The sequence below is a fragment of the Variovorax sp. GW460-12-1-14-LB1 genome, from assembly GCF_059423605.1.
The window spans coordinates 1-55,243 of sequence record NZ_JBWKYF010000031.1; the positions used below are offsets into that span (position 1 = coordinate 1).

The following is a 55,243-nucleotide window of genomic DNA, read 5'->3' on the forward strand; positions in this document are numbered from 1 at the left end:
GGGCAGGGGGGATGCAGTCTGCCGGAAGTGCCGATGCAGGGTTTTCGCGGTTCGCGATGGCCCTCGTCTCGGGTGGCGGGGGCAGAACACGGGGCGGTGCGTACTTTCGGACGCCTTGACACCGCCCATCACGCGTCGAATACTCCACCAAATGGTTGAGTATTTCTGGCTCGCCCGGCGCTCGGCGGCTTCCGGGCGACCTTCCTCTTTGCAGGAGGCTCCCATGCTCGGACACATCAACGCAGTGGCCAACCTGGCGGTGAAAGACCTCGCCGTGGCCCGACGCTTCTACGAAGACACGCTCGGCCTCGCGCAGGTCGACGCCGAAGGCGACGAGGTCATCGTCTACCGCAGCGGCAACACGCGGCTCAATGTCTACCGCTCGGCCTTCGCGGGCACCAACCAGGCCACGGCCGTGACCTGGTCGGTCGACGGCGACATCGAGCGCCTCGTGGCCGCGCTCAAGGCCAAGGGCGTGCGCTTCGAGCACTACGACATGCCCGACACGACGCTCGCGGGCGACATCCACGTCATGGGCGACATGAAGGTCGCGTGGTTCAAGGACCCGGACGGGAACATCCTGAACCTCATCAACGTCTGAGGAGCCCCTGTCCATCCGGCATCCCCCGTTTGGGGGAAGCCAAGGGCGACGCGCTGCGGACAATTCCTCCTGCCATGCACCGGCCTGGCATGGAGGAGTTCCCACATGAGCGCACCGTCGCCCGAGCAGTCAACGTTTGAGCCATCCGCGCGCCCCGAGCGCGTCGCGGTCATCGCCATCCATGGCGTGGCCGACCAGAAGGCCGGCGACACGGCCCGCGCCATCGCTTCGCTGATGCTCAACCACCCCGGCGAGGGCGCCACCTACCGCCAGGCCGACTGCGACAGCCACCTGCTGCCGGTGCCGCCGCTGACCTCGATGGTGCAGCAGCGCACGGGGCATCAGGACAAGACCGAGAAGGCCGCCACGGAAGGCGCCGCCGCGCAGAAGGCCTACGTGCCGCCCGTGCGCAAGGCCATGCGGCAGTCGAAGACCTCGGACTTCAGCGCCGACGACTGGATCTCGACCGCCGAGGCCGACGACGCGGGCGTGGTGCGCGCCGCCAAGGGACGCGGGCCGCTCACGCCGCGCGAGCTGAAGAAGAGCAACCCCGACATCGCCTTCAGCGACTACCTGCTGTTCAAGTCGCAGCGCGCCGAGCCCGACCACGAGGCCTACGAGGCCACGCGCGTGCGCATGACGCGCGACGCCACCGATGCCCACGGGCAGCCGGTGCAGCAGCGCATCGACGTGCACGAGATGTACTGGGCCGACCTGTCGCGCCTGCCGGGCTCGGTGGCGCGCATCGTCGCCGAGCTGTTCACCATCGTGTTCCGCCTCTCGCAGCTGGGCCGCGATGCGGTGGACCGCGCCGCCGAAGCGGCGGGTGTGAACAGGAAGCCCAGGCCTCCGGGCGCGCGGCGCTGGGCCTGCCTGGCGAAGCTGCAGACCGCGCTCGACTGGGCCTTTGCCAACCTGCTGGCCAACCTCTTCCTGCAGCTGCTGCTGGTCGGGTTGGTGATCGCGGGGCTCGGCGGGCTGGCGCGGGTCGAGCCCGCGCCCCATGCGTTGTCGCTCACCGAACTGCTGCGCCGGGTGCTGGCCGTGGCGGTGCCGGTGCTGGCGATCTGGTGGTACTGCTACCAGGCGCGCACCCAGGCCTCCTCGCGGATCGTGGTGGGCCTGTACGCGCTGCTGGCGGGCTGGTTCCTGTGGGCGCTGGTGCCCGCGCACTGGGTGGTCGGCGTGGCCTGGCTGGCGCTGCTCGCCGCGTTGGCCGACCGCGCCCTGCGCATCGCGCGCGACCGCTTTCCGGCGGCGCGCACCTGGGGGCTGGGGCTGATGGCACTGACCGCGGCGGCGCTGCTGGTGCACGTGGCGATCAACGCCTCGGCCGCGGGCGCCACGGACGACCTGCGCCACTGGGTGCGCGCCGGCATGCGGGTGGTCGAGTACCTGCTGCTGGGCGTCGTGGCCTGGTGGGGCGTGGCCGGCGTGCTGCTCATCGCCTGGTTGCTCGCCGGGGAGACGGTGCCCGACCGCGGCGCCGCCGCGCGCGCCAGCATCGCCACGGGGCGGCTCGGGCTGTTCGTGTCGGTGGCGGCGTTCGTGGCGCTGTCGATGGTGTCGTGGGCCGTGCTGACGAACCTCGTGGAACTCGGCGCGAAGGACGTCGACTACGCGCCGTTCTGGTTCGGCAAGGGCATCTACTGGGCCGACGGCGCGAACTTCCTGCACAACCGTTACGAGAAGAGCACGCAGGCCTTCGCCTTGACGGCCGGCCTCACGCTGTCGCTGCTGGCCTACCTGGTGGCGGTGCTGGTGCCCAGCCTGTTCGCCGAACTCAAGGTGGCCTTCGGCACCTCGCAGGGCCTGGGCCGCTGGCTCGGCGCGGGCTACCGGCGGCTGGACCGCTTCGTCGCCGTGCTGACCAGCGCCAGCGTGGTGGTCGCCTTCGCGGTGGCCCTGTTGCTGGTGCTCAAGCAGTGCAATGTCTCGGTCGGGGGGTGGATCGACGAGGCGGTGATCTGGGTGTCGGCGCTGTCGCAAAGCGGGCTCAAGCCGCTGATCTTCACCGCCGCCACGCTGGCCGCTTCCGTCTCGCTGCTCGGCGGTTTTCTCACGCGCACCGTGCCGGGCCTGCGCATGCCGCTCGACGTGGCGCTGGACGTCGACGGCCACTTCCGCGAGTTCCCGCGCCGCGCCATTCCGCGCGCGCGCATCTTCTCGCGCTACGTGTCGCTGCTGGAGCACGTGGCGGCGCAGGGCTACGACCGCATCGTGATCGTGGCCCACAGCCAGGGCACGGTGATCTCGACCGAGCTGCTGCGCTACCTGCAGTTCCGCGCGGCGCAGCAGGTCGATGCGCGGGTGACCGAGCTCTGGGCGGCGCTCAACAAGAGCCGGCTCCTGCTGCTCACCGCCGGCTGTCCGCTGCGCCAGCTGTATGCGGCGCGCTTTCCGCACCTCTACGGCTGGGTGACGGCGGAAGACGCGAACGGCGGCGGGCCGAGCGCGGCCCAGGTCGGCGTGGCGCGCTGGGTCAACCTCTACACGGCCGGCGACTACGTGGGCCGCTGGCTCTGGGGCGAGGACGACAAGCCCTACGAGCCGGTGACGACGCCGCCGGCCTGGTGCGTCGCGGCCGAGCACGAGGCCTGCCTCGGCCTGGGCGCGCACACCCACTACTTCGACCTGGATCAGGCTTACGTGGCGCGCTGGATCGACTGGATGGTGACGGCGCGCCCATGAAAAAGCCGGCCCGCAGGCCGGCTTTTCTTCATGCCGACAGCGCGGGCTTCAGCCGAAGTTCTTCGCCGCGAAGTCCCAGTTGGCCAGCTTGGCCAGGAAGGTCTCGACGAACTTCGGGCGCAGGTTGCGGTAGTCGATGTAGTACGCGTGTTCCCACACGTCCACCGTCAGCAGCGCGGTGTCGGCGGTGGTCAGCGGCGTGCCGGCGGCGCCGGTGTTCACGATGTCCACCGAACCGTCGGCCTTCTTCACGAGCCAGGTCCAGCCCGAGCCGAAGTTGCCCACGGCCGACTTCACGAAGGCTTCCTTGAAGGCGTCGTAGCTGCCCCACTTGGCGTCGATGGCCTTGGCCAGCGCGCCGGTCGGTGCACCGCCGCCTTGGGGCTTCATGCAGTTCCAGAAGAAGGTGTGGTTCCAGATCTGGGCAGCGTTGTTGTAGATGCCGCCGCTGGACTTCTTGACGATCTCTTCGAGCGTCATCGCTTCGAACTCGGTGCCCTTTTGCAGGTTGTTCAGGTTCACCACGTAGGCGTTGTGGTGCTTGCCGTGGTGGAACTCGAGCGTTTCCTGCGAGTACTCGGGGGCCAGCGCGTCGATGGCGTACGGCAGTGGGGGAAGGGTGTGTTCCATGGTGGAGTCTTTCTTTCTAGTTGGTGGAAGGGAAAAAAACAGTTCGGTGCCTCAGGCGCGGGCCTTGGGCACGATGCGGTAGGCGCAGCGCCGCGCGCCCGCGAGCACGTGCTCGACACGGCTCACGTCGGCCTCGGGCCCCAGCACCTCGTCGAAGAGCTGCAGCTCGCTGCGGCAAAAGCCGGTGCAGGCCTGCGCCGCGGTGCAGATGGGGCAGTGGTTCTCGATGAAGAGAAAGCCGTCGCCCTCGGCCCGGTACTCGGCCATGTAGCCCTCGCGGCTGCGGATGTCCGCGAGCCGTTCGAGCCGCGTCTCGAGGTTGCGCGCGCCACGCATGGCCTCGGTGTAGGTGGCGCGCATCGTGGCTTCGCGCGCGCCGATGAGCTGGTCCATGCCCTTTTCGCCGAACACGCTGATCACGGCGCTGATCATCTGCACCGTCATCTCGGCGTGTGTGTCGGGAAAGCGCCGGTGGCCCTCGCCGGTGAGCCGCCAGATCTGGGTGGGCCGGCCGCGGCCGCTGGAGCGGCTCTCGGCGTCCACCAGCCCTTCGGTCTCGAGCTTGGACATCTGCTGGCGCACCGCCTCGACCGTCACGTGCAGCACCTTGGCGATGTCGGGGATGCCGAGCGCGCCGCGGGTCTTCAGCGTGGAGAGGATGCGGTCTGCCGGCTGGTGCGGCATCCAGGTGGGCTTGGTGGCATCGGGGGAGGACATGGCGGCTTCGGTCGTGGGGGGAGAAAACAGCGTCATTGTCAGGTGGTTGGCCCTCCCTTCGCATCTGTGGGCGCTTGCCACCCCCCACCGAGCGCTTTGTAAAGCGCGACGAGGCTGGTGAACGAGGCGGTTTCGGCCTCGGCCACGGCATCCTGCGCGCGCAGCAGGGTGCGCTGCGCGTCGAGCACGCTCAGGTAGGGCGCGGCGCCTTCGCGGTAGCGCACCTCGGCCAGCTCGGCGGCACGGCCGCTGCGGGCCGAGGCCTCCAGCAGCCGCTGCAGGCGCAGCTGGTTCTGGCCGTAGCCGGTGAGGGCGCTTTCGACGTCCTCGATGGCGCGCAGCACGGTCTGTTCGTAGACGGCGCGCTCGCCCTCGGCACGCGCCTCGGCGCCGCGCAGGCGGGCCTTGACCGAGCCCAGCCGCAGCGCAGGCCAGCTCACGCCGGGCGTGACGCTGAAGGCGCGGCTCGACGAACTGCCCAGGTCGGCACCGCGCAGCGCGATGAAGCCCAGGAAGCCGCCGATGTCGACGCGCGGGTACAGCTCGGCCGTGGCCGCGCCCACGTCGGCCGTGCTGGCGGCCAGGCCGCGCTCGGCGCGCAGCACGTCGGGCCGGCGGCGCAGCAGATCGCCCAGGTCGCCGATGGGCAGGCGCTTGTCGAGCACGCGCAGCGGGTGCGGCTGCAGCATCGGCGCCAGCTCGGCCGGGCGCAGGCCCGCCAGCACGGCGACGCGGTGCGCGGCCTGGCGGCGCGTGGTCTCGAGCGCGGGCAGCTGGCTCTCGGTGCTGGCCAGGTTGGCCTGCGCGCTGGCCAGGTCGCCTTCGAGGCCGCGCCCGGTGCGCACCTGCGCCTCGGTCACGCGCAGGCTCTGGCGCAGGCTCTCGAGGGTGCGCTGCGTCACGGCCAGGCGCTGCTCGGCGCCGCGCATCTCGTAGTAGTTGCGCGCCAGTTCGGCCACGGCCACGATGCGCACCTGTTCGAGGTCGGCCGCACTGGCCTGGGCGCGCGCGGTGGCGGCTTCGTCCAACCGTTGCAGGCGGCCGAACAGGTCGATCTCCCAGCCGGCGTCGAAGCCCGCGCGGCTGCTTTGCGCCAGCGTGCGCGCATCGGCCGGCACGCCGTTGCCCTGCGCAATGCTGCGCGTCTTGCTCGCGCCCAGCGTCACCACGGGCAGGCGGTCGAGTTCGGCCTCGGTCTGCATCGCACGCGCTTCCAGCAGCCGCGCGTGGGCGATGCGGATGTCGTGGTTGCCGGCCAGCGCACGCTCGATGAGCGCGTCGAGCTGCGGGTCGTCGAGTTGGCGCCACCAGTCGCGCTGCACCGCGTCGGGCGCGAACAGCGCGCGCTCGGGGGCGGCGATGGCCACCGGCGCGTCGTTCGGCGCGGCGTATTTCGGCCCGACCGCGCAACCGGCCAGCACCAGCAGGCTGAGGGCGAACGGTGCGGCGTAGGAGAAGAGTCTTCTTGTCGTCATGGTCATGCTCCCGGTGTCTCAGACGGTGTCGCCGGCAGGCTCGCGCGCCACGAGCGCCTCGAGTTCGGCGGCGCGCTGCGAGCGGCCCACCGTGCGGTGGTCGCGCGCCAGCAGCGTGTACATGGTGGGCAGCACGAACAGCGTGAACAGCGTGCCCACCAGCATGCCGACCACGATCACCAGGCCGATGCTGAAGCGGCTGTTGGCACCTGCGCCGCTCGCGAACAGCAGCGGCACCAGGCCCACCACCATCGCGGCCGTGGTCATCAGGATCGGACGCAGCCGGATGCGCGCGGCCTGCTCGATGGCGGCGCGGCGCTCCAGGTTCAGGCGCTCCTGGATCTCGTTGGCAAACTCCACCATCAGGATGCCGTGCTTGCTGATGAGCCCGATGAGCGTCACCAGTCCGATCTGCGTGTAGATGTTGATGGTGGCAAAGCCCAGCGCCAGCGGCACCAGCGCGCCGCAGATCGACATCGGCACGCTGACCAGAATGATCAGCGGGTCGCGCAGGCTCTCGTACTGCGCGGCCAGCACCAGGTAGATCACCACGATCGCGAACACGAAGGCCATCACCAGCGCCGAGCCCTCCTGCGTGAACTGGCGCGCGTCCGACTGCCAGTCGTAGCTGAAGCCGGCCGGCAGCTTCTTCGCCTCTTCGCTCAGGAACGCCACGGCGTCGCCCATGGTCACGCCCGGCATCGGAATGGCCTGGAAGGTCGCGGCGTTGAGCTGGTTGAACTGCGTGAGCTTGTTGGGGCCCACGCTGGTCGACAGCTGCACCAGGTTGGCCAGCGGCACGGGTTGGCCGCTCGCGCTCTTCACGAAGTAGCGCGACAGGGCCTCGGCCGTGAGCCGTTGGTCGCGCGGCGACTGCGGAATCACGTCGTACGAGCGCCCGTCCATGCCGAAGCGGTTGACGTAGTTCTCGCCCACGAGCACCGCCAGCGTGTCGCCGATGGCCTTCATGGTCACGCCCATGCTGTTGGCCTTGGCGCGGTCCACGCGCACCTCGGTCACGGGGTTGTTGAACTCCAGGTCGCTGTCGACCACGGCGAACTTGCCGCTCTCGCGCGCCGCCTTCTTCAGCGTTTCCATCGCCTCGAACACGCTGCGATGGTCGCCCGCGCTGCGGATCACCATCTGCACCGGAAGCCCACCGGTCGAACCGGGAAGCGACGGCAGCTGAAAGGCGAACACGCTGCTGCCCTCGACCTCGTTCATGCCGCCCTGCACGTCGCCCTGGATCTGGTCGGCGTTGCGCTGGCGATCTTTCCAGTCGGACAGCTGCACGCCGCCGATGCTGTTGGAGACGCCGTCCGAGCCGTTGATGAGCCAGCGGCCGGTGTTCTCGGGCAACTTGGCCAGCACCTCGTCCCACGTCTGGCCGAACTTCTCGACGTAGTCGATGTTGGCGTGCTGCGGCGACTTGATGACGGTCATCACCATGGCCTGGTCTTCGCCGGGCGCCAGCTCGCGCTGCGCCGCGTTGTACAGAAAGGGCAGGCTCACGAGCACGGCCGCCGCCAGCAGGCCCGTGACCCAGCGGTGGTGCAGCGACACGTCGAGCAGCCGCCCGTAGGCCGTGGCCAGCTTGTGGAAGAAGGCCTCGGCATAACGCGCCATGCGGCCCGCCGTGGCATCTTGCGGCAGCAGGAACGAGCTCATCACCGGCGACAGCGTGAGCGCGATCACGCCCGACACCACCACCGCGCCCGCGAGCGTGAAGGCGAACTCCTTGAACAGCGACCCCGTGAGCCCGCCCATGAGGCCGATGGGCGCGTACACCGCGGCCAGCGTGAGCGTCATCGCGATCACCGGGCCGGCCACTTCGCGTGCGCCGATCAGTGCGGCCTGCACGCGCGACTTGCCTTCCTCGATGTGGCGGTGCACGTTCTCCACCACCACGATGGCGTCGTCCACCACCAGGCCGATGGCCAGCACCATCGCCAGCAGCGTGAGCAGGTTGATGCTGAAGCCGAACAGCAGCATCAGCGCCGCCGCGCCCAGCATCGACAGCGGAATGGTCACCACCGGAATGAGCACCGCGCGCAGCGAGCCCAGGCACAGGAAGATCACCAGCACCACGATGGCGATGGCTTCGAGCAGCGTCTTCTGCACCTCGTCGATCGAGGCCTCGATGAAGCGCGCGAGCTCGAAGGGCAGCTGCACCTCCACGCCCGGTGGCAGGTTCTGCTTGATGCCGGGCAGCAGGTCGCGGATGCGCTTCACGATCACCAGCGGGTTGCCGTTGGGCGCCGCCTGCAGGCCGAGGTAGATGGCCTTGTCGCCGTCCATCGTCGCGCTGCTGTCGGCGCTGGCCGCGCCGAGCTCCACGGTGGCCACGTCGCCCAGGCGCACGATGGCGTCGCTTCCACCGTCGGTCTGGCGCTTGATGACCATGTCGCGGAACTCGGCCACGTTCACCAGGTCGGTGTTCACGCGGATGTTCGACACCACGTACAGGCCCTTCACCTGCCCGGGTGCGGCCTGCACGTTGTTCTGGCGCAGCGCGTCGGCCAGCTCGCCGGCCGAGATGCCGCGCGCGGCCATGCGGTTGGCGTCCAGCCACACGCGCATCGCCAGCGTCTGCCCGCCCGACACCTCGACGCCCGAGACGCCCTCGATCGACGCGAACTGCGGCTGCACCACGCGCGAGAGGTAGTCGGTGAGCTGCGGCACGGGCATCGTCTTGCTCGAGAAGCCCACGTAGGCGACGGCCGTGGCCTCGCCCGACGACTTCAGGATCACCGGGTCGAAGGCCTCGGCCGGCAGCCGGTACTTCACCTGGCTGACCTGCGCCATCGCCTGCGTGAGCGCCTGGTTGGCGTCGGCGTTGAGCTTCATGCGCACGCTGATCACGCTGCGGCCCAGCGTGGACGACGACGACAGGTAGTCGACGTTCTCGATGGTCGCCACCGCCTGCGCGATGGGCTGCGTGACGAAGCCCTGCATCAGCTCCGGCGAAGCGCCGGGGTACTGCGTGGTGATGGTGAGCGTGGTGCTCTCGGTGAGCGGGTACTGGCGCACCGGCAGGTCGACCAGCGCGCGCGCGCCGAGCAAAAGGATGAGCGTGCTCACCACCAGCGCCAGCACGGGCCGGCGCACGAAGAGGTCGGTGAACTTCATGACTTCGCGTCCTGCAGGGCCAGCGTGTCCTTCGCGGCCGGGGCCACGGCGGCGCCGTTGTACAGGCGCAGCTGGCCTGAGGTGACGACCTGCTCGCCGGCCTTCAGGCCTTGCTCGACGACGACCAGGCCGTCTTGCCGCTCGCCGGTCTTCACGAACACCTGCTGCACCGAGAAGCCGTCGCCTTTTTCGCCGGCGCGCACCACGAACACCGAGTCGCCGTGCGTGCTGTAGGTGATGGCGGTTTCAGGCACCGCGATGGCGTCGGCGCGCGCGGGCAGTGCGACCTTGGCGTTGACGTACATGCCGGGCGTGAGCGCGCCGTCGGCGTTGTCGACCGTGGCCTGCAGCCGCACGGTGCGCGTGTCGCTGCCGATCATGGGCTCGATGGCGCTGAGCTTGGCGGGGAACACGCGGCCCGGGTAGGCATCGACCGCGAGCGCCACCGCCTGGTTGCGCCGCAGTGCCGGCAGCGCGTTCTCGGGCAGCGTGAGGTTGGCGAACAGCGTGCGCGCATCGGTGAGCGACACCAGCGCATCGCCGGCGCGCACGAACTGGCCGAGGTTGACCTTGCGGATGCCCAGCACGCCGTCGAACGGCGCCCGGATGTGCTTCTGCTCGATGAGCGCCTGCACGCGCCGCAGCTCGCCGCTGGCCTGGTCGAAGGCGGCCTGCGCCTGTTCCATCTGCTCCTGCGTGGCGGCCTGCTGCGGCAGCAGGCGGCGCGTGCGCTCGAGCAGGGCCCTGGCATTGGCCTGCTGGGCGCGCAGCCGTTCGAGGTCGCCCTGTTCGGGCGCGTCGTTCAGCTGCACCAGCAGCTGGCCGGCACGCACCTGCGCGCCCGGCGTGAAAAGGATCTTCGCGACCCGGCCCTCCACCTCGGCCGGCACCTCGACCTGCCGGTTGGCCTCCAGCGTGCCGATGCCGCCGAGAAAGCGCGCCATCTCGGTCTGCCGTGCGGGGGCCACCGCCACCTTGGCCGGCGGCATGGCGCCGCCCTGTGCATGGGCCGGCTGGAACTTCGCCACGAACCCGTAGCCCGCCGCGCCCAGCACCGCGACCGTGAGACCGGCGCCGAGCCAGGTCCTGGATTGTTTGTTCATACGCAACCTGCTTTTTTATCAAAGAAAGTACTTTGATTATTAAATCGCGTCCGAACGCTGTCGAGAAAGACGTGGCAATGGCCCCGATAGGGCAGGGCTATCTTTGGCGTGGCGTGCATGGTGGGTGCTCCGGGTGGTTGCGCGGGGACATCCCCGCAACCCGAAGACGGGCAGCGCGTCGCTTTTGTGACGCGGCGCCGGCGTGCAATCGCCATACGGCCGCCGGGACATCGCTCGCGCCGCCAAGGGCCGATGTACATTGCGACCTGCGCATGAACCTATTCAGCATGGCCACCAAACCCCGTAAGAAGTCCGCGGCTGTCACCGAGGACGAGGTCTTCGACATGGCCGCCGACCTGTTCCGGGCCATGGCCGCGCCCATGCGGCTGAAGATCGTGAGCCTGCTGTGCAACGGCGAGAAGAACGTGAGCGAGCTGCTCGCGCAGATCGACACCACGCAGCCCAACATGTCGCAGCACCTGAACACGCTCTACCAGGCGGGCGTGCTCGCGCGACGCCGCGACGGCGTGAGCATCTACTACAGCATCGCGAACGAGACCGTGGTGGCGCTGTGCCGCAGCATCTGCGTGCAGATCGCCATCGAGCAGGAATAAGCAGAAGAGAAGAAGGCCGGCATCAGCCGGCTTTCGCGCCTCAGGGCTTCAGGTAGACGTAGCCTTCCTTCGCCTGCAGCCGCGCCACCTCGGCCACGCCCGAGGGCACCACCTTGGTTTCCATCAGCAGCTTGCCCGCGTCGATGTTGCGCGTGGTCAGCGTGTTGTTGCACACCTTGAACTCCACGCCGCGCCCGGCCAATGCGCTCACGGGGCCGCTGAACTCGCGGCCCCGGCTGTCCTTCGCATCGCTCAGCAGGAAGTCGATGCCGGGGCCGTGCGTGACCACGACGATCTTCGCTTTCGGGTCCGCGTTCAGGTGGTTCGTGATGTTCGCCAGGATGGCGGCGCTGCTCTCCACGCCGGTGTTCACGTGGTAGACCACCTTGGTCTCCTGCGCGCCCGCGAACGTGGCGACCATGGCGAGCAGGAAAGCGATGAATGCGTGTCTCATGGGGAAACCCTCTGGCTGTTGTCGTTGCCCGCAAAATATCATCTTCTGCTTATATTTACAGCCGGGCAAGCCCGCGGCCCTCGCCGCCGAGCCCGCAGGAGACGACCCACGATGTTCCCGTGCCGGCCCACCGCCGTTCGCGCGAAGGCGCTGCTGATGTGCGCGGCGCTCTGGCTGAGCGCCAGTGCTGCGTTCGCCGCCCCCGAGATCCGCCCGCTGCCGGTGGCGCCCGACATCTACTACGTGCAGGGCATCCCCGCGCTGGGCTCGAAGGAGAACCAGAACTTCATCTCCAACGCCGGCTTCGTCGTCACGCGCGACAGCGTCGTGATGATCGACGCGCTCGGCTCGCCCGCCGTTGCCGAGCGCATGGTGGAAGAGATCCGCAAGCTCACGCCCAAGCCGATCAGCCACGTCATCCTCACGCACTACCACGCCGATCACATCTACGGCCTGCAGGTGTTCAAGGCGCTGGGCGCGCAGATCGTGGCGCACGCGCGAGGCAAGACCTACCTCACGTCCGACACCGCGCGGCTGCGGCTCGAGGCCTCGCGCCAGGAACTCGCACCGTGGATCGACGAGCGCACGCGCCTGGTGCCGGCCGATGTGTGGATCGACGGGCGCACCGAACTGACGATTGGCGGCACGCGCTTCGTGATCCAGCCCGCCGGCCCCGCGCACACGCCCGAAGACTTGGCCATCTTCCTGCCGCAGCAGAAGGTGCTGTTCACCGGCGACATCGTGTTCCGCAACCGCACGCCCTACGTGGGCTCGGCCGACAGCCGGCACTGGATCGCGTCGCTCGACGCGCTGCTCGCGCTCGACGCACGCACCATCGTGCCGGGCCACGGCCCCGCATCGGACGACCCGGCGCAAGACCTGCGGCAGACGCGCGACTACCTCGTCTTCCTGCGCGGCGCGATGCAGAAGGCCGCCACCGAGATGACGCCCTTCGACGAGGCCTACGCCGCCACCGACTGGTCGCGCTTCGAGGCCTGGCCGCTGTTCAAGGTGGCCAACCGCATGAACGCCTACAACACCTACCTGCTGCTGGAGCAGGAAGCGCGATGAGCGGCGAGCGCACGCGCCGGCAGCTCGTTGCGGGCCTCGCCGCGTGGTGCGTCGCGCCAGTGGCCGTGCATGCGGCCGATGTGCAGTTGCCCGCGCCTGCCTCGCTGGCCGGCGCGCTCGCCGCGGCGCTGGCCCGCGCGCAACCGCTGGTCGTCATGGCCAGCCTGCAGGGCTGCCCCTTCTGCAAGATCGCGCGCGAGCACTACCTCATGCCCGAACTCGCTGCGGGCCTGCCCGTGGTGCAGATCGACTTTCGTGATCAACGCACCGTGCGCGACTTCGACGGCGCCACGCGCACGCACGACGCGCTCATCAAGGCGTGGCACGTCAGCGTCGCGCCGACCGTGCTCTTCTTCGGCCGCAACGGCCGCGAGGTCGCCGAGCGCCTGACCGGCGGCGACTCGGACTTCTACGGCGCCTACCTCGACGCACGCCTGCAGCAAGCGCGCACCGCCGTCCGCAGTTGACGTTATGCATGGCGAAACCGAACGGGTTTCCCCCAAGAGCAAAGCCCTTCCCTTGTTCACGTTCGTCCCTAAAATCAATACATAACGATTTACTTATTTAACGATGAAACCGGCCGCTTCGGGGCGCGTTTCGAGGAGACCGAATTGAAGTTGCTGTTGCCGTCGCTCGCCGTTGCTGTCACCGCCTTGCTGCTGTCGACACCGGCCCTTGCCAACAAGGAGCTGGCCCAGAAGAACGCCTGCCTCGCCTGCCACGCTGTCGACAAGAAGCTGGTCGGCCCGGCCTACCTCGACGTCGCGAAGAAGTACACCGGCCAGGCCGACGCGCTCGCCGCGCTCACCGCGAGCATCCAGAAGGGCAGCACCGGCAAGTGGGGCGCCGTGCCCATGCCCGCGCAGCCCGCGATGAGCGAGGCCGATGCCAAGGCGCTGGCCGCCTGGGTGTTGGGCGGCGCCAAGTAAGGCCCACGGACGCGACGCGATGAGCGGCAGCATCCAGCAGACCGGGCAGGTGCGCAAGGCACCCGAGAACTTTCTCGACGCACAGGGCGTGCGCGCCGTCTTCGCCGAAGCCGGCAAGGGGCGGCGCGACTTCATCCGCAACGCCTTCGCGGCCGCCGTTGCAGGCACGGCGGCCACGTCGTCCGCGCTTGCGCAAACGCGCACCGCCGTGGGCGACGGCGACCCCGCGATATTGAACCTGCCCGCGCACAGCACGGGCCTCGGCCAGCCGGTCGTCACTGACGGCTACGGCAAGCCTTCCAAATACGAAGCCAACGTGCAGCGCCGCCAGAGCCCGGGGCTCACGCCGACCGCGCAGGCCTCGGTGTCGTTCGCGCCGCTGCAGTCGCTGTTCGGCATCGTCACGCCCAGCGGCCTGCACTTCGAGCGGCACCACCAGGGCTGGTGGGACATCGATCCGTCCAAGCACCGCCTGATGGTCAACGGCATGGTGAAGACGCCGAAGGTCTTCACGCTCGACGAGCTGATGCGCCTGCCCTCGGTGTCGCGCTTTCACTTCATCGAGTGCGGCGCCAACACCGGCATGGAGTGGGGCAACGTCGCCGTGCCCACGGCCCAGTACACGCACGGCATGCTGTCGTGCAGCGAGTTCACTGGCGTGCCGCTGATCACGCTGCTCGAGATGGCGGGCGCCGACCTCAAGGGCGAGCGCTTCGTGCTGGCCGAGGGCGCCGACGGTTCGTCGATGACGCGCACCATTCCCATGAGCCTCATCCGCTCGGGCGAGGTGCTCGTGGCCTACGGCCAGAACGGCGAGATGCTGCGGCCCGAGCAGGGCTACCCGCTGCGGCTCGTGGTGCCGGGCGTACAGGGCGTGAGCTGGGTCAAGTACCTGCGCCGCATCGAACTCGGCGACCAGCCCTACGGCGCCAAGGACGAGACCGTGCACTACGTCGACCTGATGCCCGACGGCCAGCACCGCCAGTACACCAGCATCCAGGAATGCAAGAGCGTCGTGACCACGCCATCGGGCGGGCAGATGCTGCTCGACAAGGGCTTCTACAACATCACCGGCCTCGCATGGTCGGGCCGCGGCAAGGTCAAGCGCGTGGACGTGAGCGTGGACGGCGGGCGCAACTGGCGCACCGCGCGGCTCGAATCGCCCGTGCTCTCGAAGTGCCTCACGCGCTTCAACATCGACTGGGTGTGGGACGGCACGCCCGCCATCATCCAGAGCCGTGCGATGGACGACACCGGCTACGTGCAGCCCAGCTACAAGCAGCTGCGCGCGGTGCGTGGCACGCGATCGATCTATCACAACAACGCCATCCAGTCGTGGCAGGTGCAGGCGAACGGGGAGGTGGCGAATGTCCAGCTTTCCTAAGCGCGCGCTGCTGTTGCTCGTTCTCGCATGCGGTGCAGCCGCATGGGCGCAGCCCAAGACAGCAGGCTATGCCGGCATCGGCCGCGACGCCACGCCCAAGGAAGTGGCCGCGTGGGACATCGACGTGCGCCCCGACTTCAAGGGCCTGCCGCCCGGCTCGGGCTCCGTCACGCGCGGGCAGGACCTGTGGGAAGGCAAGTGCGCCTCCTGCCACGGCGTGTTCGGCGAATCGAACCAGGTGTTCAGCCCTATCGTCGGCGGCACCACCGCAGAAGACATCAAGAGCGGCCACGTCGCGCGCCTGAAAGACCCGGCGTTCCCGGGCCGCACCACGCTGATGAAGGTCACGAGCCTGTCGACCGTGTGGGACTACGTGTACCGCGCCATGCCGTGGAACCAGCCCAAGTCGCTGACGCCCGACGACGTGTACGCCGTCACCGCCTACATGCTGAACCTCGGCGGCATCGTGCCCGACGACTTCACGCTGTCCGACAAGAACATCCGCGAGGTGCAGGCCCGCATGCCCAACCGCAACGGCGGCACCACCGCGCACGCGATGTGGCCCGGCAGCGAGTTCGGCCGCGCGGCCAAGCCCGACGTGTCGGCCGTGGCCTGCATGCGCGACTGCGTGCCGGCGGCGTCGTCCGTCGCGCAACTGCCGCCGCATGCGCGCGGCAGCCACGGCAACCTCGCCGACCAGAACCGGCTGGTGGGTGCGCAGCGCGGCATCGCCACCGCCGCACCCGCTGCTGCAGTGAAGACCAGCGCACCGGCTGCCGCACCGAAAGTGCCCGTGGCGCTGCTCGAGAAGAACAGCTGCACCGCCTGCCATGGCATGACGCAAAAGCTCGTCGGCCCCGCCTTCTCGGACATCGCGAAAAAGTACCCCGGCCAGACCGACCACCTGCTGCAGAAGATCAAGGCGGGCAGCACCGGCGTCTGGGGGGCGATCCCGATGCCGCCGCAGACCCTCGGCGACGATGATGCCAAGGCCATCGCACGCTGGCTCGCCGACAGCGCCGGACCATGATTCGACAGGAGACAACCCCATGAAAAACCGCAGACAGATGCTCACGCAGTCCGCCGCCCTCGCAGGCCTGGCGGCCACCGCCGGCTGGCTCCCCGCCACCGCCCTCGCCTATTCGAAAGACGCCTTCGACGCCAAGAGCGTGGCCGACGCGCTCAAGGCCGTCGGCGTCACCGGCGCGCCCACCGAGAGCAAGGACGTCACCATCACCGGCCCCGACATCGCCGAGAACGGCGCCGTGGTGCCGCTCAGCGTGGCCACCGCGCTGCCCGGCGTGAAGCAGCTCATGCTGCTGGTCGAGAAGAACCCCAACGCCGTGGTCGCGATCTTCAACACCTCGGAGTTCGTCGAGTCGAACTTCACCACGCGCGCCAAGCTGGGCCAGTCGTCCGACGTGTACGCGATCGCGGTCATGAACGACGGCAAGGCGCTCTTCGCCAAGAAGGAAGTCAAGGTCACGCTCGGCGGCTGCGGCGGCTGAGCGACGGGCTTCACACACAGAACACGACGAGAAGAAGGAGACCACCATGGCAGATCCCATGCGCATCCGCGCCCAGGCCGCGGGCGACAAGACGACCGTGCGCATCCTCATGGCGCACGAAATGGAAACCGGCCAGCGCAAGGACGCCGCCGGCAAGACCATCCCCGCCTGGTTCATCCAGGAGGTCACGGCCTCGCTCAACGGCAAGACCGTGCTCACGGCCGACTGGGGCCCGGCGGTGTCGAAGAACCCCTTCATGCAGTTCACGCTGAAGGGCGCGAAGGCCGGCGACAAGATCGCCGTGACCTGGAAGGACAACCGCGGCGACACCCGCACCGACGAAGCCACCGTCAGCTGACGCTTTCTTCGCCCACGCGGGCGCTCGCTCGCGTGTTGTGTTCCCCACGAGAAAAAAAGGCGGCCCCATGAGGACAACCACATGCCTGAGCCTGCTGGTGCTGGCCGGCAGCATCGCACTGCCCGCCGCGGCGCAGAAGACCACGGCCGAAGGCATCGCCGAGTACCGCGCGCTGCTGCAGGACGGCAACCCCGCCGAACTGTTCGAGGCCAAGGGCGAAGACCTCTGGAAACAGAAGCGCGGCCCCAAGGGCGCGTCGATGGAGAAGTGCGACCTCGGCAAGGGCCCGGGCGTGGTGAAGGGCGCGTTCGCCGAACTGCCGCGCTACTTTCCCGACACCGGCCGCGTGCAGGACATGGAGTCGCGCCTGCTCACCTGCATGGAAACCTTGCAGGGCTTCGACGCCGCCGCCATCGCCAAGACGCCGTTCGGCCAGGGCGAGCAGAAGAACCTCGAGGGGCTGGTGGCATGGATCTCGGCCGAATCGAAAGGCCTGCCGCTGAACCTGCCGCAGTCGCACGCGAGCGAACGCCGCGCCTACGAAGTGGGCAAGCGCCTGTTCTTCCTGCGCGCCGGCCCGCACGACTTTGCCTGCGCCACCTGCCACGGTGCCGACGGCAAGCGCATCCGCCTGCAAGACCTTCCCAACCTCACGAAGAACCCCGGCGCCGGTGAAGGCTTCGGCGCCTGGCCGGCGTACCGCGTGTCGTCGGGCGAGCTGTGGGGCATGCAGCGTCGACTGAACGACTGCTTCCGCCAGCAGCGCTTTCCGTACCCGGGCTACGCCAGCGACGTGACCGTGGCACTGGCCGTGTACATGGGCGTCAACGGCAAGGGCGGCAAGACCACCGCGCCCGCCATCAAGCGCTGAAGGAGCCACGCCCATGAAATCAGATCACTTCTTCGGCCTGGCCGCCGTGGCCTGCGCGCTCACCGTGTTCGGCTGCGCGTCCGTCGACAGCGCCGCCGAGCTCGACAAGCTCACCGCCGACGCGCTGCAGCGTTCCTTCCGCGACCAGGGCATCGCCAAGGTCGACCGCCTCGTGCAAGACCCGGCCAACCTCGCGTGCAGCGAAGCCGAGGCCAGCGGCAAGCCGCTCGATGAGCAGCGCACCAAGGAGATCGAAGCCGCCAACATGAAGACCGTGCGCTGGCCGTCCGACGGCAAGTTTGTCGGCGACTGGCGCGAGGGCGAGAAGATCGCGCAGAACGGCCGCGGCCTCACCTGGACCGACGCGGCCAATGCCGCCAACGGCGGCAATTGCTACAACTGCCACCAGATGTCGAAGGAAGAAATCTCCTTCGGCACGCTCGGCCCCAGCTTGTACCACTACGGCAAGCTGCGCGGCGTGAGCGACCCGGCCAGCGCCGCGTCCAAGCCCATCGTCGAATACACCTGGGGCAAGCTGTGGAACGCGCGCGCCTACAACGCCTGCTCGAACATGCCGCGCGTCGGCCATTCCGGCATCCTCAACGAGAAGCAGATCCGCGACGTGATGGGCTTGCTGCTCGACCCCCAGTCTCCCGTCAACCGCTGAACGCCCGGCTTCTCTCTTCATGAACCTTTCCAAGCGCGAGTTCGTCCAGATGCTCGGTGCCGGCGCTGTCGCCGGCCTGGGCCTGGGCCGCCACGGCAGCAGCATGGCCGCCGGCCTCGACGGCATGTACACCGTGCCGGCCTTCGGCAACGTGTCGATGCTGCACATGACCGACTGCCATGCGCAGCTCAAGCCGCTGTACTTCCGCGAACCGGGGGTCAACATCGGCGTGGGGAACATGCGCGGCAAGGTGCCGCACCTCGTCGGCGAACATTTGCTGAAGGCTGCGGGCGTGAAGCCCGGCACGCGCATGGCGCATGCGCTCACCTACCTCGACTTCGACAAGGCCGCGCAGCGCTACGGCAAGGTCGGCGGCTTCGCGCACCTGGCCACGCTGGTGAAACAGCTCAAGGCCAGCCGCCCCGGCGCGCTGCTGCTCGACGGCGGCGACACCTGGCAGGGCTCGGCCACCTCGCTGTGGACCGACGCGCAGGACATGGTCGACGCCTGCAAGCTGCTCGGCGTCGACGTGATGACCGGGCACTGGGAGTTCACCTACGGCATGGCGCGGGTGCAGCAGATCATCGAGAAGGACTTTGCGGGCAAGGTCGAGTTCGTGGCGCAGAACGTCAAGACCGCCGACTTCGGCGACCCGGTGTTCAAGCCGTATGTGATGCGCGAGATCAACGGCGTGCCCTGCGCCATCATCGGCCAGGCCTTCCCCTACACGCCCATCGCCAACCCGCGCTACATGGTGGCTGACTGGACCTTCGGCATCCAGGACGACAACCTGCAGCGCGTGGTGAACGAGGCGCGCGGCAAGGGCGCGCAGGTGGTGGTGGTGCTGTCGCACAACGGCATGGACGTCGACCTCAAGATGGCCAGCCGCGTCACCGGCATCGACGCCATCTTGGGCGGCCACACGCACGACGGCACGCCCATGCCCACGCTGGTGAGCAACGCGGGCGGCAAGACCATCGTGGTCAACGGCGGCTCCAACGGCAAGTTCCTCGGCGTGATCGACTTCGACGTCAAGGGCAAGAAGGTGAGCGACTTCCGCTACCGCCTGCTGCCCGTGTTCTCCGACCTGATCCCGGCCGACAAGGAGATGGACGCGCTCATCACCCGCGTGCGCGCGCCCTACGAAGCCAAGCTGGCGGAAACCCTCGCGCACACCGACGGCGCGCTGTACCGGCGCGGCAACTTCAACGGCACCGGCGACCAGCTGCTGCTCGACGCGCTCATGGAAGTGCAGGACGCGCCCATCGCCTTCTCGCCCGGCTTCCGCTGGGGCACCTCGCTGCTGCCCGGCCAGGCGATCACGCGCGAGTGGCTGATGGACATGACGGCCACCACGTACTCGTACGCGACGGTGACGCAGATGACCGGCGAGACGCTCAAGACCGTGCTCGAAGACGTCTGCGACAACCTCTTCAACCCCGACCCCTACTACCAGCAGGGCGGCGACATGGTGCGCGTGGGCGGGCTGCAATACACCTGCGACCCGACCGCCGCCATGGGCCAGCGCATCCAGGACATGCGCCTGGGCGGCAAGCCCATCGACGCCAATCGCAGCTACAAGGTCGCGGGCTGGGCGCCCGTGAGCGAAGAGGCGCGCACCGCCGGCAACAAGCCGGTGTGGGAGGTCATCGAGCCGTGGCTGAAGTCGCGCAAGGTGGTGACCACGCGCCGGCTCGACGAACCCGTGCTGAAGAACATCGCGCCGAACCCCGGCCTGGGCTGAATGGGGCCCCGCACGCGCGGGGTCGCTCCCTAGAATCGGGGCATGTCCATCGCGCAGCTTTCCCTTCTCACCACGCTCGCGCTCGTGGCGGCCTTCGTGCTGTCGGCGGTGTTCGGCGCCGTCGCGCGTGCCACGCGCTTTTGCACCATGGGCGCGATCAGCGACGTGGTGGCGCTGGGCGACTGGACGCGCGTGAAGCAGTGGGCCGCGGCCGGCGGCGTCGCGCTCATCGGCTTCTCGGCGCTCGTGTTCGCGGGGCTCGTCGATGCCGACCGCACGCTCTACGCCTCGCACCAGATCCTCTGGCTCGCCGCGCTCGTCGGCGGCCTGCTGTTCGGCGTGGGCATGGTGCTGTCCTCGGGCTGCGGCAACAAGACGCTGGTGCGCCTGGGCGGCGGCAGCCTCAAGGCGCTGGTGGTGCTGGTGCTCATGGGCGTGTCGGCCTTCGCCACGCTGAAGGGCATCACCGCGGTGCTGCGCGTCGCGACCGTCGATGCGGTGCACATCGACCTGGCGATGAATGCCTCGCTACCCGATGTGCTGGCCGCGTCTTTCCAATTGAACGCGGCCTCGCTGCGCCTGGCGCTCGGCCTGGTGCTCGGCGGCGCGCTGCTCGTGTGGGCCGCATGGGGCCGCGAGACGCGCGACGTGCGCAGCCTCGTCGGCGGCATGCTGATCGGCGCGCTGGTCGTCGGTGCATGGTGGCTCAGCGGCCACTGGGCGGTGGTCGAGGAGCATCCGCTCACGCTCGAGCACGTGTTCCTCGCCACCAACTCCGGCCGCGCCGAAGCGCTGAGCTTCGTGACGCCGGTGGCCTACGCGCTCGACTGGCTCATGTTCTACAGCGACGTCAACAAACGGCTCACGCTGGGCATCGTGTCGGTCGCCGGCGTGGTGGTGGGCGCCGCGCTGCATGCGCTGTGGTCGCGCGAATTCCGCTGGGAAGGCTTCGCCGGCACCGGCGACCTCGCGCACCACGCGACGGGCGCGGTGCTCATGGGCATCGGCGGCGTCACGGCCATGGGCTGCACCATCGGGCAGGGCCTGAGTGCGCTGTCGACGTTGAGCATCGCGAGCCTGCCGGCCATCGCGGGCATCGTGATCGGTGCGGTGGTAAGCCTGAAGTACCAAGCCTGGCAGCTCGAACGCACGCTCTGATTTTTCAGGGCATGCCTTGAAGCGAATCCTCACAATTTAGTTCGGTGCGCGGGGCGTTTTTCGCGCGTTCGCGACGATCGGGCGCGGTGGCGCTGGCTATCATTTTCCGCACCTGATGCCGCTGCGAACGATGGCCTTCATCGACGGGCGCGGCACCGAACAACCACAACCGAGGGAGAGCGCCATGACTGCGCACAACAACCGATCGGCGCGCACGCGCCTGTTTGCCTTGAGCCTTTGCTTCTGTGCCGTGCTCGCGGCCTGCAAGGAAGACAACAAGCCGACGCCGGCGGCAGCCTCGCCATCGCCGTCCGCATCGGGCAAGACCCAGCCCGCCAAGGACCCGGCCCGCGTGCAGGCCGCGGCCCGCACCACCTACAGCCAGGGCTACAACCGGCTCATCGACGACAACCGCAGCGTGGGTGCCAAGTACAAGAGCTACGTGCAGATGAACGTGAACGGCAAGTCGCCGAGCGGGAACTCGTTCTATGGCAGCCCTTCCGATGTGCAGTCCATCGTGGACGACCTGAAGAAGGCACGCGCCGACGGTTCGGGCGACGCGGCGCTCGACGCGGCCGTCGACGGCGTGGTGGCCACGGGCGAGAAGCTCGTCGCCGTCTGGACGCCGATGGACCCGTACTACCGGTCCAAGAGCTTTCTCGAAGACAAGTGGGTCAAGGGCCGCGCGGCCGACGCCGACATGAACGCCGCCTTCAAGGGCCTGCTGGCCAGCATCGACACGCTGGGCAGCGAGCTGGACCGCGTGCAGGAGGCGTCGCGCACCGAACGCATGGCCAAGCTCAAGGCCGAGGGCGACATGCTCAACTACCACACGCTGGCCTCGATGGCGGTGGCCAAGAAGTTCGTCAACGGCCTCGACCAGATCGACGGCCTGAAGAACAAGGACGCCGTCGCCAAGGTCGATGCGGCGGCCACCGAGTTGCAGGCTTCGCTGGAAGACCTCTCCAAGGCGCTGGAAGAGGCCAAGGCCGCAGCCAAGGCCAAGGGGGAAGCAGGCAAGGCGCCCAACTACAACTACGAGTCGCTGCACGGCAGCCTGCTGAACATGATCGGCCAATGGCGCACGTTCAAGGACAGCAAGTTCCCGTCGACGTACAAGAACATCGTGAGCTACTACAACTCCGCCGTGGGTTCGTACAACCGCGGCTTCGGCCGCTGACCCGGGCCATGGGCACCGCGCGGGTTCTTTCGCGCGGCAGCGTCGCGGCCCTTGCGGTCGCGGCGCTTCTCGTTGCGACGGGGTTGGCGGGATGCGGCAGCGCCCGCGAGACGCAGCAGATTCCCGTCACCGCGTTCCGCAACTACGGCGCGTCGCCGCTGCAGCACACCTTCTACATCGGCTCCGACGCGCGCTTCCACCGCTTCCAATGGTCCAACGGCAAGCAGGGCGGCACCTGGCTGATCGCGCGCGCCGAGATGGACATCGTCAACGAGAAATCAATCGACGACCCGGGCGTCGGCCGCGCCGGCTACTTCCTCAGCCGGCGTGATGACGGGCGGTGGATGGCGCACTGAGCCTGTCACTCGCCCGGAATCAGCGCTCCACGTCCATGACCACCGGGTCGTAGATGTCATGGACAGGGCCTCCGTCCGGGGTGTAGCGGAAGTGAATCTGTGCGCTGTAGCGTCCGGGCGCCAGGCATGCACCCGACCCGATCGGCAGATAGCATGCGCGTACATCCCCACCAACTTCGCCCCCGCATGACCCTCTCGACGAGAAACCTGAAGGCGCTTCCAGACATTCCGACGTTGAAGCGACTGACCCAGTCTCTTGCAATGCTCGACGCCATGCTCTCGCCGGAGTGGGAGTACCGGTACTACGCGTTCAACGCCGCGTGGTCGGATGAGGCGGCGATGGCATCGATGCGCAATGGTTCGGGCGATCATTGGTTTGCCATCTTCTGCCAGGCCGGCGCCGCGCTCCACGGGCTTGCGCACGAGGCTCCGGCATTCCGGCCGGGGACGCCATGGCCCGGAATCTTCGAACGACTGCCGGCGGAGTTCCACGCCAACCTGCTGGAAGAGCCGGCGTTCACAACCAGCGACAGCACCTTCTGTCTCTGGCGCCTGAGCCATGAAGAACGCTGGACTTGCGGCCCGGTCGAGCTTCCGCCGGGGGCGGATCCGGATGGCTCCGCCGAGCTGCTTGGCATCCTCGCCGGCCGGCCCGAGCAGTACGTCGAATTCGCGGCTGACTACTACGAACGCGACCTCGACCTGGGCGATGTCGAGGCGATCTATCGGCACCAACCGCTCAGCGATGCGCTGGTCCGGCGATTCAATCCTGACCTCGACATGGCGTCGCTCGAAAATGACATCGCCGAGATCGGGTATCCCCGGCAGGTGGACTGACAGGGCCGCGCCATCGGCAACAGCCTCGGCTGTTTGAATGGGCCCGGCCCCTTGCTGGAACTCGCCGAGGCATTCGACGCGACGCATCAGGCGGGCCTCACCCTCTGCGTTGCCGGCGTTTTTACGCTTTCTTTACGGGCCCCTACTCACTCTTTCCCCCGGTTTTACGCACGCCTGCCGAGACTCCTTTCATCTTGTTTGCAGGAGTGATGAATGGACATCGTCTGGATGGGCGCCTTGCTGGCGCTGTGGGTCGTGGTGGCGGCCATGGTCGTCGGGCTGAACCGGCTCGAAGGGCCGCAGAAGCCGCACGCGGGCGTTGATGCAACGCGCACGCCGGGGGATGCATCGTGATCGGCCTCGAAGTCCTGTACGGCTTCGGCGCGCTGGTCGCCGTGGTCCTGTTCGCGTACCTGGTGTTCGCGCTGATCTGCGCCGAGGAGTTCTGACATGGAAACCTCGGCCTGGGTCTTGCTGGCCCTTTTTCTTGGCGCGCTGCTGGTGCTGGCCTGGCCGCTGGGCAAGCTGCTGGCCGCGCTGTGCGCCGAGCGCGTGCCGCGCTGGATGCAGCGCGTCGAAGCGCCGCTGTACCGGCTCGCGGGCACGCAGCCCGAGCAGTCGATGCACTGGCTGCGCTATGCGCTGGCGCTGCTGGCGTTCAACGCCATCGGTGCGATCTTTCTCTATGCCCTGCAGCGCCTGCAGGGCGGCCTGCCGTTCAATCCGGCCGGCATGGGCGCGGTGTCGCCCGACTCGGCCTTCAACACGGCGGTGAGCTTCGTCGCCAACACCAACTGGCAGGGCTACGGCGGCGAGTCGACCATGAGCTACCTCACGCAGATGCTCGGGTTGGCGGTGCAGAACTTTTTGTCCGCCGCCACCGGCATCGCGGTGGCCTTCGCATTGGTGCGCGGCTTTGCGCGCCGCGGCGACGGCAAGGGCCTGGTCGGCAACTTCTGGGCCGACGTGACGCGCGTCACGCTGTGGGTGTTGCTGCCGATCTCGTTCGTGCTCGCGTTGTGCCTGGCGGGGCAGGGCGTGATCCAGAACTTCGATGCCTACAAGAGCGTGCAGACGATCGAAGCCACGGCCTTCCAGCAACCGAAGAACGGCCCCGACGGCCAGCCGCTGAAGGACGACAAGGGCGCCCCTGCGATGGAAGACGCCACCACCCCCACGCAGACGCTGGCCATGGGCCCGGTCGCTTCGCAGGAAGCGATCAAGATGCTCGGCACCAACGGCGGCGGCTTCTTCAACGCCAACTCGGCGCACCCCTACGAGAACCCGACCGCGTTCAGCAACCTGCTGGAGATGCTGGCGATCTTCCTGATCCCGGCGGCGCTGTGCTTCGCCTTCGGCCGCGTGGTCGGCGACCTGCGCCAGGGCTGGGCCGTGCTCGCGGCGATGACGGTGCTGTTCGTGGTGGCCGTGCTGGCCGTCACGCCCGCCGAGCAGGCCGGCAACCCGCTGCTGGGCCCGCTGGGCGTGGACCAGGTGGCCAGCGCGCTGCAAAGCGGCGGCAACATGGAAGGCAAGGAAGTGCGCTTCGGCATCGACGCCTCGGCCCTCTTCGCCGCCGTGACCACCGCCGCTTCGTGCGGCGCGGTGAACGCCATGCACGACTCGCTCACCCCCATCGGCGGCATGGTCCCCATGGTGCTGATGCAGCTGGGCGAGGTCGTCTTTGGCGGCGTCGGCAGCGGCCTGTACGGCATGCTGGTGTTCGCCATGCTCGCGGTGTTCATCGCGGGCCTGATGATCGGGCGCACGCCCGAGTACCTCGGCAAGAAGATCGAGGTGCGCGAGATGAAGCTGATCTCCATCGCCATCTTGGTCACGCCGGTGCTGGTGCTGGCGGGCACGGCGCTGGCGGTGAGTGCGGGCGCGGGCAAGGTCGGCATTGCCAACCCCGGCGCGCATGGCTTCTCGGAGGTGCTGTACGCGCTGACCTCGGCCGCCAACAACAACGGCAGCGCCTTCGCGGGCCTGTCGGCCAACACACCGTTCTACAACGGCCTGCTCGGCCTGGCGATGTGGCTCGGGCGCTTCGCGATGATCGTGCCGGTGCTCGCCATTGCCGGCGCGCTGGCCGCCAAGAAGCGCCTGCCCGTCACCAGCGGCACGCTGCCCACGCACGGCCCGCTGTTCGTCTTCCTGTTGATCGGCACCGTGCTGCTGGTCGGCCTGCTCAACTACGTGCCGGCGCTGGCCTTGGGCCCGATCGTCGAACACCTCGTGCTCTGGAAATAAGAAGGAGCGCACCATGACTGTCAAAACCAAAACCTCCCTCTCGCTGTTCGACGCAGCACTGGTCAAGCCCGCGCTGTGGGGCGCCTTCGCCAAGCTGAACCCGCGCACCCAGTGGCGCAACCCGGTGATGTTCATCGTCTACATCGGGAGCATCCTCACGACGCTGCTGTGGGTGCATGCGCTGAGCTTTCCGGGCGATACCGGCATGCAGCCTGCCTTCGTGCTGGCCGTGACCATCTGGCTGTGGTTCACCGTGCTGTTCGCCAACTTCGCCGAAGCGCTGGCCGAAGGCCGCAGCAAGGCGCAGGCGGCCTCGCTGCGCGGCCTGCGCAAGGACACCTGGGCCAAGAAGCTGAAGGACCAGCAACAGCCGCACCACGGCGCACCGTGGCTGCCGGAGCAGGCGCCGAATCTGCGCAAGGGCGACGTCGTGCTGGTCGAAGCCGGCGACGTGATCCCGCTCGACGGCGAAGTGATCGAAGGCGTGGCCTCGGTCGACGAGAGCGCCATCACCGGCGAATCGGCGCCCGTGGTGCGCGAGTCGGGCGGCGACTTCTCGGCGGTGACGGGCGGCACGCGTGTTCTGTCCGACTGGCTGGTGGTGCGCATCTCGGTGAACCCCGGCGAGTCGTTCCTGGACCGCATGATCGGCATGGTCGAGGCGGCCAAGCGCCACAAGACGCCGAACGAGATCGCGCTGACCATCCTGCTGGTCGCGCTGACCATCGTGTTCCTCATGGTCACCGTCACGCTGCTGCCGTTCTCGGTGTTCAGCGTCGAGGCCGCGGGTGCGGGCACCGTGGTGTCGCTCACCGCGCTGGTCGCGTTGCTCGTGTGCCTGATCCCGACCACCATCGGCGGCCTGCTCTCGGCCGTGGGCGTGGCCGGCATGAGCCGCATGATGCAGGCCAACGTGATCGCCACCTCGGGCCGCGCGGTGGAAGCCGCCGGCGACGTCGACGTGCTGCTGCTGGACAAGACCGGCACCATCACGCACGGCAACCGCCAGGCCAGCGCCTTCCTGCCCGCGCCCGGCGTGCCCAAGGGCCGCCTCGCACGCGCCGCCATGCTCGCCTCGCTGGCCGACGAAACGCCCGAGGGCCGCAGCATCGTCGAACTCGCGCGCCGCGACGGCCTCGAAGCGGCGTCGGTCGAAGGCGCGCGCTTCGTGCCCTTCACCGCGCAGACCCGCATGAGCGGTGTCGACCTGCCGGCCGCGCCGAACAGCCTGGACGTCGATGCCATCGTGCTGCGCAAGGGCGCGGTCGACGCGGTGCGCCGCCATGTCGAAGCGCTGGGCGGCAGCGTGCCGGCCGAGATGCTGCGCGCCGCCGAAGAAACGGCACGCCGCGGCAGCACGCCGCTGGCCGTGGCCGAAGGCAACCGCGTGCTCGGCGTGGTCGAGCTCAAGGACATCGTCAAGACCGGCATCCGCGACCGCTTTGCCGAGCTGCGCCGCATGGGCATCAAGACCGTGATGATCACCGGCGACAACAAGCTCACGGCCGCCGCCATCGCGGCCGAGGCCGGCGTGGACGACTTCCTGGCCGAGGCCACGCCCGAGGACAAGCTCGCGCTGATCCGCAAGTACCAGGCCGAAGGCCGGCTGGTCGCGATGACCGGCGACGGCACCAACGATGCCCCCGCGCTCGCGCAGGCCGACGTGGCCGTGGCCATGGGCAGCGGCACGCAGGCTGCGAAGGAGGCCGGCAACATGGTCGACCTCGACTCCAACCCGACCAAGCTGCTCGAGGTGGTGGAAACCGGCAAGGCACTGCTCATGACGCGTGGCTCGCTCACCACCTTCTCGATCGCGAACGACGTGGCGAAGTACTTCGCGATCATTCCGGCGATCTTCGTGTCGACCTACCCGCAGCTCGGTGCGCTCAACGTGATGCGCCTAGCCAGCCCGTCGTCGGCCATTTTGTCGGCGGTGATCTTCAACGCGCTCGTCATCGTGTTCCTGATTCCGCTCGCGCTCAAAGGCGTGCGCTACCGGCCGGTGGGCGCCGCCGCGCTGCTGCGCCGCAACCTCGCCATCTACGGCCTGGGCGGTTTGCTCGTTCCCTTCATCGGCATCAAGTTGATCGACTGGCTGCTGGTTGCAGTCCATCTGGTCTGAGGAGTTCTTCACCATGAAAAACAACAACGGCAGCATAGTCCGCCCCGCCCTCGTGCTCTTCGCACTGCTGAGCGCATTCACCGGCCTGCTCTACCCGGCGGCCGTCACCGGCGCCGCGCAGGCGCTGTTCCCGTCGCAGGCGGCGGGCAGCCTGGTGATGCGCGACGGCAAGCCCGTGGGCTCCGCGCTCATCGGCCAGAACTTCAGCGACCCGAAGCACTTCTGGGGCCGCCCGTCGGCCACCGCGCCGCAGCCCTACAACGCGAGCGCCTCGGGCGGCTCCAACCAGGGCCCGCTGAACCCCGCGCTGGCCGATGCGGTGAAGGCACGCGTCGAGGCGCTGCGCGCGGCCGACCCGGGCAACACCGCGCCGGTGCCGGTGGACCTCGTCACGGCCTCGGCCAGCGGGCTCGACCCCGACATCAGCCCCGCCGCCGCGCACTACCAGGCTGCCCGTGTGGCGCGTGAACGCGGCGTGCCGATCGATCAGGTGAACGTGTTGATCGTGCAGAACACCCAGAAGCCGCTGTGGGGCGTGCTGGGCGAATCGCGCGTCAACGTGCTGGCGCTGAACCTGGCGCTCGATGCTTCTTCGACGGTGCGTTGAGGAGAAAACAACCATGGCCTATGCCGCCTACCGTGAACACCCTGTCGCCGTCGTGCGAAGTCCGATCGCGCCGCGCACGACGCAGTTCCATGTGCTCGACGTCACCGTCTGCTGCGCCGACGCGCTGCGCGTGCGCCGCAGCATCGCCGCCTGCGCCGAGGCCGGCGTGGTGCGCTGTGAGCCGCTGCTGCATGCCTGCAGCTCGCAGGAAAGCGACGCGCCCTGCGTGCGGCTGATGATCCGCTTTCCGACCGCGCGCTATGCCGAGGTGCTGCACCGCCTCATCGAATGCGTGCCGTCTGGCGAGATCGGCCGGCTCATGAGCTGGCGTGATCACCTCGCGCGCTGCGGCCTGCGCCATGGTCACTGACCTGCTGCACGCGCTGCTGGCCATGGCGGCGCTGTTCGTGCCGCTGGGCTTCGCCTGGTGGGTGCTGTCGCGCACCGCGCGCCGACACTCACGGCGGCGCAAGAACGGACCGCCAATGCGCTAATCTGCGCGCTCCCATGCCCGAGACCCGCCCCGACCCCGACGCCCTGCTCGCGCAACTGCGCAGCGACGAGGCGCGCGCGCTGCGCGGCAAGCTGCGCATCTACTTCGGTGCCAGTGCCGGTGTCGGCAAGACCTGGGCCATGCTCAGCGCCGCCCGGCGCGAGCGCGAGGCCGGGCGCGACGTGCTCATCGGCGTGGTCGAAACGCACGGCCGCAGCGAGACCGCCGCGCTGCTCGCGGGGCTCGACACGCTGCCGCTGCGCGAGGTGCCTTACCGCGGCCGCACGCTCGCCGAGTTCGATCTCGACGCCGCACTGGCGCGCAAGCCCGCGGTGCTGCTGGTCGACGAACTCGCCCACACCAACGCGCCCGGCTCGCGCCACGCCAAGCGCTGGCAGGACGTGCAGGAGCTGCTGGCCGCCGGCATCGAGGTGTGGTCGGCACTCAACGTGCAGCACCTGGAAAGCCTCAACGGCACCGTGGGCGCCATCACCGGCGTGCGCGTGCACGAGACCGTGCCCGACACCGTGCTCGACGAGGCCGACGAGGTGGTGCTGGTCGACGTCACGCCCGACGAACTCACGGCGCGGCTCGCGGCCGGCAAGGTCTACCTGCCGCAACAGGCCGAGCGCGCAGCACAGAATTTCTTCCGCAAGGGCAACCTGATCGCGCTGCGCGAGATTGCGCTGCGCCGCACCGCCGAGCACGTGGAAGACGACGTGCGCGGCTGGCGCGTCGAGCAGTCGGGCCCCGGCGGCAACGGGCAGGGCGGCGCGGCGCTGCAGGCCTGGAACACTTCGGGCGCCATCCTGGCCTGCGTCGGCCCGCATGAGGGCGCAGCGCAGACCGTGCGCACCGCCGCGCGGCTCGCGGGTCAGCTCAACGTGCGCTGGCATGCCGCGTACGTCGAGACGCCGCGGCTGCAGCGCCTCGATGCCGCGCAGCGCGACCGCATCCTCGCCGTGCTCAAGCTGGCCGAGGAACTGGGCGCGGCCACGGCCGTACTCACCGGCGCCGATGTGGCGGAGCAACTGTCCGAGCAGGCGCGGCGCCTGAACTGCGCGACGCTGGTCATCGGGCGCGCGGAGCCCGTGCGCGGCTGGCGGCGTTGGTGGGGCGCATCCGCCGTGCCGCTGGCGCGCGCGCTGGCGCAGCGGGCGCCAGCGCTCGACATCCTCGAAGTGGGCCGCGCCGACAGCGCGCGCCGCCTGTCGCAGGCGACGCTGGTTGCCACGCAGGCCGACGACGACGATGAGCGCGCGCAGTCGCGCTGGCCCGGCTACGCCTGGGCCGCGGCCACCAGCATCGCGCTCACGCTGCTGTGCACGCCGCTCACGGGCGTGCTGGAGCTGTCCAACATCGTCATGCTGTTCCTGCTCGGCGTGGTGGGCGTGGCGATGCGCTTCGGGCGCGGGCCTTCGGCGCTGGCGGCGATGCTCAACGTGGCGGCCTTCGACTACTTCTTCGTCGCGCCGCGCCTGTCCTTCGCGGTCAGCGACGTGCAGTACCTGCTGACCTTCGCCGTGATGCTCGGCGTCGGCCTGCTGGTGGGGCAGCTCACGGCCGGGCTGCGCTTCGCGGCCGGCGTGTCGACCAGCCGCGAACGCCGCGCGCGTTCGCTGTTCGAGCTCACGCGCGAGCTCTCGGCCGCGCTCGAAAGCACCCAGGTCGTCGCGCTCGGCGCCGCCGCCGTGCAGGCCCACTTCGGCGGCCATGCGCGCGTGCTGGTCACCGACGCGGCCGACCAGCTCGTGCCCCCCGCCGACCCACCGCCCGGCTTCGACGCGCAGGTGGCCGACTGGGCCTTCCGCCACGGCCAGCCCGCCGGCCTGGCCACCGCCACACTCGCCGCCCAGCCCTGGCACTACGTGCCGCTGCGCGCGCCCATGCGCGTGCGCGGTGTGCTCGCGCTGTGCCCGGCCCGCCCGCGCTGGCTGCTGATTCCCGAACAGGCGCAGCAGCTGGACACGCTGGCGCGCCAGATTGCCATCGCGCTGGAGCGCGTGCACTACGTCGAGGTCGCGCAGCGCGCTGTGGTCGAGATGGAATCGGAGCGCCTGCGCAACGCGCTGCTCGGTGCCATCTCGCACGATGTGCGCACCCCGCTCACCGCGCTCATCGCGCTGGCCGAATCGCTGCAGACCCTGCCGCCCGAAGAGCATGGCGAGGCCGCGCGCGCCATCGTCACGCAGGCGCACGCGCTGCATGCGCTGGTCAGCAACCTGCTCGACATGGCTCGCCTCGAAAGCGGCGTGGCCGGCGGCGCGGTCAACCTGCGGCGCGACTGGCAGTCGGTCGAAGAGGTGGTGGGCGCCGCCATCCGCGCCGCGCGCCCCGCGCTGCGCGGCATGACCGTGCAGACCGCGTGGGACCCTGAGCTGCCGCTGGTCGAGTTCGACGCCGTGCTCATCGAGCGCGTGCTCGTCAACCTGCTGGAGAACGCCGCCAAGTACGGCGCCGCACCCATCGAGGTGGGTGCGCGCGCGGAGGCCGGCACGCTGGTGCTCACCGTGCGCGATCACGGCCCCGGCCTGCCCGCCGCGCTGCACGGCCGCGAGCAGACCCTGTTCGACAAGTTCACGCGCGGCGAGGCCGAATCCGCCACGCCCGGCGTCGGCCTCGGCCTGGCCATCTGCCGCGCCGTGGTGAGCGCGCACGGCGGCGAGATCAGCGCGGCGAATGCGCGCGACGGCGGTGCAGAATTCACCGTCACCTTGCCGCGCCGCGAGCCACCCGAACCCGCTGAAGCCCAGCTCTGAAACCCGTCATGCCATCCCCCACCGCCATCGTGATCGAAGACGAGCCGCAGATCCGCCGCTTCGTGCGCGGCGCGCTCGAGGCCGAAGGCTGGCAGGTGCACGAGGCCGGCACCCTGCGCGACGGCCTGGCGGCAGCCGGCACGCGGCAACCCGACCTGCTGGTGCTCGACCTGGGCCTGCCCGACGGTGACGGCGTGTCGCTGATCCGCGATGTGCGCGGCTGGTCGCAGGTGCCGATCATCGTGCTCTCGGCCCGCACCGACGAAGCCGACAAGATCGCCGCGCTCGACGCCGGCGCCGACGACTACCTCACCAAGCCCTTCGGCACCGGCGAACTGCTCGCCCGCGTGCGCGCCAACCTGCGCCGGCCACGCGCCGCGGGCGGCAACGGCGACGAGCCGGCCGCCGAGGCCGTGTTCCGCTTCGGCGAGATCGAACTGGACCGCGCCGCACGCATCGTGCGCCGTGCAGGCGCCGAGGTGCACCTCACGCCGACCGAGTACCGCCTGCTCTCCGTGCTGGTGGCCAACGCCGGCCGCGTGCTGACGCAGCGGCAGCTGCTGCGCGAGGTGTGGGGCCCGTCGCACACGGACCAGAGCCACTACCTGCGCATCTACATGGGGCATCTGCGGCAGAAGCTGGAGGCCGATCCGGCGCAGCCGAAGCATCTGTTGACGGAGACGGCGGTGGGGTACCGACTCGTCGTCTAGGCATGGCCGGCGAGTGCCGGCCTCCCGTCAGCGCTTCAGGCCGAGCAGCTCGCGTGCAACCACCCAGCGGTGCACTTCGCTCGGACCTTCGTAGATCCGCATCAGGCGCGCTTCGTTGGCCATCTGATGCAGTGGCATTTCCTTGGTCATGCCCATGGCGCCGAACATCTGCATCGCGTGGTCGATCACTTTCCCCGCCATCTCGGTGGCGAACACCTTGACCATGGAGACCTGGCTGCGCGCCTCGTCGCCACGATCGATGCGCGCGGCTGCTTCGTAGGTCATGAGTCGACAGGCGTGAATGCGCGTGGCCGCGTCGGCAATCCACCATTGCACCGTCTGGCGTTCGGCGAGCGAGGCGCCGAAGGTGCTGCGCTGCGGTGCGTACTCGCACATCATGTCGAGCGCGCGCTGGGCGCGGCCGACGCACCACGCGGCCATCTGCAGGCGCCGGCTCGACAGGCGCGCCTGCATCGGCGCGAACCCCTGGCCTTCCTGGCCGAGCAGGCGTGCATGCGGCACGCGACAGTCTTCGAGCAGCACCTCGTAGGTCGAGACGCCGCCGATCATGGGGATGCGACGCTCGACGCGAAAGCCCGGGGTCTGGCGATCGACGATGAACGCCGAGATGCCCGGACGGCCCGGCTTGGTCTTGTCCGTGACGGCCATGACGATGGTCCAGTCCGCGCGCGCGGCGCGGCTGATCCAGATCTTGCGGCCATTGAGAACCCAGTCGTCGCCGTCGCGCACGGCGCGCGTCGACATGGCCGAAGGGTCGGCGCCCGCGCCGGGCTCCGAAATGGCGATGGCCGAAACCGTCTCTCCGCGTGCGTAAGGGGCCAGGTAGGCGGCGCGCTGCGCGTCGTTGGCGGCGGTCAGCAGCATCCGCAGATTGGGCGAGTCGGGGGGCAGCTCGTAGGGCGTGATGGTCTTTCCGAATTCTTCGTTCACCCCGACGATCGCCACCACCGGGAGGTCGAGGCCCTCCATTTCGGCGGGCGCATCGAGGCCCCACAGGCCGCGGGCCTTCGACACGGTGTCCAGCCGCGCGTGCTCATCGGCCGAGAGCTCCCAGGGTTCACCGGCGGCCTCCCGTTTCAGCAGGGCCGGTTCCAGCGGCAGCAGGTCTTCGCGCACGAAGCTGGCGACAAGCTCCTTGAGCGTCTGGTGTTCGGGGTCGAGTTCGAAATTCATTCAGGTACTCCGTCGTTGTCTGTGCAAAGCTGATCGAGTGGCCGCTCAGCGACCGGTGAAGCGCGGCGTGCGGCGTTCGGCCATGGCCTTGACGCCTTCACGGAAGTCTTCGCTCAGGAATTGCACCTGTTGCTCGGCCAGCTCCCGTTGGTTGATTGCGCGCACGTCCTGCGCGCAGCCGGCGCGCAAGGTGGCGCGCGTGCTCTGTACCGCGAGCGGCGCCGACCCGGCGATCTCCTGGGCGAGCGCCTGCGCGCGGGCCAGCACCTCGTCGGCCGTCACCAGCTCGTCGACCAGGCCGATGGCCAGCGCTTCGGTGCCGTCGATGCGGCGGCCCGTGTAGAACAGCATCGAGGCCCGCTGCATGCCGATCAGGCGAGGCAATGTGTGGCTCAGACCGAAGCCGGGGTGAAAGCCCAGCCGGTTGAAGTTGACGCTGAACCGCGCCTGCACACAGCTCACGCGAAAGTCGGCCACCAGCGCAAGCCCGACGCCCGCGCCCACCGCCGCGCCTTGCACCGCCGCGACCAAGGGCTTTCGGGCGTCGAAGAGCCGCATGGCGTGGGTGTAGAAGTCGGCGGGGTCGACGGCCTGGCCGCCCGAGGGAACGCCCGAGAAGTCGGCGCCGGCACAGAACGACTTGCCTTCGGCCGCGAGCACGATGGCGCGGCAGCCTGCATCGTCGTCGAGTGCGGCCAGGCGATCGGCCAGGTCGCGCATCGTGGCGGCATCGACAAAGTTGTGCGGGCCGCGCCGCAGGGTCAGCGTGACGACATGGGCGTCGCGGCTGTGGGAAATGGAGGGCGAATCGATCATTGGAGTTCGATCCTTGCGGCCGCCGCGATGCGCTTCCAGACGGCGATCTGTTCGCGCTGGAAGTCGCGCAGCTCGTCCTGGCCGCCTTTCATCGTGATCACGTTCTGCTTGGCGTAGAACTCTCGCGTCTCGGGCATGGCGAGGATCTTCACGAACATGTCCGACAGCTTGTCGACCACCGGCTTCGGCGTGTTGGCCGCCACGGCGACGCCCGTCCACGTGTCGGCGCTGAAGCCGCCGATGCCCTGTTCCTGCGCGGTGGGCACATCGGGCAGGCCGGCAAGGCGCTGGTCGGCCGCAATGGCGAGTGCGCGGATCTTGCCGCCGCGCAGCAACTCCATGGTGGCGGTGATGTCGGAAAAGCCCAGATCGGTCTGCCCGGAGAGGGTGGCGTTGACTGCATCGGGCGCGCCCTTGTAGGGCACGTTGAGCAGCTGGATGCCGGCCTTGTCGGCGAACAGTTCGCCCATGAGCTGGTAGGCGGCCGACCCCGATGCATAGGTGCGCTGCCCGGGCTTGGCGCGCGCCGCATCGATCAGGTCCTTGAGTGTCTTGTAGGGCGAGTTGGCCGGCACGATGAGCACGATGGGCGAGCGCATGAGCGTCGAGACCGGGGCCAGGTCCTTCACCGGGTCGTACGGCAGTTGCTTGAACAGCGCCACGTTGGTGGCCAGCGTCGAGTTGCTGCCCATCAGCAGGGTGTAGCCGTCGGCAGGCGCGGAGGTCACGGCTTTCACGGCGATGAAGCCGTTGGCGCCCGCGCGGTTCTCGACGATCACCGGCTGTCCTGCCAGCTCGCCCAGCTTTCGCGCGAAGAAGCGTGCGCCGACGTCGGTGCCGGAGCCGGGCGGAAACGGTACGACGAAATGGATCGGCTTGGACGGATAGGTCGCGGCGGCCTGTTGTGACTGGGCCTGCGCGAACGGTGCCGCGGCGGATGCCAGCGCGGCCGTGAACGCCGCGGCGCGCAGCATCTTCGACAAAGGGATCATGAACGTGTCTCCTGTGGTGGAGGTCGGATTCTATGAAGTTACTTGTTGATCGACAAGCAAGTTGATAAGATGACCCTCACCACATCAGCAGAGAACCTTCATGGAAAAACGGCCCCCCACGACACCAGCGGCGAGCGGACCGCTCAAGGGCGTTCGCGTGCTCGACCTGACCTCGGTCGTGCTCGGACCCGTTGCCACGCAGATCCTGGGCGACTATGGCGCCGACGTCATCAAGGTCGAGCCGATCGAAGGCGATCTGATGCGCGCCAACGGTGTGTCGCGTCACACCGGCATGAGTTCGATCTTCCTGGCCATCAATCGCAACAAGCGCTCCCTGGCGGTCGACCTCAAGAGCGCCGAAGGCCGGCAGATCCTGCTCGAACTCGCGGCGGACGCCGATGTCTTCGTGCACAACATGCGCGTTCCCGCCATCGAACGCCTGGGCCTGGGCTACGACGCGCTGCGGGCGGTACGCCCCGACATCGTCTACTGCGCGGCCACCGGCTTCGGCCAGGACGGCCCGGACCATGCCAAGCCTGCGTTCGACGACATCATTCAGGCCGCCAGCGGTGTCGCGGGGCTGATGTGGCAGTCCACGGGAACGGCTGACTACGTGCCCACGCTGATGGCCGACAAGACCACCGGCATCGTGGTCGTCAATGCGGTGCTTGCGGCACTGTTCCATCGCGAGCGCACCGGAAACGGCCAGTACGTCGAAGTGCCCATGCTCGAGACGATGGTCGAGTTCACCATGGTGGAGCACATGGGCGGGCTCGCCTTCGATCCGCCGACCGCACCCGCGGGCTATGGGCGCGTGGTGAGCGGCGGGCGCAAGCCGGCACCGACGTCGGACGGCTACATCGCCATGCTGCCGTACAGCCCGCAGCAGTGGCTCGCGCTGTTCCGCCGCGTGGGACGGGAAGACCTGGAGGGTGCCTACGACCTGTCGGACCGGCACAAGCTCAACGCGAGCGTCCGCGAGCTCTATCGCGAACTCCACAGCCTGACACCGACGCGCAGCACCGCCGAGTGGGTCGCGATCTGCGAAGAGCTCGACATTCCCGCCACGCAGATCTGGCGCATCGACGACCTGCCCGAGCACCCGCACCTGAAAGCGGTCGGCATGTTCCAGCCGATGGACCATCCCTCGGAAGGCGCCTTGCGGACCACGCGGCCGGCCACGCTGTTCGGCGCCACGCCGGCGCAGATCCGCAGCGGTGCGCCGCTGCTCGGGCAGCACTCGAACGAGATCCTCGGGGAGCTGGGCTATGCCGGCGACCGGATCGACCGGTTGCTCAGCGCCGGCGTGGTGAAGGATGCCGCATCGCGTCGTTAGACTTCGGGCCCATGAGGACCGCCGCCAAATCGCCGAACACCACGCTCCCTCGCCGAACGCAGATGGAGCGCCGCGCAGCGGCTGAGGCACGCCTGCTGGAAGCGGCCCGCGAGATCGTGTCGCGCAAGGGGTGGGTCGGGATGACGCTGGCCGAAGTGGGCGAGGCGGCCGGCTACAGCCGGGGCCTGGCGGCGCATCATTTCGGAAGCAAGCCTGCGCTGCTGCGTGCGCTGGCTGCCTACATCAACCAGAACTTCATGCACGAGCTCGAGCGCAGCCCACCGGCCGACGAGGGCATGGCATCGTTGCTTTCCTTCGTGGACGTGTACCTGGGACGCGCCGATGGCGGATGGACCAACACCCGCGCCTTGCTGGTGCTGATGGCCGAGGCCACCACCGACGATTCCGAAACCGGCGAAAGCCTGGGGCGCTACAACCAGAGCGTGATCGACTTTCTGGCGTTGCACTTCCGGGCCGCCATCGCTGCAGGCGAAATGCGAAAGGGCGTCGATCCCGCCACGGCTGCCGTCATCGTGCTGGGGGCGCTGCGTGGCGTGATGCTGCAGGCGCTGTTGAAAGAATCGACGGTCGATTTGCGCGCGGTGCAAAAAGAGCTGTCGACGATGATTGTTCAAAGCTTCGCGCAAGACCCCGACGCATGGCAGGGGCCCCGCAGCCGCAATTCGCGGCCGAGGTGAGGCGCCACGCCGGCTGAATCGAGTCGAACGCCGGGTTGCGGGCCGGGCCGATGGTCTTGCGCCCAGGCAGGTGTCAGCCCGCCAGCCCCTTGTTCGGATTCAGCAGGAATTTCTCCCCGGTAGCCTGCTTCCCATACACCCCGATCGCATCGAGTTGCAGCGCCTCGACCAGCGACACCTCCCGCGTGTAGTGGCTCGCAAACGTCGTCTTCAACTCAGCCACCACGCGCGAACGCAGCCGCTGCGTGCCTTCATCGCCCAGCTTCTGCAGGAACGGGAACAGCAGCCAGCCGCCCATGCCCCAGGCCATGCCGAAGTTGCGCACGAACTCGGTCGGGCTGCGGTCCAGGCCGCCGTAGATGTAGACCTGCTTGTGCGTGGTCGAGCCGTAGCGGCTGTATTCCTTGGCGGTGCGGTTCAGTGCCGCCTCCATGCAGCCGAGGATCTGGCCGGCCAGCTTGCCGCCGCCCGTGGCGTCGAAGGCCAGCGTGGCGCCGGTGGCGACCAGCGCGTCGGTCAGCTGTTCGAGGAAGTCCGGCGAACTCGCGTTGCAGACGTACTTCGCGCCGATGCTGCGCAGCAGCGCTTCCTGCTCGGGCTTGCGCACGATGTTGACGAGGTCGATGCCGTCCTTCTGGCAGATCTTGTTGAGCATCTGGCCCAGGTTGGACGCGGCTGCGGTGTGCACCAGCGCCTTGTGGCCTTCGCGCTTCAAGGTCTCGACCATGCCCAGCGAGGTCAGCGGATTCACGAAGCACGACGCGCCCTCGGCCGGCGTGGTGCCCGCCGGCAGCTCGAGGCACATCGCCACGGGCACCGCGCGGTACTGCGAGTACATCGCGCCGCCGATGGCCGCCACGGTCTTGCCCAGCAGTGCCTGTGCAGCCGGCGACGAACCGGCCTTGACCACCACGCCCGCGCCTTCGTTGCCCACCGGCATCGACTGGTCGAGCCGCGCCGCCATAGAGGCGCGCGCACGCTCGGGCACCGTGGCGGTGACGACCGGGCGATCGGCCGTGCCGGAGGCCACGGCCGTGCTCATGTCGGCGGCGCCGAAGAGCAGGCCCAGGTCCGACGGGTTCATCGGCGAGGCCTCGACGCGGATCACCACCTCGTGGGCCTGCGGTTCGGGCATCGGGTCGTCGTGCAGGGAGAGTTCGAGTTCGCCGTTGGAACGGACGAGGGAGCGCAGTTGGAGTGCCATGGGAAAGCCCCTGTGAAAGGTCGTTCGGAGATGGCCATCGGCCACGGGGCGGCCAGTATAGGAGCGGGTGCGCGCGCCTGCTGGCGCCTTCAAGACACCATGGGGATCACCGGGGCATGGGCCAGCGCATGGCGCATCCGCAGCGGATCGAGCCGCTCGATGTAGCGCGGGATGTTGCGCCACAGCGTGTGGTACCCATAGCCGCCGCGCAGCATCTCCTGGCGCGCGCTGTCCTTGTCCCAGTCCTGCACGGCCATGCGGTAGACGGCCGCCACCACGCCCGTGCGGTCGGCGCCGTGCATGCAGTGGATGAGCACCGGCCCTTGCTTTTCGGCCTCGCGCATCGCGACCAGCGCGCGCAGCACCTTGGCGTCGTCGATCGACCAGGTGTTGATCGGCACGCGCACCAGCCGGATGCCGCTGCCGGCAAACACCTTCCGGTCGTCGTTGAAGGAACGCAGGCTCACGACGGTGCGGATGCCCAGCGACTGCAGCGCCGCCACGTTCGCGCGCCGCGGCTGCGCGCTGCGGTACAGCGTGGGCGTGATGCGGTGCAGGTTCTCGACCTGCAGGGCGTCGAGCGGATCGGCCCAGTGGCCGGGACGCAGATCGGCGGTGTCTTGCTTCATCGTGCGCGGCGCGGCCAGTGGCGACGCACCAGGATCAGCAGCGCCACCGCGAGCCCGCCCCAGTAGTCGACCGGCGCGCCCCACAGCCAGTGCTTGTGCCAGAAGGCCTTCACGGGGTTGAAGTTCTCGAAGCCGAAGGCCGGGTTGATGAGAAACCACAAAAAGTCTTCGCAGACCCAGAACACGATCAGCCCCGCGAGCGCCAGCCCCCAGTCGCGCAAGGTCCAGCGCCCCTGGAAGGCCAGCGGCGAGAAGAACACGAGCATCATGAAGGTGAACACCCAGGCGTGGTACCCCGTCATCGCGCGGCCGCCCCAGAACAGGTCGAGCCAGATGTTGTTCTCGATGCGCCAGGTGGGCAGCGAGGTCGCCCAGCCGGCGCCGCCTTCGATCTGGATCTCGGCGTTGGCGAAGAAGAACGCCATCGTCACGACCCACGCGAGGTAGACCAGCGTGCGGCCGATGCCGGGCCGCGGCTCCACGGCTGCGCCGCTCATGCGCCGAGACCCAGCACGCGCTGCAGCACCGCACGCGCGGCCTGCGGCTTGCCCAGGGCGCGGCTGCGCGCGGCCATGGCCGCGAGCTTGGCGGGGTCGGCCATGAGGCGCGCGACCTTGTAGTCCAGGCCGATGGCGTCGTAGGCCAGCCAGGCGGCGCTTTCTTCCATGAGGAAGCCGGCGTTGTGTTCTTCCTGTCCCGGAATCGGCGAGATCAGCAGCATCGGCTTGCCCAGCGCCAGGCACTCGGACACCGTGAGGCCGCCGGGCTTGGTCACGACCAGGTCGGCCGCGGCCATCATCTTGTGCATCTCGTTCGTGAAGCCGACGGCCACCACGCGGCCCGGATGGCGCTGCGACAGCGCCTCGAGCCGTGCATGGGCCTCGGCGTTACGGCCAGCCACCGAGATGACCTGGAAGGGCGTGTCGCCGCCCAGCGCCAGCACGCGCTCCACCATGCTCGGCAGGTCGCCCACGCCGGCACCGCCCGAGGCCATCAGCAGCACCGGGCGCGCAGGGTCCAGGCCCAGCGCGCTCGCGCAGGTCGCGTGCGCGAGTTCGGGCGCATCGGGCTCGGAAAAAGCCGGCATCACCGGAATGCCCGTGACATGCACGCGCTCCGGCGGAATGCCGCGTGCGCGCAGCCGGAAGGCGACTTCTTCCGTGGCCGCGAGGTAGCCCGTCATGCCCGGCACCAGCCACATGTTGTGCAGGTCGTAGTCGGTGATCTGCAGCCACACGGGGCACTCGATGCGGCCCCGGTTGCGTTCGCGCATCAGCAGCTCGGCCGGCAGGAAGTGGGTGCAGATCACGGCGTCGGGCTTGGCGCGGCGGATCTCGCGCACCAGCGCCCCGGTGCTCAGGCGCTCGATGCCGCGGCGCAGCCGCTGCGAGGGCGCGTGGTGCGGCGTGACGTCGGTGCGCTGGTGCAGGTACGACCACAGCTCGGGCGCGCGGTTCACCAGCTGCAGGTACCAGTCGGTGTACACCTTGCGAAAGCCCGCCGGCACATGGGCCATGGCGTCGACATGCACCGCGGTGTGCGGCGCGAACGACTGGGCGAGGGTGGCTTCGAGCGCCTGGGCGGCGCGCACATGGCCGTTGCCGGCGCTCACACTGAGGATCAGGAGTTTGGTCATGGATTCGGCGGTCTGGTCGCCGGATTATGGACATGCCATGTGGCACGGCCGATGCACACGCGCCGTGCTGGAAGGATCACCGCCTCAGAGCGGCGCCCGCGACGTGACGAGCTGATTCACGCCGGCGGCCGCCCGCTCGCGAATCGCATCGAAGGTGGTGTTCGCGACGATGCGTCCGTTCTCGAACACCGTTTGCAGCAGATCGACCTGGCCGCTCGCCAGCGCTTCTTCGCGCAGCGTCTGCACTTCGCCGCGCGCGTTGCGCACCAGCGCGAGCCGCCCCTTCTTCGAGGCCTTGTTCACATCGCCCACCGGCGACTTGTAGACATCGCGCCACTCGCCGTTCACCTGCATCGCCGAGCACTTCATCGCCCATTGCATGGTGTCGCGGTTGACCTGCTGCAGCAGGCCGCCGCCCATGCCGAAGGAGATGTTCTCGGTCGAGAAGCCGTTGTGGAAGAAGTTCGAGAGGCACAGCCGCAGCGAGTCGAGGTTCACGCCGTCGCCCTGGATGATGCGCACGTTGTTCAGCACGCGGAACCCCTTGGCATTCGTCGTGGTGCCGAAGCGCTCGGCCAGGATCTGCGCCACCTTGAGCGTGGTTTCGGCCGGGTCGCCCGAGTCGGGCCGCACCACCAGCGTCGCGCCCGAGGCCACCACCTTGGCCTTGAGCTCGTCGCCCCAGATGCGCGCGCAGGCGTTGAAGATGTCGTAGCTGTCGCTCACCACGGCGAAGGTGGTGCCGGGCTTGGCGAACTGGTCGACCATGTTGCTGTACGCGTCGGACTCATGGTCGCGGCCCCAGCCCGTGATGGTGCTGTGCTCGGCCGCGGGGATCGAGAAGCCCGCCACGTCGCAGTCGTAGTAACGACGCGCCGCCACCAAGGCCGCCAGCGTGTCGGTGCCCATGAAGTTGACCAGGTGGGCCATGCCGCCGAGCGCCGCCGATTCCAGGCTCGACACGCCGCGCGCGCCGAAGTCGTGCAGCCTGAACGCGATCTGGCCTTGCGGGTCGTCGCAGGTCGCTTCGAGGTAGCGCAGCAGCGTGGTGCGTGCGGCGGCCGAGAGCGTGGCCACCGTGGTCGGATACCAGATGGCGCGCAGCAATTCGGTTTCGAGAAAGCTCGTGACCCAGAAGAACTCGGGGTCGGTGTTCTCGATGGTCGCGAGCACGTTGTGCACCGGCAGCACGCTGCCCTCGGGGACCGCGCGGATGCGCACGGGCATCAGTCCGTCGTGCTTCTCGATCAGCCGCAGCCACCCTTCGCGGTTGAAGGGTTCGCCGTGCACGGCCATCATCGCTGCGGCTTCCTCGACGTCGCTGCGCGTCACCGGCGTCTGCAGGTACTCGCGCAGGTACGCCTGCAGGCCGAAGAACAGCGAATGGCTGAAGAGCCCGCCGCGCGATTCGATGTAGCTGTGGACGGTCTGCGTACCGGGCGGGTACTGCATCCAGTGCGACACCTTGTAGGAGTCGGTGCGCAGCAGCAGGTTGTTGCCCAGGGGCGAGGAGGTGAGGTTGCGGTTCATGTGAAAGCTCCTTTCACGTGGGCCCCGTCAACCGGGACCCGTTCTTGCTGACAAAGCCTGGTCGTTCAGTTCTTGCCCAGGCCACCCAAAAAATGGTTTGCGATGAAGTAGTGGTCTTCGTAGATGCGGTCCGGCATCCCGAGGAACTCGGCAATCGGCACCCACCGCACGGCGGCCGCGTCGTCGTCGGCACGCACGTCCGACAGGCCCGTCCACTGGTTGTGGGCCAGCTCGAAGAAGAAGCCGTGCGTGATCGTGCGGCCGCGCTGCGAGCGGTCGGGCGCATCGAACACATGGCTGGCCTTCATGCTGCCGTTGAGCACGGGCACGGGCACCTTGAGGCGGGTTTCTTCCTTCAGCTCGCGAATGGCCGCATCCTGCAGCCGCTCGTGCTGGCCGACGAAGCCGCCGGGCAGCGCCCACGTTCCCTTGCCGGGGTGGAACTTGCGCTGCACCAGGAGGATGTGGCCGGCCTCGACCACGATGGCATCGACCGTGGTGTAGATCGGCGGAAAGTCGCTGCCTGCGTAGCGGTACTTGCCGCGGTAGTCGACGAGGAAGGCGCGTTCGTCGCAGAGCTCGGCATAGTCGGCGGTGCCGGTGAACTTGTCGAGGAAGGCGGCGGTGCCGTCGGGCAGGTCGGCGCGTGCGAGCTGGCCTCGGTTCTCGGGGTCGAAATAGAGGTTGCGCACGTCGGTGGCGTTGAGGCTTTCCACGCTGTGCTGGCCCACGAACTCCCAGTGCGGGAAGAGCTTGAGGTAGTAGCTGGAGCTGTCCTTCAGGTGCCCCACCAGCGCGACCTTGGCCTGCGCCGCGGGCACGTGGCCATCCTGCTGGATCAGCCGCTCGACGGCAGACTGGATCGACGCGATCCAGATCTGGTCGTTGTAGGGCGAGTCGCCGACGCCGACGACGCTCACGCGCATCTGCTCGCTGCCGCGCAGGCACGCGCGCACCATGCGTTCGCGTTCATCGAAGGTGAAGGGGTCCTTGACGCTGCGGGGCTTGCGGTCGGAGCCGACCACCACGATGACCCGATCGGCGGCGCGAAGGCCTTCTTCGATGAGTCGCTGGTGACCGAAATGAACGGGCTGGAAACGCCCGATGACGATGGCGTACTGAAACTTGCGTGTGTTGTGCATGGTCACTTGGGAATCCCCCAAAAAGGGCGCAATCAACTTGCGCCTGGATTCAGGATAGCACCGGTCGGACGCATCGATCAAGTGTTCCTGGCCCCACGGGGCAGGCGGCCGATGGCAAACGGCCAGATACTCGCAGGGCGCATTTGCTAGGATTTGCCCCCCCATGACCGAGCCCTCCACCTCTCCCCACGCGCCCGTGCGCCTCAACAAACGCATGGCCGAACTCGGCCTGTGCTCGCGCCGCGAGGCGGACGACTGGATCGCGCAGGGCTGGGTGCGCGTCAACGGCAAGCCCGCCGAGATGGGCGTGAAGGTCACGCCCAATGACCGCATCGAGGTCGACAAGGCCGCCAAGGGGCAGCAGGCGAACCAGGTCACGATCCTCATCAACAAGCCCATCGGCTACGTGAGCGGGCAGGCCGAAGATGGCCACGAGCCGGCGGTCACGCTGTTCACGCCGCAGAACCGCTGGTCGGAAGACAACGCGCGCTTCTTCTTCGGCCCGCAGCAGCTGCGCGGCCTGGCGCCGTGCGGGCGGCTGGACATCGACTCCACCGGCCTGCTCGTGATGACGCAGGACGGCCGCATCGCGCGCCAGCTCATCGGCGAAGACTCGACGATGGACAAGGAATACCTCGTGCGCGTGGCCTACCACGGCCTGGACCAGCCCGCGCCCACCGGCCAGCTGGTGCGCCTGGACGACGACGACCCGGTCACCACCAACGTGCAGGCGGTGTTTCCGCCCGCCATGCTGGCCCGGCTGCGGCACGGCCTGAGCTTGGACGGCCAGGCGCTCAAGCCGGCGCGCGTGGAGTGGCAGAACCCCGAGCAGCTGCGCTTCGTGCTCACCGAAGGCAAGAAGCGCCAGATCCGCCGCATGTGCGAGCTGGTGGGCCTGAAGGTGGTGGGCCTGAAGCGCGTGCGCATCGGCAAGGTGATGCTGGGTAACCTGCCGGTGGGGCAGTGGCGCTACCTGGCGCCGCACGAAAAATTCTGACGACCTGGCCATGGCCGCGGTGCTGAGCCGTCGCGCGCTGAACCGGGCCACGCTCGCGCGGCAGATGCTGCTGGCGCGGCGCAAGGCGACGGTCGTGCAGGCCATCGGGAAGCTGGCCGGGCTGCAGGCGCAGGCGCCCAACCCGCCCTACGTCGGCCTGTGGAGCCGGCTCGAAGGCTTTCACCGAGCGCAGCTGACCGACGCGCTGAAGAACCGCCGCATCGTGCGCATGTCGACGCTGCGCGCCACCCTGCACCTGATGACTGCTTCGGACGCGTGGGCCTGGCGCCCGCTGCTCGCGCCCGTGCACCAGCGCGGCCTGTCGGGCCTGCATGCGCGGGCCCTCGAAGGCGTCGACCGCGCGGCCGTGGTGAAGGCGGGCCGCGCGCTGCTGGACGACGGGCCGCTCACCGGCACCGCCCTCGGCCAGGCGCTCGCGGCGCGCTGGACAGACCACCCGCCGGCCTCGCTCGCCGCACTCATCCGCAACAACGTGCCGCTGGTCCACCTGCCGCCCGCGGGCAGCTGGAACTCGCACCAGAACGCGCTGCTGCAGCCGCTCGGTGATTGGTTGGGCGATGCCACTGCCGGCATCGCCGCTGCCACGCAGGACGATCTGCTGCTGCGCTACCTCGCCGCCTTCGGCCCCGCGACGCTGGCCGATGTCAGCGCGTGGTCGGGTCTCACGGGCTGGAAGGCCGTGGCCGATCGATTGAGGCCGCAGCTGCGCGTGTTCACCGGCGACGAGGGCCAGGAGCTCTTCGACCTGCCGCGCGCGCCGCGCCCCGACCCCGACACGCTCGCGCCGCCGCGCCTGGTCGCCGAGTGGGACAACCTGCTGCTCTCGCACGCCGACCGCCGCCGCGTGCTCGACGAGGCGCACCGCGCCCGCGTGTTCACCGTCAACGGCATCGTGCGCGGCACGGTGCTGCTCGACGGCTTCGTGGCGGGCACCTGGAAGATCGAGCGCGCGACGCGCACGGCCACCGTGGTGCTGGAGCCTTTCACGCGCTGGTCCGCGGCCGACCGGCGCGGCGTGGAAGAAGAGGCGCTGCGCCTGCTGGCCTTTGCCGCGGACGCAGAGGATGCAGGCGGCGAGCGGCACGCCGTCCGCGTCCTGCGGCCCTAAGCCCCGCCTAAGTCTTCGCGCCTACGCTGCGCCGAGGCGCAGGGCCCCTGACGATCATCCCGGTCGCGTGCTACCTTGCGCGCAAAGGAGTCGCCGCGATGCGCGTGCTGCTGGTGGAAGATGACGAAATGATCGGGCGCAGCCTGAAGCAGGCGCTCGAGGGCGCAGGCTGGTCGGCCGACTGGGTGCGCGACGGCGAGCTGGCGCACAGCGCGCTCGGCGACGGCGGCTACACCTGCGTGCTGCTCGACCTGGGCCTGCCCCGCCAGGACGGCACCGAGGTGTTGCGCCGCGCGCGCGAACGCGGCGACGCCACGCCCGTGCTGGTGCTCACCGCGCGCGACGGCCTGGACGACCGCATCCACAGCCTCGACCTCGGCGCCGACGACTACCTGCTCAAGCCCTTCGAGTTCCGCGAGCTGCTCGCGCGCATGCGCGCCGTGGTGCGCCGCCGCGACGGTGCCGCGCATTCGCTGATCGGCACCGCCGCGCTGCAGCTGGACCTCACGACGCGCGAGGTGGCCGTGAACGGCGTGCGCGAGGCGCTCACCGCGCGCGAGTTCGCATTGCTGCATGCGCTGCTGGAGCGGCCCGGCGCCATCCTCTCGCGCGAGCAGCTCGAGAACCGCATCTACGGCTGGGGCGACGAAGTGACCAGCAACGCCATCGACGTGCTGATCCACGGCATGCGCCGCAAGCTCGGCGCCGACGCGATCCGCAACGTGCGCGGGCTGGGCTGGCGAGTGGCGGCATGACCGGTGCCGCCCGCCGCTGGTGGCGCCCGCGTTCGCTGCGCACCCAGCTGCTGCTGTGGCTGGTCACGCTGCATGTGGTGGCGGCGGTGCTCACGGCGTGGTTCTCTTTCCTGGCCTACGGCAACCTCGTGCACAACGCACTCGACGACCAGATGCGGCTGGTGGCCGAGTCGTACGCGGGCAACGACCCGCCCAAGACCCCGCGCGCGATGGACGGCGAAGCGGCCTTCTCGCGCGGCGCCTTCGTCGTGCAGATCTGGAGTGCCGATGGCGCCACCTTGCGCGCGAGTTCGTGGCCCGCGCTGTCGGTGCCGCTGCAACCCGGCAGCGGCTTTCGCGACGTGCGCGCCGAAGGGCCTGCGCATTCGCGCTGGCGCGTGTTCACGGCCGAGCCCGCGCCGCATGCCGACGCGCCGCGCGTGCAGGTGCTGCAGAACGAGGACTACCGCCATCGCCGCGCGCTGCGCCGCGCCCTGCTCGAAGGCCTGCCGATCGCGCTGCTGCTGCCGGCGGCGCTGCTGGTGCTGTGGCTCATCGTGTCGGCCGCCTCGCGCTCGCTGCGCGGCGTGGCACGCGACGTGGCCTCGCAGGACGAGCGCCGCCCCACCGAGCTGTCGTTGGCGCGCGTGCCCGACGAAATCGCGCCGCTGGTGGGCGCCTTCAACCATCTGCTGTCGCGCGTGCGCAGCGCCTTCGCCACGCAGCGGCGCTTCGTGCAGGACGCGGCGCACGAGCTGCGCACGCCGATGGCCGCCATCGGCCTGCAGATCGAGAACCTGCGCGCGCACGTGCCGGCGGGCGAAGCCACAGAGCGCTTCAACCAGCTCGAGGCCGGCGTGACGCGCGCGCAGCATCTCATCGAGCAGCTGCTGCAGCTGTCGCGGCAGGACGCGCCGCCGTCGGATGTGCCGGGCGAGCGGGTCGACATCGAGGCGCTGCTGCGCGAAAGCCTGGGCCAGCGCATGGTGCTGGCCGATGCGCGGCGCATCGACGTGGGCTTCGAAGGTCTGACCGGTGCGGTGGTGACTGCGCCTGCGATCGAGTTGCGCAGCGTGTTCGACAACCTGATCGACAACGCGCTGCGCTACGCGCCCGAAGGTGGCGTGGTCGATGTGCGGCTGCACCGCGTCGATGGGCAGGCGGTGGTCGATGTGCTCGACAACGGGCCGGGCATTCCGCCGGCCGAACTGGAGCGCGTGTTCGACCGCTTCTTTCGCGTGCCCGGCGCGGCGGCGGGCGGCAGCGGGCTGGGCCTGGCGATCGCGCGCACGGCGGCCGAGCGGCATGGCCTGCGCATCGAGCTGCGCAACAGGGACGACGGGCCGGGGCTGAGGGCGCGGGTGGCGCTGCCGACGTAGTCGTCGTGGTGCTCACTCCCGGCTCATTCTTCGCTCACGCTGGCCTCAGTCAGGCTGCCTAGAGTGGCTGCTGGTCCTGCTGCGCGCGGTCCGCGCGACGGCCCCGGACCGGAGACAACCTGCCCTCAGGAGAACACACCATGCGCACTTCGTTCCAGCTTCTTGCCGTTGCTTCCTTCGCCGCGTTCGCGGCCCTGGGCACGGTCAACGCCTCCGCCGAAACCACCGACGGTTCGGACTTCCACCCGCTGCAGTTGAATTCGCCGGAGAACCCGGAGGTGCAGGCCGGCGCGATGGCGGCGGCACGTCCGAGCGGCACGGAGCCCATTGGCCAGTCGACGTCGGCGCCGGCGATCAATGGGATGACCCCGGTGTCCGACATCCAGGCCGGCGCCTATGCGGCCTCACACCCGACGGGCACCGAGCCCATCGGGCAATCGACTTCACTGCCGATGGTGAAGTCGGGCAGCGGAAGCTGATTCCGCTGCCAGGGACTTTCAAGCTCAGTCGTCGTTGCTGCTGAGCAGTGCGCGGTAGATCACCGCGCCGATGATCGCGCCCACGATCGGGGCGACCCAGAACAGCCACAGCTCCGACACCGCATACGACGGGCCGAACAGCGCCGGGCCGGTGCTGCGCGCCGGGTTCACCGAGGTGTTGGTCACGGGGATCGACACCAGGTGGATCAGCGTCAGGCACAGACCGATGGCCATGCCCGCGAAGCCGGCCGCCGCGCGCTTGGCGGTGGCACCCAGGATCACGATCAGGAACACGGCGGTCATCACCACTTCGCTGATGAGTGCGGCCGTCATGCCGTACTTGCCGGGCGAGTGCTCGCCGTAGCCGTTGGTGGCAAAGCCGCCGATGTCCGCGCCCGGCTTGCCGGTGGCGATCAGGTACAGCACGCCGGCCGCCGCGATGGCGCCCAGCACCTGCGACACGATGTAGCCCGGCAGCTGCCCGGCCTTGAAGCGGCCTGCGGCTGCGAGGCCGATCGACACGGCCGGATTGAAGTGGCCGCCCGAGATCGGACCGAGCGCATAGGCGCCCGTGACCACCGTCAGACCGAAGGCCAGCGAGACGCCGAGCAGGCCGATGCCGACGCCCGGAAAGGCCGCGGCCAGAACTGCGCTTCCGCAGCCTCCGAGCGTGAGCCAGAAAGTACCAATGAATTCTGCAGACCACTTTTTGTAGGTACTGTGTTCCATAACGCTCCATCCTGAAGTTGAGAAAGCACGCACGGCGGGAGCCGAACGCGGGCCGCATTCTAGGAACGGGAAATGGAGGCGTCGAGCAAACCGGCGCGCTTAGCGGCAACTGTTCACGAATGCTGTGGATTTGTGCCCTGCAGCATTTGCAAATGGTCGGGCGAGGGCGGGGCCGCGTCACATCGCCGTCATGCCATCGTCACGACGACCTTGCCGAACGCGCCGCGTTCCAGGTGGTCGAGCGCGGCGGGCAGCGCGTCGAAGCCGTAGCGCGCGGCGATCACCGGCTTGAGTGCGTTCGCATCGACCGCGCGCACCAGCTCTTCGAGCGCACGCCGGTGGCCGACGCCGATGCCCTGCACCGTCACGCGGCCGAGCACCATCGCGTAGAACGACGCGCTCAGCGTGTCGCCGCCGAGCATGCCGATGATCGACACGCGCCCGCCCTGCTTCACGGCCTGCAGCGAGCGGTCGAGGTCGGGGCCGCTGGAGAGTTCGAGCACGTGGTCGGCACCGCGCCCGTGCGTGAGCCGGCGCACTTCGGCGGGCCAGTCGCTGTCGCGCGCGAGCACGTGCGTGGCGCCGAGCGCGCGTGCCGCGGCCTGCTTGTCGGCGCTGCCCGTCACCACGATGGCCTGCGCGCCATGCAGCCGCGCAAGCTGCAGGCCGAACAGCGCGACGCCGCCGGTGCCGTGGACCAGCACCGTCTCGCCCGCGCGCAGGGCACCGGTTTCCACCAGCGCGAACCACGCCGTGAGGCCGGCGCAGGGCAGCGTGCTGGCTTCCTCGAGGCTCAGCGTGGCGGGCGCGGCCACGGCCCAGTTCGCATCGATGCACACGTGCGAGGCCAGCATGCCCGGCCCGGGGCCGCCGAGCAGCGTGGTGTCGGCGTGCCAGTGGCTGTCGATCCAGCCGCCCCAGAAGGTGTTGATCACGCGGTCGCCCACGGCGAAGCGGCGCACGCCCGGGCCCACGGCCACCACGGTGCCCGCCATGTCCGAGCCGGGCGTGAAGGGCAGTTCGAGCGCCATGCCCATGCCGTCGCGCACCATGAGCAGGTCGCGGTAGTTGAGCGCCACCGCGCCCACGCGCACGAGGATCTGGCCCGGGCCCGGCGAGGGCATCGGCGCTTCGGCCTGTGCGAGGTGGGCGCGGCCCAGTCGGGGAAGCTGCCAGCGGCGCAGCACGTCGGGTTCTTGCATCGGAAAAGGCTCCATCGGAAAAGATCGGCCTCGATGCTATTGACGATGAAAACGATCCGGTGGTGGATAATTTTCCGAAGAATGGTGCTTGAAAGTATCCAATGAGCCAACGCCTGCAAGGCATCGAGGAGTTCGTCGCGGCGGTGGAGGCGGGCAGCTTCGCGCTCGCCGCGCAGCGCCTGCACGTCACCCGTTCGGCCGTCGCCAAGAGCATCGCGCGGCTCGAGGCGCGGCTGGACACGCGCCTCTTCTTGCGCACCACGCGCAGCCAGAGCCTCACCGAGGAAGGGCACGGCTACTACGAGCGCTGCCGCCGCGCGCTGGCCGAGCTGGAAGCGGCCGAGGCGCTCACCGACGCCGCGCGCCACACGGCCGCCGGCCTCGTGCGCCTGAGCATGCCGGCGATGCTGGGGCGGCTCAAGGTGGGGCCGCTGCTGCTGGCCCTGGCGCGCCAGCATCCGCAGCTGTCGCTGGAGCTGGCCTTCAACGACCGGCGCGTCGACCTCGTGGAAGAGGGGCTCGACCTGGCGATTCGCAGCGGCGAGCTCGACGACAGCGCGGGCCTCGTGGCGCGGCCGGTCGGCGTGCAGTGGATGCTGCTGTGCGCAGCGCCCGCGTACCTGGCCGAGCGCGGCCATCCGCGCGACTTTGCGGCACTGGTCGCGCCGCACGAGGCCGTGTACTACGCCCGCGACGGGCAGGTCTCGCCCTGGCGCTTTCGCGAAGGCGACGCGGTGGTGGAGGCCGCGCTGCCCTCGCGGCTGCGCTGCGACAGTGCCGAGGTGCTGCTGGAGGCCGCCATCGGCGGCATGGGCCTGGCGCGGTTGCCGGCCTGGCTGGCGGCCGACGCGCTCGCGGCCGGCACGCTGGTGCGCGTGTTCGACGAGCCCGAGCCGTTTGGCTTTCCGCTGCACGTGATCCGCACGCCGAGCCGCTACCTGCCGCTGAAGACGCGCGTGGTGATCGACTGGCTGGTGGCGCACCTGCCGCCGCTGCTGGCGGCGCGCTGACCTCAAGCACCCAAGCCGGCGCTATCCTGCGCTGTCATACAACGTCGAACAACGAGGAGACCCGCCCATGCCTTCATTCGCTCCCCGGCACACCGTGCGTGCCCTTGCCACCGCCTGCCTGGGCACGGCGTTCCTGCTCGGGGCGTCGCAGGCCGCCGCGCAAGGCACCGTCAACGCGCTGTGCAGCACCGACGCGGGTTGGTGCGAGGCGGCCGCCACGGCCTTCACGCGCGAGACCGGCATCAAGGTGCAGCAGGCCCACAAGGGCACCGGCGAAATCGGTGCGCAGCTGCGCGCCGAAGCCGCCAACCCCAAGACCGACCTCTGGTGGGGCGGCACCGGCGACCCCTTCCTGCAGGCCGCCGAGCAGGGCCTGCTCGAGCCGTACCGCCCGGCCTACATCAACGACCTGCACGACTGGTCGGTGCGCCAGTACGCCATGTCGCAGAACATGGTGGGCGGCTTCTACACGAGCGCCATGGGCTTCGGCTTCAACACCGAGCTGCTGAAGAAAAAGAAGCTCGCCGAGCCCAAGTGCTGGGCCGACCTCATCAAGCCCGAGTACAAGGGCGAGATCGAAATCTCGCACCCCGCCACCAGCGGCACGGCCTACACCGTCATCGCGGGCCTGGTGCAGCAGATGGGCGAGGAGCCCGCGTTCGACTACCTGAAGAAGCTGCACAAGAACGTCACCAGCTACACGCGCAGCGGCCAGGCCCAGGCGCCCAACGTGGCCAAGGGCGAGGTGGCGATCGGCGTGAGCTTCATCTTCGGCTTCGAGCGCTGGCGCCACGACAAATTTCCGGTGAAGACCGCCGCGCCCTGCGAAGGCACGGGCTTCGAGATCGGCGGCATCGCGCTCGTGAAGGGCGCGCGCAACAAGGAGAACGCCAAGCGCTATTACGACTGGCTCATGAGCCCCGCGGGCCAGTCCATCGGCGCCAAGGCCGGCAGCCTGCAGTCGCCGGCCAACAAGACCTTCAAGCCCGATCCGCGCATTCCGTCGATGGAGAGCGTGAAGCTCATCAAGTACGACTTCGAGAAGTACGGCAAGGCGGCCGAGCGCAAGCGGCTCATCGACCGCTGGACGCGCGAGGTGGAGTCCCAACCGCGCTGAAAGCGCGGCGCTGAGCCGACACCCGTGTGACAAAGTTCGCGCGGCCTTGCGCTCGTTGTTTTTTGGCGCGACAACCCCAGTTCATAAAGTTGGCAAGGCCGCCGCCCGTCGCGGGCGGCTCGCCTTAGAATTTTTTGGCTTCGATCCCTTTCTTTCCCATGGCTGATTCCTCCAATACCAAACTCCCGTTCCAGGCTGAAGTCGCGCAACTGCTGCACCTCGTCACGCATGCGCTGTACTCCAACAAGGAAATCTTCCTGCGCGAGCTGATCTCGAACGCGTCCGACGCGTGCGACAAGCTGCGCTTCGAGGCGCTCGACCACCCCGCGCTGTACGAAGACCAGCCCGACCTCGACGTGCGCCTGACGTTCGACAAGGCCGCGCGCACCCTCACCATCACCGACAAGGGCATCGGCCTGTCGCGCCAGGAAGCCATCGACAACCTGGGCACCATCGCCAAGAGTGGTACCAAAGACTTCATGAGCCGCCTGAGCGGCGACCAGAAGGCCGACGCGCAACTCATCGGCCAGTTCGGCGTGGGCTTCTATTCGGGCTTCATCGTGGCCGACAAGATCACGGTCGAGTCGCGCCGCGCGGGCCTGCCCGCCGACCAGGGCGTGCGCTGGGTGAGCGGCGGCGCCGGCGACTTCGAGGTGGCCGACATCACGCGCGCCGCGCGCGGCACCAGCATCACGCTGCACCTGCGCGACGATGCCGACGAATACCTCAACGCCTGGAAGCTCAAGCAGATCGTCGGCAAGTACTCCGACCACATCTCCCTGCCCATCCTGATGGAAAAGGAAGAGTGGAAAGACGGCGAGAACGACCAGCCCGGCGACATGGTGAAAACCGGCGAATGGGAAACGGTGAACAAGGCCAACGCCCTGTGGAGCCGCCCCAAGAAGGACATCACCGCCGAGCAGTACGAAGAGTTCTATAAAAGCATCAGCCACGACTTCGAAGCGCCGCTGGCCTGGAGCCACAACCGCGTCGAAGGCAGCACCGAGTACACGCAGCTGCTGTACATCCCGTCCAAGGCCCCGTTCGACCTGTGGAACCGTGACAAGAGCGCCGGCGTCAAGCTGTACGTCAAGCGCGTCTTCATCATGGACGACGCCGAGGCGCTGCTGCCCAACTACCTGCGTTTCGTGAAGGGCGTGATCGACTCGGCCGACCTGCCGCTGAACGTGAGCCGCGAGCTGCTGCAGGAAAGCCGCGACGTGAAGGCCATCCGCGAAGGCAGCACCAAGCGCGTGCTGTCGATGCTCGAAGACCTGGCCAGGAAGCAGAAGACCGCGCCCGAGAGCGGTGAAGGCAAGGTCGACGTGGGCTCGGGCGAATCGGTGCCCGCCCCCGAGCCGACCGAAGGCGTGACCGATGTGGTCGACAAGAACACCACCCCCGCCGCCGAAGCCGCCGCCGAGTACGCCGACGAATCGGGCAAGTTCGCCAGGTTCTACGCCGAGTTCGGCGCGGTGCTGAAGGAAGGCCTGGGCGAGGACATGGGCAACCGTGACCGCATCGCCAAGCTGCTGCGCTTTGCCTCCACCACGAGCGACGTCGCGAGCGTGAGCTTCGCCGACTACAAGGCGCGCATGAAGGACGGCCAGGACGCGATCTACTACATCACGGCCGACAACCTCGCCGCCGCCAAGAACAGCCCGCAGCTCGAAGTCTTCAAGAAGAAGGGCATCGAGGTGCTGCTCATGACCGACCGTGTCGACGAGTGGGCGCTGAACTACCTCAACGAGTTCGACGGCACGCCGCTGCAGAGCGTGGCCAAGGGCGCGGTCGACCTGGGCAAGCTGCAGGACGAAGCCGAGAAGAAGGCCGCCGAGGAAGCCGCCGAGTCGTTCAAGCCGCTGCTCGAGAAGCTGAAAGAGGCGCTCAAGGACAAGGCCGAAGACGTGCGCGTGACCACGCGCCTGGTCGACTCGCCCGCCTGCCTCGTGGTGGAAGACGGCGGCATGAGCACGCAGCTCGCGCGCATGCTCAAGCAGGCCGGCCAGCCCGCGCCCGACCTCAAGCCCGTGCTCGAAGTCAACGCCGAACACCCGCTGGTGAAGAAGCTCGAAGGCTCCGCGCATTTCGACGACCTCGCGAACATCCTGTTCGACCAGGCCCTGCTGGCCGAAGGCGGCCTGCCGGCCGACCCGGCTGCCTACGTGAGGCGCGTCAACGCGCTGCTGGTGTGAACGCCCGGCCGCGCATCGTTCGTCGCGCAGCGGCTGCCACCTCGGCGCTGCTGCTGTTGCTTCTGGTGGGCGGCTGTTCGCACTATCACATCGGCATTCCGATCGTGCCCGGGCTCTCGCTCGGGCTCGGTGCCACGAAGGACGGCAATTTCTCCGTCGGCCTGAACACCGGTTGGGGCCCGCTCGGCGCGGGCGTGGCGCTGCACGACAACGGCGCCGTGACCGGCTCGGCCAGCGTCGGTGTGGGGGTCGGCGTCGGGCCGATCGGCACCGGCGTGGGTGTCGGCAAGAGCGTGGTGCTGCACAACCCGTACGAGACGGCGCCCGCAGCGCCTGGGCAGGCGACGCCGGCCGTGGTGGTGCCTGCCGGCGCACCGGCTGCCACGCCTGTCACCGTTACCAAGGCCGGCGTCACGCGGCCGATGGCTTCGTCGCCGTCGCCACCGATCGCCGCCACACCCGTGCCGGCGGCACGCGTGTCCTACCGCGCCCCCGCTGCGAAAACAGCGGTCGTGGCCGGCGAAGCAGGCACGCCCGGCAACCCCATCGCGCCCTGATGGTCGCGCCCCTCCCACCCCTGACCGCGCCGCGGCCCGGCGCGAGGCTGCCCTTTCCATGAGTCTCAGTACCGAAGCCGTCCTCGCGCTCGCGCCGGACGACGCCTCCGCGAAGGCCGC

Annotated in this window: 55 protein-coding genes (1 of these 55 cut by a window edge); 38 read left to right on the forward strand and 17 right to left on the reverse strand. The window is 69.0% G+C overall.

Annotated features, from left to right (window positions below):
• The first annotated feature begins 223 nt into the window (after positions 1-223).
• Positions 224-601 (forward strand): VOC family protein, encoded by a 378-nt coding sequence (locus AC07Y4_RS16950; protein ID WP_070063002.1) that lies wholly within the window; start codon positions 224-226, stop codon positions 599-601.
• 105 nt (positions 602-706) lie between these two features.
• Entirely contained in the window at positions 707-3,292 is a 2,586-nt protein-coding gene (locus AC07Y4_RS16955; protein WP_487847487.1) for a hypothetical protein, read from the forward strand.
• A 48-nt stretch (positions 3,293-3,340) separates the two neighbouring features.
• Here AC07Y4_RS16955 and AC07Y4_RS16960 read toward each other — a convergent pair whose 3' ends face one another.
• From AC07Y4_RS16960 to AC07Y4_RS16980, 5 genes are read right to left on the reverse strand one after another with little or no spacing between them, the layout of a single operon-like run.
• Positions 3,341-3,922 carry a superoxide dismutase gene (locus AC07Y4_RS16960; protein ID WP_487847486.1) on the reverse strand — a complete coding sequence of 194 codons (582 nt, stop codon included), beginning with the start codon at positions 3,920-3,922 and terminating at the stop codon, positions 3,341-3,343.
• Between the two features lie 51 nt (positions 3,923-3,973).
• Positions 3,974-4,639: a helix-turn-helix transcriptional regulator gene (locus tag AC07Y4_RS16965; RefSeq protein WP_487847485.1), complete on the reverse strand. Its 666-nt coding sequence runs from the start codon at positions 4,637-4,639 to the stop codon at positions 3,974-3,976.
• A 38-nt stretch (positions 4,640-4,677) separates the two neighbouring features.
• Complete coding sequence (locus tag AC07Y4_RS16970) at positions 4,678-6,120, reverse strand: efflux transporter outer membrane subunit (RefSeq protein WP_487847484.1); 1,443 nt, start codon at positions 6,118-6,120, stop codon at positions 4,678-4,680.
• A 12-nt stretch (positions 6,121-6,132) separates the two neighbouring features.
• On the reverse strand, positions 6,133-9,243 hold the full coding sequence (locus AC07Y4_RS16975; RefSeq protein WP_487847483.1) for a MexW/MexI family multidrug efflux RND transporter permease subunit: 3,111 nt from the start codon (positions 9,241-9,243) through the stop codon (positions 6,133-6,135).
• Positions 9,240-10,346 (reverse strand): efflux RND transporter periplasmic adaptor subunit, encoded by a 1,107-nt coding sequence (locus AC07Y4_RS16980; RefSeq protein ID WP_487847482.1) that lies wholly within the window; start codon positions 10,344-10,346, stop codon positions 9,240-9,242. Before AC07Y4_RS16980 ends, AC07Y4_RS16975 begins: the two co-directional genes overlap by 4 nt.
• Before the next feature lie 287 nt (positions 10,347-10,633).
• Between AC07Y4_RS16980 and AC07Y4_RS16985 the strand changes: the two genes are divergently transcribed.
• A complete protein-coding gene (locus tag AC07Y4_RS16985; protein ID WP_062473861.1) occupies positions 10,634-10,960 on the forward strand; it encodes an ArsR/SmtB family transcription factor in 327 nt (108 codons plus the stop codon).
• Between the two features lie 40 nt (positions 10,961-11,000).
• Here the strand turns inward: AC07Y4_RS16985 and AC07Y4_RS16990 are convergent, their stop codons facing one another.
• The gene (locus AC07Y4_RS16990; protein WP_070063008.1) at positions 11,001-11,414 is read right to left on the reverse strand and encodes a DsrE family protein; all 414 of its coding nucleotides are present in this window, start codon (positions 11,412-11,414) and stop codon (positions 11,001-11,003) included.
• 111 nt (positions 11,415-11,525) lie between these two features.
• On the opposite strand from AC07Y4_RS16990, the gene AC07Y4_RS16995 reads away from it, so the two are divergent.
• From AC07Y4_RS16995 to kdpE, 23 genes are all read left to right on the forward strand, one after another.
• Complete coding sequence (locus tag AC07Y4_RS16995) at positions 11,526-12,485, forward strand: MBL fold metallo-hydrolase (RefSeq protein ID WP_487847481.1); 960 nt, start codon at positions 11,526-11,528, stop codon at positions 12,483-12,485.
• Positions 12,482-12,952 (forward strand): thioredoxin fold domain-containing protein, encoded by a 471-nt coding sequence (locus AC07Y4_RS17000; RefSeq protein WP_487847480.1) that lies wholly within the window; start codon positions 12,482-12,484, stop codon positions 12,950-12,952. The genes AC07Y4_RS16995 and AC07Y4_RS17000 overlap by 4 nt, the downstream gene beginning before the upstream one ends.
• Positions 12,953-13,096: 144 nt before the next feature.
• On the forward strand, positions 13,097-13,414 hold the full coding sequence (locus AC07Y4_RS17005; RefSeq protein WP_062473853.1) for a c-type cytochrome: 318 nt from the start codon (positions 13,097-13,099) through the stop codon (positions 13,412-13,414).
• 19 nt (positions 13,415-13,433) lie between these two features.
• Entirely contained in the window at positions 13,434-14,798 is a 1,365-nt protein-coding gene (gene soxC, locus AC07Y4_RS17010) for a sulfite dehydrogenase (protein WP_095747119.1), read from the forward strand.
• Positions 14,782-15,828, forward strand: coding sequence for a c-type cytochrome (locus AC07Y4_RS17015; protein WP_095747118.1), 1,047 nt, complete (start codon positions 14,782-14,784; stop codon positions 15,826-15,828). The genes soxC and AC07Y4_RS17015 overlap by 17 nt, the downstream gene beginning before the upstream one ends.
• Positions 15,829-15,847: 19 nt before the next feature.
• Positions 15,848-16,306, forward strand: coding sequence for a thiosulfate oxidation carrier protein SoxY (soxY, locus tag AC07Y4_RS17020; RefSeq protein ID WP_056576806.1), 459 nt, complete (start codon positions 15,848-15,850; stop codon positions 16,304-16,306).
• Positions 16,307-16,352: 46 nt separating this feature from the next.
• A complete protein-coding gene (soxZ, locus tag AC07Y4_RS17025; protein ID WP_172438442.1) occupies positions 16,353-16,664 on the forward strand; it encodes a thiosulfate oxidation carrier complex protein SoxZ in 312 nt (103 codons plus the stop codon).
• A gap of 67 nt (positions 16,665-16,731) precedes the next feature.
• Entirely contained in the window at positions 16,732-17,535 is an 804-nt protein-coding gene (gene soxA, locus AC07Y4_RS17030) for a sulfur oxidation c-type cytochrome SoxA (protein WP_095747117.1), read from the forward strand.
• 13 nt (positions 17,536-17,548) lie between these two features.
• Positions 17,549-18,202: a sulfur oxidation c-type cytochrome SoxX gene (gene soxX / locus AC07Y4_RS17035; protein WP_095747116.1), complete on the forward strand. Its 654-nt coding sequence runs from the start codon at positions 17,549-17,551 to the stop codon at positions 18,200-18,202.
• A 19-nt stretch (positions 18,203-18,221) separates the two neighbouring features.
• Positions 18,222-19,946 (forward strand): thiosulfohydrolase SoxB, encoded by a 1,725-nt coding sequence (gene soxB, locus AC07Y4_RS17040; RefSeq protein ID WP_369645514.1) that lies wholly within the window; start codon positions 18,222-18,224, stop codon positions 19,944-19,946.
• 42 nt (positions 19,947-19,988) lie between these two features.
• Positions 19,989-21,104, forward strand: a complete 1,116-nt coding sequence (locus tag AC07Y4_RS17045; RefSeq protein WP_487847479.1) for a YeeE/YedE family protein — start codon at positions 19,989-19,991, stop codon at positions 21,102-21,104.
• Between the two features lie 184 nt (positions 21,105-21,288).
• Positions 21,289-22,284 (forward strand): DUF3829 domain-containing protein, encoded by a 996-nt coding sequence (locus AC07Y4_RS17050; protein ID WP_495274833.1) that lies wholly within the window; start codon positions 21,289-21,291, stop codon positions 22,282-22,284.
• Positions 22,285-22,292: 8 nt separating this feature from the next.
• Positions 22,293-22,640: a hypothetical protein gene (locus AC07Y4_RS17055; protein WP_487847477.1), complete on the forward strand. Its 348-nt coding sequence runs from the start codon at positions 22,293-22,295 to the stop codon at positions 22,638-22,640.
• Between the two features lie 186 nt (positions 22,641-22,826).
• A complete protein-coding gene (locus AC07Y4_RS17060; RefSeq protein ID WP_487847476.1) occupies positions 22,827-23,477 on the forward strand; it encodes a hypothetical protein in 651 nt (216 codons plus the stop codon).
• 213 nt (positions 23,478-23,690) lie between these two features.
• Positions 23,691-23,831, forward strand: coding sequence for a hypothetical protein (locus tag AC07Y4_RS17065; RefSeq protein WP_167395072.1), 141 nt, complete (start codon positions 23,691-23,693; stop codon positions 23,829-23,831).
• Positions 23,828-23,926, forward strand: a complete 99-nt coding sequence (gene kdpF, locus AC07Y4_RS17070) for a K(+)-transporting ATPase subunit F (RefSeq protein WP_056576794.1) — start codon at positions 23,828-23,830, stop codon at positions 23,924-23,926. The genes AC07Y4_RS17065 and kdpF overlap by 4 nt, the downstream gene beginning before the upstream one ends.
• Before the next feature lies 1 nt (position 23,927).
• On the forward strand, positions 23,928-25,727 hold the full coding sequence (gene kdpA / locus AC07Y4_RS17075) for a potassium-transporting ATPase subunit KdpA (protein WP_487847475.1): 1,800 nt from the start codon (positions 23,928-23,930) through the stop codon (positions 25,725-25,727).
• 13 nt (positions 25,728-25,740) lie between these two features.
• Positions 25,741-27,849: a potassium-transporting ATPase subunit KdpB gene (gene kdpB, locus AC07Y4_RS17080; RefSeq protein ID WP_487847474.1), complete on the forward strand. Its 2,109-nt coding sequence runs from the start codon at positions 25,741-25,743 to the stop codon at positions 27,847-27,849.
• Positions 27,850-27,862: 13 nt separating this feature from the next.
• Positions 27,863-28,456, forward strand: coding sequence for a potassium-transporting ATPase subunit KdpC (gene kdpC, locus AC07Y4_RS17085; RefSeq protein ID WP_487847473.1), 594 nt, complete (start codon positions 27,863-27,865; stop codon positions 28,454-28,456).
• A gap of 13 nt (positions 28,457-28,469) precedes the next feature.
• The gene (locus AC07Y4_RS17090; protein ID WP_062473825.1) at positions 28,470-28,826 is read left to right on the forward strand and encodes a hypothetical protein; all 357 of its coding nucleotides are present in this window, start codon (positions 28,470-28,472) and stop codon (positions 28,824-28,826) included.
• A complete protein-coding gene (locus AC07Y4_RS17095; RefSeq protein WP_307581936.1) occupies positions 28,816-28,950 on the forward strand; it encodes a hypothetical protein in 135 nt (44 codons plus the stop codon). Before AC07Y4_RS17090 ends, AC07Y4_RS17095 begins: the two co-directional genes overlap by 11 nt.
• A 13-nt stretch (positions 28,951-28,963) precedes the next feature.
• Complete coding sequence (locus AC07Y4_RS17100) at positions 28,964-31,708, forward strand: DUF4118 domain-containing protein (RefSeq protein WP_487847472.1); 2,745 nt, start codon at positions 28,964-28,966, stop codon at positions 31,706-31,708.
• A gap of 8 nt (positions 31,709-31,716) precedes the next feature.
• Positions 31,717-32,418, forward strand: coding sequence for a two-component system response regulator KdpE (gene kdpE / locus AC07Y4_RS17105; protein ID WP_062480698.1), 702 nt, complete (start codon positions 31,717-31,719; stop codon positions 32,416-32,418).
• 27 nt (positions 32,419-32,445) lie between these two features.
• Here kdpE and AC07Y4_RS17110 read toward each other — a convergent pair whose 3' ends face one another.
• From AC07Y4_RS17110 to AC07Y4_RS17120, 3 genes are read right to left on the reverse strand one after another with little or no spacing between them, the layout of a single operon-like run.
• A complete protein-coding gene (locus AC07Y4_RS17110) occupies positions 32,446-33,612 on the reverse strand; it encodes an acyl-CoA dehydrogenase family protein (RefSeq protein WP_495274834.1) in 1,167 nt (388 codons plus the stop codon).
• A 45-nt stretch (positions 33,613-33,657) separates the two neighbouring features.
• Positions 33,658-34,428 (reverse strand): enoyl-CoA hydratase/isomerase family protein, encoded by a 771-nt coding sequence (locus AC07Y4_RS17115; protein ID WP_487847470.1) that lies wholly within the window; start codon positions 34,426-34,428, stop codon positions 33,658-33,660.
• Entirely contained in the window at positions 34,425-35,420 is a 996-nt protein-coding gene (locus AC07Y4_RS17120; RefSeq protein ID WP_487847469.1) for a Bug family tripartite tricarboxylate transporter substrate binding protein, read from the reverse strand. The genes AC07Y4_RS17115 and AC07Y4_RS17120 overlap by 4 nt, the downstream gene beginning before the upstream one ends.
• 100 nt (positions 35,421-35,520) lie before the next feature.
• Here AC07Y4_RS17120 and AC07Y4_RS17125 point away from each other — a divergent pair, with 100 nt between their 5' ends.
• Positions 35,521-36,756 carry a CaiB/BaiF CoA transferase family protein gene (locus AC07Y4_RS17125; RefSeq protein WP_487847468.1) on the forward strand — a complete coding sequence of 412 codons (1,236 nt, stop codon included), beginning with the start codon at positions 35,521-35,523 and terminating at the stop codon, positions 36,754-36,756.
• Between the two features lie 11 nt (positions 36,757-36,767).
• Complete coding sequence (locus AC07Y4_RS17130) at positions 36,768-37,454, forward strand: TetR/AcrR family transcriptional regulator (protein WP_070063030.1); 687 nt, start codon at positions 36,768-36,770, stop codon at positions 37,452-37,454.
• A gap of 73 nt (positions 37,455-37,527) precedes the next feature.
• On the opposite strand, the gene AC07Y4_RS17135 is transcribed toward AC07Y4_RS17130, so the two are convergent.
• The 6 genes from AC07Y4_RS17135 to AC07Y4_RS17160 all read right to left on the reverse strand — a co-directional run bounded on the left by AC07Y4_RS17135 (position 37,528) and on the right by AC07Y4_RS17160 (position 43,595).
• Positions 37,528-38,658 (reverse strand): zinc-binding dehydrogenase, encoded by a 1,131-nt coding sequence (locus tag AC07Y4_RS17135; RefSeq protein WP_495274835.1) that lies wholly within the window; start codon positions 38,656-38,658, stop codon positions 37,528-37,530.
• 89 nt (positions 38,659-38,747) lie between these two features.
• On the reverse strand, positions 38,748-39,287 hold the full coding sequence (locus AC07Y4_RS17140; protein WP_159274787.1) for a dual specificity protein phosphatase family protein: 540 nt from the start codon (positions 39,285-39,287) through the stop codon (positions 38,748-38,750).
• Entirely contained in the window at positions 39,284-39,784 is a 501-nt protein-coding gene (locus tag AC07Y4_RS17145; protein WP_062480692.1) for a hypothetical protein, read from the reverse strand. Before AC07Y4_RS17145 ends, AC07Y4_RS17140 begins: the two co-directional genes overlap by 4 nt.
• Positions 39,781-40,923: an MGDG synthase family glycosyltransferase gene (locus tag AC07Y4_RS17150; protein WP_487847466.1), complete on the reverse strand. Its 1,143-nt coding sequence runs from the start codon at positions 40,921-40,923 to the stop codon at positions 39,781-39,783. The genes AC07Y4_RS17145 and AC07Y4_RS17150 overlap by 4 nt, the downstream gene beginning before the upstream one ends.
• An 84-nt stretch (positions 40,924-41,007) precedes the next feature.
• The gene (locus AC07Y4_RS17155; RefSeq protein WP_495274836.1) at positions 41,008-42,453 is read right to left on the reverse strand and encodes a nicotinate phosphoribosyltransferase; all 1,446 of its coding nucleotides are present in this window, start codon (positions 42,451-42,453) and stop codon (positions 41,008-41,010) included.
• Positions 42,454-42,518: 65 nt separating this feature from the next.
• Positions 42,519-43,595, reverse strand: a complete 1,077-nt coding sequence (locus tag AC07Y4_RS17160) for a bifunctional nicotinamide-nucleotide adenylyltransferase/Nudix hydroxylase (protein WP_487847465.1) — start codon at positions 43,593-43,595, stop codon at positions 42,519-42,521.
• 163 nt (positions 43,596-43,758) lie between these two features.
• Here AC07Y4_RS17160 and AC07Y4_RS17165 point away from each other — a divergent pair, with 163 nt between their 5' ends.
• The 5 genes from AC07Y4_RS17165 (at position 43,759) to AC07Y4_RS17185 (ending at position 48,313) form a co-directional block, all read left to right on the forward strand.
• Entirely contained in the window at positions 43,759-44,592 is an 834-nt protein-coding gene (locus tag AC07Y4_RS17165; protein WP_062480682.1) for a pseudouridine synthase, read from the forward strand.
• A gap of 10 nt (positions 44,593-44,602) precedes the next feature.
• Positions 44,603-45,721: a winged helix DNA-binding domain-containing protein gene (locus AC07Y4_RS17170; protein ID WP_487847464.1), complete on the forward strand. Its 1,119-nt coding sequence runs from the start codon at positions 44,603-44,605 to the stop codon at positions 45,719-45,721.
• A gap of 98 nt (positions 45,722-45,819) precedes the next feature.
• Positions 45,820-46,476 (forward strand): response regulator, encoded by a 657-nt coding sequence (locus AC07Y4_RS17175; protein ID WP_062480678.1) that lies wholly within the window; start codon positions 45,820-45,822, stop codon positions 46,474-46,476.
• Positions 46,473-47,834, forward strand: coding sequence for a sensor histidine kinase (locus AC07Y4_RS17180; protein ID WP_487847463.1), 1,362 nt, complete (start codon positions 46,473-46,475; stop codon positions 47,832-47,834). Before AC07Y4_RS17175 ends, AC07Y4_RS17180 begins: the two co-directional genes overlap by 4 nt.
• A 140-nt stretch (positions 47,835-47,974) precedes the next feature.
• Positions 47,975-48,313, forward strand: a complete 339-nt coding sequence (locus tag AC07Y4_RS17185; RefSeq protein WP_487847462.1) for a hypothetical protein — start codon at positions 47,975-47,977, stop codon at positions 48,311-48,313.
• Between the two features lie 24 nt (positions 48,314-48,337).
• Here AC07Y4_RS17185 and aqpZ read toward each other — a convergent pair whose 3' ends face one another.
• On the reverse strand, positions 48,338-49,042 hold the full coding sequence (gene aqpZ, locus AC07Y4_RS17190) for an aquaporin Z (protein ID WP_095747097.1): 705 nt from the start codon (positions 49,040-49,042) through the stop codon (positions 48,338-48,340).
• Between the two features lie 188 nt (positions 49,043-49,230).
• Positions 49,231-50,244 carry a zinc-dependent alcohol dehydrogenase family protein gene (locus AC07Y4_RS17195; RefSeq protein ID WP_487847461.1) on the reverse strand — a complete coding sequence of 338 codons (1,014 nt, stop codon included), beginning with the start codon at positions 50,242-50,244 and terminating at the stop codon, positions 49,231-49,233.
• Between the two features lie 101 nt (positions 50,245-50,345).
• Between AC07Y4_RS17195 and AC07Y4_RS17200 the strand changes: the two genes are divergently transcribed.
• From AC07Y4_RS17200 to AC07Y4_RS17220, 5 genes are all read left to right on the forward strand, one after another.
• Positions 50,346-51,254, forward strand: a complete 909-nt coding sequence (locus tag AC07Y4_RS17200) for a LysR substrate-binding domain-containing protein (RefSeq protein ID WP_487847460.1) — start codon at positions 50,346-50,348, stop codon at positions 51,252-51,254.
• 67 nt (positions 51,255-51,321) lie between these two features.
• Positions 51,322-52,371, forward strand: a complete 1,050-nt coding sequence (locus tag AC07Y4_RS17205; protein WP_487847459.1) for an ABC transporter substrate-binding protein — start codon at positions 51,322-51,324, stop codon at positions 52,369-52,371.
• A 158-nt stretch (positions 52,372-52,529) separates the two neighbouring features.
• Complete coding sequence (gene htpG / locus AC07Y4_RS17210; protein ID WP_487847458.1) at positions 52,530-54,566, forward strand: molecular chaperone HtpG; 2,037 nt, start codon at positions 52,530-52,532, stop codon at positions 54,564-54,566.
• Complete coding sequence (locus tag AC07Y4_RS17215) at positions 54,563-55,123, forward strand: hypothetical protein (protein ID WP_487847457.1); 561 nt, start codon at positions 54,563-54,565, stop codon at positions 55,121-55,123. The genes htpG and AC07Y4_RS17215 overlap by 4 nt, the downstream gene beginning before the upstream one ends.
• Before the next feature lie 58 nt (positions 55,124-55,181).
• On the forward strand, positions 55,182-55,243 hold the beginning of the coding sequence (locus AC07Y4_RS17220) for an SWIM zinc finger family protein (protein WP_487847456.1). The gene runs 1,285 nt beyond the window's last position; 62 of the gene's 1,347 nt are visible here — the first part of the coding sequence; its start codon is at positions 55,182-55,184; its stop codon lies off the right edge, out of view.

What these genes read in the sequence shown, in the direction of transcription:
- AC07Y4_RS16960 (WP_487847486.1), bottom strand. Translation starts at nt 3,922, where the DNA reads ATGGAACACACCCTTCCCCCACTGCCGTACGCCATCGACGCGCTGGCC.
- AC07Y4_RS17100 (WP_487847472.1), top strand. Translation starts at nt 28,964, where the DNA reads ATGCCCGAGACCCGCCCCGACCCCGACGCCCTGCTCGCGCAACTGCGC.
- AC07Y4_RS16995 (WP_487847481.1), top strand. Translation starts at nt 11,526, where the DNA reads ATGTTCCCGTGCCGGCCCACCGCCGTTCGCGCGAAGGCGCTGCTGATG.
- htpG (WP_487847458.1), top strand. Translation starts at nt 52,530, where the DNA reads ATGGCTGATTCCTCCAATACCAAACTCCCGTTCCAGGCTGAAGTCGCG.
- AC07Y4_RS17015 (WP_095747118.1), top strand. Translation starts at nt 14,782, where the DNA reads ATGTCCAGCTTTCCTAAGCGCGCGCTGCTGTTGCTCGTTCTCGCATGC.
- AC07Y4_RS17150 (WP_487847466.1), bottom strand. Translation starts at nt 40,923, where the DNA reads ATGACCAAACTCCTGATCCTCAGTGTGAGCGCCGGCAACGGCCATGTG.
- soxB (WP_369645514.1), top strand. Translation starts at nt 18,222, where the DNA reads ATGAACCTTTCCAAGCGCGAGTTCGTCCAGATGCTCGGTGCCGGCGCT.
- AC07Y4_RS16965 (WP_487847485.1), bottom strand. Translation starts at nt 4,639, where the DNA reads ATGTCCTCCCCCGATGCCACCAAGCCCACCTGGATGCCGCACCAGCCG.
- AC07Y4_RS17140 (WP_159274787.1), bottom strand. Translation starts at nt 39,287, where the DNA reads ATGAAGCAAGACACCGCCGATCTGCGTCCCGGCCACTGGGCCGATCCG.
- AC07Y4_RS17165 (WP_062480682.1), top strand. Translation starts at nt 43,759, where the DNA reads ATGACCGAGCCCTCCACCTCTCCCCACGCGCCCGTGCGCCTCAACAAA.
- AC07Y4_RS17120 (WP_487847469.1), bottom strand. Translation starts at nt 35,420, where the DNA reads ATGATCCCTTTGTCGAAGATGCTGCGCGCCGCGGCGTTCACGGCCGCG.
- AC07Y4_RS17055 (WP_487847477.1), top strand. Translation starts at nt 22,293, where the DNA reads ATGGGCACCGCGCGGGTTCTTTCGCGCGGCAGCGTCGCGGCCCTTGCG.
- AC07Y4_RS17195 (WP_487847461.1), bottom strand. Translation starts at nt 50,244, where the DNA reads ATGCAAGAACCCGACGTGCTGCGCCGCTGGCAGCTTCCCCGACTGGGC.
- AC07Y4_RS17050 (WP_495274833.1), top strand. Translation starts at nt 21,289, where the DNA reads ATGACTGCGCACAACAACCGATCGGCGCGCACGCGCCTGTTTGCCTTG.
- kdpB (WP_487847474.1), top strand. Translation starts at nt 25,741, where the DNA reads ATGACTGTCAAAACCAAAACCTCCCTCTCGCTGTTCGACGCAGCACTG.
- AC07Y4_RS17175 (WP_062480678.1), top strand. Translation starts at nt 45,820, where the DNA reads ATGCGCGTGCTGCTGGTGGAAGATGACGAAATGATCGGGCGCAGCCTG.
- kdpA (WP_487847475.1), top strand. Translation starts at nt 23,928, where the DNA reads ATGGAAACCTCGGCCTGGGTCTTGCTGGCCCTTTTTCTTGGCGCGCTG.
- AC07Y4_RS16980 (WP_487847482.1), bottom strand. Translation starts at nt 10,346, where the DNA reads ATGAACAAACAATCCAGGACCTGGCTCGGCGCCGGTCTCACGGTCGCG.
- AC07Y4_RS17045 (WP_487847479.1), top strand. Translation starts at nt 19,989, where the DNA reads ATGTCCATCGCGCAGCTTTCCCTTCTCACCACGCTCGCGCTCGTGGCG.
- AC07Y4_RS17000 (WP_487847480.1), top strand. Translation starts at nt 12,482, where the DNA reads ATGAGCGGCGAGCGCACGCGCCGGCAGCTCGTTGCGGGCCTCGCCGCG.
- AC07Y4_RS17205 (WP_487847459.1), top strand. Translation starts at nt 51,322, where the DNA reads ATGCCTTCATTCGCTCCCCGGCACACCGTGCGTGCCCTTGCCACCGCC.
- kdpE (WP_062480698.1), top strand. Translation starts at nt 31,717, where the DNA reads ATGCCATCCCCCACCGCCATCGTGATCGAAGACGAGCCGCAGATCCGC.
- soxZ (WP_172438442.1), top strand. Translation starts at nt 16,353, where the DNA reads ATGGCAGATCCCATGCGCATCCGCGCCCAGGCCGCGGGCGACAAGACG.
- AC07Y4_RS17065 (WP_167395072.1), top strand. Translation starts at nt 23,691, where the DNA reads ATGGACATCGTCTGGATGGGCGCCTTGCTGGCGCTGTGGGTCGTGGTG.
- soxA (WP_095747117.1), top strand. Translation starts at nt 16,732, where the DNA reads ATGAGGACAACCACATGCCTGAGCCTGCTGGTGCTGGCCGGCAGCATC.
- kdpC (WP_487847473.1), top strand. Translation starts at nt 27,863, where the DNA reads ATGAAAAACAACAACGGCAGCATAGTCCGCCCCGCCCTCGTGCTCTTC.
- AC07Y4_RS16985 (WP_062473861.1), top strand. Translation starts at nt 10,634, where the DNA reads ATGGCCACCAAACCCCGTAAGAAGTCCGCGGCTGTCACCGAGGACGAG.
- AC07Y4_RS17155 (WP_495274836.1), bottom strand. Translation starts at nt 42,453, where the DNA reads ATGAACCGCAACCTCACCTCCTCGCCCCTGGGCAACAACCTGCTGCTG.
- AC07Y4_RS17090 (WP_062473825.1), top strand. Translation starts at nt 28,470, where the DNA reads ATGGCCTATGCCGCCTACCGTGAACACCCTGTCGCCGTCGTGCGAAGT.
- soxX (WP_095747116.1), top strand. Translation starts at nt 17,549, where the DNA reads ATGAAATCAGATCACTTCTTCGGCCTGGCCGCCGTGGCCTGCGCGCTC.
- AC07Y4_RS17180 (WP_487847463.1), top strand. Translation starts at nt 46,473, where the DNA reads ATGACCGGTGCCGCCCGCCGCTGGTGGCGCCCGCGTTCGCTGCGCACC.
- AC07Y4_RS16975 (WP_487847483.1), bottom strand. Translation starts at nt 9,243, where the DNA reads ATGAAGTTCACCGACCTCTTCGTGCGCCGGCCCGTGCTGGCGCTGGTG.
- AC07Y4_RS16970 (WP_487847484.1), bottom strand. Translation starts at nt 6,120, where the DNA reads ATGACCATGACGACAAGAAGACTCTTCTCCTACGCCGCACCGTTCGCC.
- soxC (WP_095747119.1), top strand. Translation starts at nt 13,434, where the DNA reads ATGAGCGGCAGCATCCAGCAGACCGGGCAGGTGCGCAAGGCACCCGAG.
- AC07Y4_RS16955 (WP_487847487.1), top strand. Translation starts at nt 707, where the DNA reads ATGAGCGCACCGTCGCCCGAGCAGTCAACGTTTGAGCCATCCGCGCGC.
- AC07Y4_RS17135 (WP_495274835.1), bottom strand. Translation starts at nt 38,658, where the DNA reads ATGGCACTCCAACTGCGCTCCCTCGTCCGTTCCAACGGCGAACTCGAA.
- AC07Y4_RS17125 (WP_487847468.1), top strand. Translation starts at nt 35,521, where the DNA reads ATGGAAAAACGGCCCCCCACGACACCAGCGGCGAGCGGACCGCTCAAG.
- AC07Y4_RS17170 (WP_487847464.1), top strand. Translation starts at nt 44,603, where the DNA reads ATGGCCGCGGTGCTGAGCCGTCGCGCGCTGAACCGGGCCACGCTCGCG.
- AC07Y4_RS16950 (WP_070063002.1), top strand. Translation starts at nt 224, where the DNA reads ATGCTCGGACACATCAACGCAGTGGCCAACCTGGCGGTGAAAGACCTC.
- AC07Y4_RS17200 (WP_487847460.1), top strand. Translation starts at nt 50,346, where the DNA reads ATGAGCCAACGCCTGCAAGGCATCGAGGAGTTCGTCGCGGCGGTGGAG.
- AC07Y4_RS17095 (WP_307581936.1), top strand. Translation starts at nt 28,816, where the DNA reads ATGGTCACTGACCTGCTGCACGCGCTGCTGGCCATGGCGGCGCTGTTC.
- AC07Y4_RS17160 (WP_487847465.1), bottom strand. Translation starts at nt 43,595, where the DNA reads ATGCACAACACACGCAAGTTTCAGTACGCCATCGTCATCGGGCGTTTC.
- aqpZ (WP_095747097.1), bottom strand. Translation starts at nt 49,042, where the DNA reads ATGGAACACAGTACCTACAAAAAGTGGTCTGCAGAATTCATTGGTACT.
- AC07Y4_RS17115 (WP_487847470.1), bottom strand. Translation starts at nt 34,428, where the DNA reads ATGATCGATTCGCCCTCCATTTCCCACAGCCGCGACGCCCATGTCGTC.
- AC07Y4_RS17110 (WP_495274834.1), bottom strand. Translation starts at nt 33,612, where the DNA reads ATGAATTTCGAACTCGACCCCGAACACCAGACGCTCAAGGAGCTTGTC.
- AC07Y4_RS17145 (WP_062480692.1), bottom strand. Translation starts at nt 39,784, where the DNA reads ATGAGCGGCGCAGCCGTGGAGCCGCGGCCCGGCATCGGCCGCACGCTG.
- AC07Y4_RS17060 (WP_487847476.1), top strand. Translation starts at nt 22,827, where the DNA reads ATGACCCTCTCGACGAGAAACCTGAAGGCGCTTCCAGACATTCCGACG.
- soxY (WP_056576806.1), top strand. Translation starts at nt 15,848, where the DNA reads ATGAAAAACCGCAGACAGATGCTCACGCAGTCCGCCGCCCTCGCAGGC.
- AC07Y4_RS17185 (WP_487847462.1), top strand. Translation starts at nt 47,975, where the DNA reads ATGCGCACTTCGTTCCAGCTTCTTGCCGTTGCTTCCTTCGCCGCGTTC.
- AC07Y4_RS16990 (WP_070063008.1), bottom strand. Translation starts at nt 11,414, where the DNA reads ATGAGACACGCATTCATCGCTTTCCTGCTCGCCATGGTCGCCACGTTC.
- AC07Y4_RS17130 (WP_070063030.1), top strand. Translation starts at nt 36,768, where the DNA reads ATGAGGACCGCCGCCAAATCGCCGAACACCACGCTCCCTCGCCGAACG.